Here is a 56351-nt window from a genome sequence, read left to right as displayed (position 1 = left end):
CCGGGCGAGCCCTTCAGCGTTTTCTCCGCCCCGTGGCTGCGCCTCACGGACCTGCCCGCCGGCGGGTCCCCGAGCACACTCGGAGGATTGAGTGAGGATCAAGCGCACACCCCCACTGAGCGGCACCAAGAGGCGACTGCGGCTGGTCGCCGCACTGACCGCGGCCCTCGCGGGCGCAGCGCTCGCGCTACCCGCGTCGGGCGCCGCCCAGCAGCCCGAGGGCTTCAGCGCGGCCACCCTGGCGAGAGCCGACGACGCGGTGCTCGCCGCCGACGTCGGCGGCACCGCCTGGGGCGTCGACAAGAAGTCCGGCACCCTCGTCGTCAGCATCGACGAGACCGTGACCGACGCCGAGGTCGCCCGCATCAAGCGGACCGCGGGCGCCGACGCCGACGCCCTGCGGATCGAGCACATGAAGGGCAAGCTCCAGCGCTACATCAACGGCGGCCAGGCGATCTACGCCTCCGGCTGGCGCTGCTCGCTCGGCTTCAACGTCCGCAGCGGCAGCACGTACTACTTCGTCACCGCCGGCCACTGCACCGACGGCGCGGGCACCTGGTGGAGCAACTCCGGCCGGACCACCACCATCGGCCCGACCGCCGGATCCAGCTTCCCGACGAACGACTACGGGCTGGTCCGGTACAGCAACTCCGCGCAGACCCACCCCGGGAACGTCAACCTGTACAACGGCAGCACCCGGGACATCACCGGCGCCGCGAACGCGACCGTGGGCCAGTCCGTGCAGCGCAGCGGCTCCACCACCGGCCTGCACGGCGGCAGCGTCACGGCGCTGAACCAGACCGTGAACTACGGCGGCGGCGACGTCGTCTACGGCATGGTCCGCACCAACGTGTGCGCCGAGCCCGGCGACTCCGGCGGCCCGCTCTTCTCCGGCACGACGGCCCTCGGCCTGACCTCCGGCGGCAGCGGCAACTGCTCGTCCGGCGGCACGACGTTCTTCCAGCCGGTCGTCGAGGCGCTCAATGCCTACGGGGTGAGCGTCTACTGACCCTGACGCGCGGGGCCTGAGCGCCCCGGCCGCCACCCCCGCCCGGACCCCCACCGGGCGGGGGCGGTGCGGTCCCCGGACCGTGCCGGGCACCGCCCGGTACGGGCGCGGGCGCCGAGCGGTGTCTCCGGGGCGGCGGCGGAGCTACGGTTGAGGGAGAAACGGCTGACTCCCACGCGACGCAGGGGGCCGTGATGATCGAAGCACTGATCGCAGCGGTGGTGATCATCGTCTGTCTCGGAGCCGTCTACGCGATGGCCGGGGCCCGGGTGGTCAAGCAGTACGAGCGGGGGTTGGTCTTCCGGCTCGGCCGGCTCAGGCCCGGTATCCGCGGCCCCGGCTTCTCGATGATCGTTCCGTTCGTCGACCGGATGCGCAAGGTCAACATGCAGATCGTGACCCTGCCCATCCCCGCCCAGGAGGGCATCACCCGCGACAACGTGACCGTCCGCGTCGACGCGGTCGTCTACTTCAAGGTCGTCGCCCCGGCGGACGCCGTCGTGCAGGTCGAGGACTACCGCTTCGCGGTCTCCCAGATGGCCCAGACCTCGCTGCGGTCGATCATCGGCAAGAGCGAGCTGGACGACCTGCTCTCCAACCGCGAGAAGCTCAACCAGGGCCTGGAGCTGATGATCGACAGCCCGGCCGTGGAGTGGGGCGTGACCATCGACCGGGTCGAGATCAAGGACGTGTCGCTGCCCGAGACGATGAAGCGCTCCATGGCCCGGCAGGCGGAGGCGGCGCGCGACCGGCGTGCGCGGGTCATCAACGCCGACGCGGAGCTTCAGGCGTCCCGGAAGCTGGCGCAGGCGGCGGAGCAGATGTCGGACCAGCCGGCGGCGCTCCAGTTGCGGCTGCTCCAGACGGTGGTGTCGGTGGCGGCGGAGAAGAACTCGACGCTGGTGCTGCCGTTCCCGGTGGAGCTGCTGCGGTTCCTGGAACGGCAGCCGGGCGTCGCCGGGCCGCCGCAGGCGGCGGCGGGCGGTACGGGCGCGGGCGGCGGTGTCGCTGCCGGTGGTGCTGCCGGTGGCGGCGGCGGTACGGGCCCGGGTGCGGCTTCCGGGAGTGGTGCGGGGGCCGTGACGGACGGCGGCGCGGGCGACGACGTGCCGGCGCCGGTGGACCCGATCGACCCGCTGGGCGGGGTGGAGCCGCTGGAGCCGGGGGACACGCTGGAGCCGGGGGACGCCGTGGATCCGGTGGAGCGGCTGGAGGAGGTGGACCCGGCGGACGCGGGGCCGGCCGACGAGCTGGAGCCGCCGCGGCGCCGGGCGGACCCGGAGGGCTGAGAGCGGGCCGCTGGTGCGTACGGGCCCGGGGCCGGGCGCGTAGCCGCGGAGCCGCCGCACCGCCCCGGGCCCGGTGCGTACCGGACGGTGCGCGGGCGGTGCCGGTCAGCCGCCGAAGGCGGTGAGCGCGTCTTCTGCGGAGTTCCGCGCCCACACGTATTCGTCCGCCCAGGACGCCGCGTCCGCGTAGCCGGACTCCGCCGCGATGCGGGCGCAGGCCGCGCCGTAGTCGTACGCCGTGCGCCGCAGCGCCGCGCCGCCGGGGCCGAGCAGCGCCCAGTGCGCGCCGGGGCGCCCGTACGGCATGCCGATGCTGCCCGGGTTGACCACCAGCCGGCCGTGCGTGAGCCGGGCGAAGGGCATGTGCGTGTGCCCGAGCACCACGGTCTCCACCTCCGGGCCGAGGCCGCCCAGCACCTCCGCCCACCGCCGGGGTGCCGAGTCGACGAGCACCGTCTCGTCGTCGGCGCGCGGGGTGGCGTGGCAGAAGTACACCGGTCCGAGGCCGCCGACCGGCAGCGTCGCGCTCGCCGGCAGCGACGCCAGCAGGTCGACCTGCTCCGCGCGCAACTGCTCCGCCGCCCACGGCGCGATCGGGTCGGGGACGCCGTCGCGGGTGCCGCGGCGGTACTCCACCAGCTCGCGGTCGGCGTTCCCGCCCACCCACACGGCGCGCTCGCCGAGCGCGGCCAGGGCGTCGAGGGTGGGGCCGGGGAGCGGTCCTGCGGCGATGTCGCCGGTCAGGACCACGGCGTCGGCGGCGCGCACGTCGGGCTCGGCGAGCACGGCTTCGAGGGCCGGCAGCACCCCGTGGATGTCGGAGAGTACGGCGACGGTCTCGGGCATGCCACCAGGGTGCCGGGCGGCCGGGCGGGGTGGGCGGGTATTCGCTGAGAGCAGGGCGGGGAGGTCAGGGCCGCGGGGCGGGCGGGCCCGGTGCCGTCGGGCCAGCCCCGGGTACGGGCGGTGTCAGCGGGCGAAGCGGGCTTCCTGCCAGGCGCGGGCCAGGATCTCGTCCGCCGTCTCCGCCGGAGTCTGGTCCGAGGTGTCCAGCCACAGCCCGAGCCGCGGGGTCTCGTTGCGCAGTACGCCGTCCAGCTCCCGTACGCCCCACGCCCGCCCGTACGCCGTCTTCGCCCGCCCTGCCTCGCGCGCCGCCACCGCCTCCGGGCGCGGCGCCAGCACGACGACCAGCAGCGGGTCCGTACGGAACAGGGCCGCGGTCCGCGCCAGCTCGTCGCCCAGCACCACGTCCTGGGCCACCGCCGTGAACCCCGCCGCCGCGTACGCGTCCGCCGTACGGGCCATCAGCCCGTACCGCAGCCGCAACTGCCGCAGCGCCTCGGGCGATCCCTCCGGCGTCACCTCGGCGCGGCCGCCGACGACCATGCGGCGGAAGACGTCGCCGCGCACGTGCGCCGAGCGCGGCAGCCGCTCGGCGACCGCCTGGGCGACGGTGGACTTCCCGGCGGCCTGGATGCCGGTCAGCAGGAGGACCGCCGGGGTGTCGGGGAAAATGGTCCGCTCCTCGGAATGCGGTCGGGACGGTCGGCGTTGACGTTGCCGTCAACGTCGCGTGTATCCGTATCACAACAGGGAGATAGCCCATGGCGGCTGCCGCCGGTGAAACGCCCAAGGTCGACTTCTACTTCGACCCCGCCTGTCCGTTCGCGTGGATCACCTCGCGCTGGATCCTCGAAGTGGAGCGGCAGCGGGACATCGACCTGCGGTTCCGGGTGATGAGCCTCTCCGTGCTCAACGAGGAACGTGATCTGCCGGAGTGGTACCGCACGCTGATGGACAAGGCGTGGGGCCCGGTGCGGGTCTGCATCGCCGCCGCGCAGCAGCACGGCGAGGACGTCCTGCGCGACCTGTACACCGCCCTCGGCACCCGCATACACAACGGGGGTGAGGAGGACTACGAGACCGTCGTCAAGGGCGCCCTGGCCGAGGTGGGCCTCCCGGCCGAGCTGGCCGCGGCGGCGCAGAGCGACGAGTACGACAAGGCGCTGCGCACGAGCCACCACGAGGGCATGGACCCGGTCGGCGAGGATGTCGGCACCCCGACCATCCACATCGACGGCGTGGCGTTCTTCGGGCCGGTGATGACCGCCATCCCGCGGGGCGAGGAGGCGCTGCGGATCTTCGACGGGGCGGTGGCGATGGCGTCGTTCCCGAACTTCTTCGAGCTGAAGCGGACGCGCACGGGCGACCTGAGCTTCGACTGAGTAGGACATACCGACAAGGACCTGTCGGTAAGGCCGGTCGGTAAGGACCGGGCGCCTTGCGCCCGGTCCTTACCCGTGTGCCGACGCACCGGCCCCCGTGACCGGCCGGCGGCGCCCTGTGCGGCGTCCCCCGCGGCGCCTCGTGTAGAGCCAGGCCGCGGCCGTGACCGACAGCGGCCACAGCAGGTACGGGCCGGAGGCCACCAGCAGCGCCGCCACCGCGATCAGCGCCGGCACCGCCGCCTTCCGCCCGGCGCTGCCCCGCGGCAGCAGCCGGAACGCGGCGGCCACCCCCACCGCGTACACCGTGGTGAACGAGCCCGTGGTGAGCAGCACCAGCGGTTTCGTGCCGGTGTCCGTCAGCGTCACCGCGGCCAGCGCCGCGAACGACAGCACCGAGATCACCGCCAGGCTGCGCCGCGGCACCTCCCCGGCCTCGCTGCCCCGCGCCAGCCTCGCCGGCAGCGCGCCGTCGCGGCCGAGGGCCGCGCCGAGCTTGGCGGCGCCGGCGTAGTAGACGTTCATGACGCCGAGGGTGAGGAGCAGCGCGGCGCCCGCGGCCAGATGCCGGGCGGGGCCGCCGACGCCGCGGGCCATGAGGTCGCCGAGCGGCGCGTCGGAGTCCGCCGCGGCCGGGCCGAGCACCGCGACGACGGCGAAGGCGACGGACAGGTACAGCACGCCGACCAGCGCGACGGCGGCGCCCGTCGCGCGCGGCAGGTCGCGGGCGGGGCGGCGGAACTCGCCCGCCAGGTGCGTGATCGCCTCCCAGCCCGCGAAGCTCCAGACCAGCAGCGCGGCGGCGGGGGCGACGGCGGCCCAGCCGTGCGGCGCGAAAGGCCGCAGGTTGTCCGTACGGGCGTGGGGGAGCGACAGCACTACCGCGGTCAGCAGCAGGACGACGAGCAGCACCGCGAGCGCCAGTTGCAGCCGGCCGGTCACCTTCAGCCCCGCGGTGTTGGCGGCCGTGACGGCGGCCATGAGCCCGGCGGCGGTGGCGGTGGTCGTCGCCGTGCCGCCGCCCACGGCGGCGGAGACGTACGCGCCGCCGAAGAGCGCGGCGGCCGCGGCGCCGGGTGGTATCGCCAGGTAGAAGCACCAGCCGACGACGGTCGCGGCGCGCTCGCCGAAGGCGAGCCTGGCGTACGTCGAGACGCCGCCGGAGTCCGGGTGGCGGGCGCCGAGAGCGGCGAAGGTGGCGGCCAGCGGCACGGAGACCAGGACGAGCGCGGCCCACGCGACGAGGGAGGCGGGACCCGCGGTGTCGGCGGCGAGCGCGGGCAGGGTGATGACGCCGGTGCCGAGGACGGAGCCGACGTACATGGCGGTGCCCTGCGCGGCGGTGAGGCCGCCGGGCGCGCGGCCCCGCGCCGCCGGCTTCGTGCCGCGTCCGGAGGGGGTACGCCCCGGGCGTACCGGCGCCGCGGCATGCGGCGGCTCGGCGCCGCCCGCCGGGGCGGCGCCGCAGGTGGTGTCGGCCATAGCTGGAGCCTCGCCCGCCGGCCCCCCGCGCGGCCATGGGCAGAAATGCCTCCCAGCGCAAAATTCCTGCCATGCCCACTCCGCCGGCGCGCCGCAGCGACCTGGTCGACCCCTGGTACGAGCTGCGCCTGTGCGCCGCCCAGCCCGGCCCGCTGACCACCGCCCCCGGGCTGCTCCTCCAGAGCCCGTACGGCCTCGGCGACCTGGCCGAGGCCGACACCGTGCTCATCCCCGGCCTGACCCGCAGCCACCAGCTCGACCCGCCGCCCGGCCTCGTCGCCGCCGTGCGCAAGGCGTACGAGGCGGGCAGGCGGATCGTCGCCCTCTGCGCGGGCGCATACGTACCGGCGGCGGCCGGCGTGCGGCAATGGGGGTACCCCCGCCAGTAAGGGCGTAGCCGGCGGGGGAGGGCGCCGCGCGACGACGCACTGGATGAACGCCACCGACTTCGCCCACCGCTTCCCCCGCGTCCGCGTCGAGCCCGACGCCCTCTACCGCGAGGACGGCCCCGTCTTCACCTCCGCCGGCACCGGCGCCGCCGTCGACCTCTGCCTCCACCTCGTCCGCCTCGACCACGGCTCCGCCGTCGCCAACGAGGTCGCCCGGCGCATGGTCGTACCCCCGCACCGCGAGGGCGCCCAGGCCCAGTACGCGAAGCTCCCGCCGGCGCCGGCCCGCCCGGCCGCCCCCGACCACGGGCTGGCACCCGTGCTCGACTGGGCCCGCGCCCGGCTCCACGAGCCGCTGACCGTGGCCCGGCTGGCGCGCGCCGCGCACCTCGCCGAGCGCACCTTCGCCCGCCGCTTCCGCGACACCCTCGGCGTCACGCCGCTCCAGTGGCTGCTCCAGGAGCGGGTCCGGCTGGCGCAGGAGCTGCTGGAGACCACGGACGTGCCGGTCGAGGGGGTGGCGCGACGCGCGGGCTGGGGAGCGCGGCGAACCTGCGGCACCAGTTCGCCCGGCAGACGGGGATCTCACCGCGGACGTACCGGCACGTCTTCCGCGACCGGGCGCGCTGACGGGAGGGCGCGCGGGTGCGTACGGGCGGTCAGCGGGCCCGGGTCACCGCCAGGTGCGTACGGCGGTGGCGGGGCGACTCCGCCTCGTCCAGCAGGGCGACCGCGAAGTCCGGGTACGAGATGCGCTCCCCGGGATCGCCGTGGGGGTGGACGCGGTAGCCGCTCTCCGTGCGGCCGGCGTCGTGGTCGAAGTCGCCGGCCGGGCTGACGTACAGCCAGTCCAGCTCCGGCGGCGCCGCGCGCAGGAGGTCGAGCCCCGCCGCGTGCGCCTCGCAGAAGGGGCGGAACTCCGCCGGGAACGCGGGGTCGTCGAGCAGCCGGCGGCCCGTCGCGTCCGGCAGCAGCGAGGCCAGCCCGACCAGCACCAGCCGCGGCACCTCCGCCCGCGCCAGACCGGCCACCAGCGCCTTCGCCGAGTCGCGGAAGAAGGCGTCCGGGTCCGTGCCCTCCCCGTACACCGCCGCCGCGGAGATCGCCGCGGTGCAGCCGGCCGCCGCGTCCGCCACCGCCTTTGGGTCAGCGGCGTCCCCTGCCACCAGCCGTATGCCCGCGCCCGCGACGCCCGCGTGCTTCGCCGGGTCCCGGACGACGGCCACCACCTCGTGCCCGCGCCCCCGCGCCTCGGCCACCGCCCGGCGGCCGGCCCTGCCGCCCGCCCCGTACACCACGATCCTGCCCATCCCGCGTACCTCCGTGTCTTCCCACTCGGCCGTCGTCGTCCGCGCACGCTAACCGGACCCGCGGTTTCCTCCGGGATACCGGGAACGCCGCCTACGCTGGCGGGATGAGCGAGCCGCTGCGCCCCGACATGTTCGACGAGCTGTGCCCGTCGTCGATGCTGCCGTTCCGCTTCGGCGACAAATGGGCGGGCCTGATCCTCACGTGCCTGGCGGACGGCCCGCGCCGCTACTCCGAACTCCGCGTCCCGCTGCGGCGGGTGACGCCCAAGATGATGACGCGCTCGCTGCGCGCCCTGGAGCGCGACGGGCTGGTGGCGCGCACGGTGTACGAGGGGCTGCCGCAGCGGGTGGAGTACGCGCTGACGCCGCTGGGGCGGAGCATGCTGGAGCCGCTGCACGCGGCGTGCGCGTGGGCGGCGGAGCACTGGGACGAACTGCTCGACGCCCGGGAGGCGTACGAGCGGCGGGCGGGGGCCGAGGGCGCCGCGAAGGCCGCGGAGACCGCTCAGGGCTGAGGCCGGGGGACGACGCCGGCTCCTGTACGTCCCCGCGAGACGCCCCCTTCGCTAGGTCCCCCGTTATCTTCTTCGCGGTCCTGCAAGAGGGCCGCTGGCCTCCGGGTCCGGCATGACTGTTCCCCCCTGTCGAACGGATGACCTGGGGGGTGGTGTCACCGGGCCCGAGAGGCGCCGTTGGAGACGCTGATGAGAGGTCCGACTACCGCCTGGCCTGGTGCAATGCCCGGCCGCCTTGCGGGCGGCAGGTCTGCATAACGTGGATGCGCGCATACGACGCCAACGCCCTGGCCAGCACCGCACGAACCCTGTTCGGGAGGATGGGTTGGACGACATCGACGACGTGGGCGTTTTCCTCGGCCTGGACGTCGGCAAGAGTGCCCATCACGGGCACGGACTCACACCGGCCGGCAAGAAGGTCTTCGACAAGCAGCTGCCCAACAGCGAGCCGAAGCTGCGGGCCGTCTTCGACAAACTGGCCACGAAGTTCGGCACCGTGCTGGTGATCGTGGACCAGCCCGCCTCCATCGGAGCCCTCCCTCTGACGGTCGCCCGGGACGCCGGCTGCAAGGTCGCCTACCTGCCCGGCCTGTCCATGCGCCGGATCGCCGATCTCTATCCGGGCGAAGCGAAGACCGACGCGAAGGACGCCGCGGTGATCACGGACGCCGCACGGACCATGCCACACACCCTGCGCTCGCTGGAGCTCACCGACGAGATCACCGCCGAGTTGACCGTGCTGGTGGGCTTCGACCAGGACCTTGCGGCCGAGGCCACGCGCACTTCCAACCGGATACGCGGCCTGCTCACCCAGTTCCACCCCAGCCTGGAACGCGTCCTGGGCCCCCGCCTGGACCACCCTGCCGTGACCTGGCTGCTGGAACGCTACGGATCCCCGGCCACCCTGCGGAAAGCCGGTCGTCGCAGGCTGGTCGAGGTGATCCGGCCCAAGGCCCCGCGCATGGCCCAGCGGCTGATCGACGAGGTCTTCGACGCGCTCGACGAGCAGACCGTCGTCGTCCCGGGCACCGGCACCCTCGACGTCGTCATCCCGTCCCTGGCCCGCTCGCTCGCCGCCGTCCACGGACAGCGACGAGCCCTGGAAGCACAGATCGGGCAGCTGCTGGAGGCTCACCCTCTTTCCGCGGTCCTGACCTCGATTCCGGGGGTCGCGGTCAGGACCGCCGCCACGCTGCTGGTCACCGTCGGCGACGGCACCAGCTTCCCCACCGCCGCCCACCTGGCCTCTTACGCCGGCCTCGCCCCCACAACCAAGTCGTCGGGGACCTCGATCCACGGCGAACACGCGCCCAGAGGCGGCAACCGGCAGCTCAAACGCGCGATGTTCCTGTCCGCGTTCGCCGCCCTGCACGACCCCGCCTCCCGCACCTACTACGACCGATGCCGGGCACGGGGGAAGACCCACACCCAGGCCCTCCTCCGCCTGGCCCGACAACGGATCAACGTGCTGTTCGCGATCCTCCGCGACGGCACCTTCTACGAACCCCGAACCCCACGCCTCGCTTGACGAAAAACATAGAGGCACCCCCCGCTACGGCCCCTCCGCTACGTCCCCTCCGCCCTCCCGCCCGCCCAGCGGGAAGCGCAGCCACTCCCGCCACCGCCGCCCGTCGTACGCCACCAGGTCCACCGCCCGCACCCGCGCGGTGACCGGCAGCCGCGGCGCGAGGTCCGCCTCGATCGACGCGTGCACCGCCTCGCCGCCGCTGTTGGCGACCGTCAGGTGCGGGTCGAGATCGCCGAAGATGCCGCCGTACGGCGGGTGGCCGGGCCACTCCTCGACGACCGCCTTCGTCAGCGCGCGCAGCGGGTCGTCCGGCTCGGGGACCAGGTACAGCACCCCGGGGAAGCGGCCCGCGCGCGCGAACGTCACCGTGAAAGCCTCGTGCGCGGCGAACAGCCGCCGCAGCGCGGCGCGTACGGGGGCGTCGACCCGGTCGCGGTGCAGGAACGGGTAGAGCACGGTGACGTGGGCGGTGCCGCCGTGCGCGGCGGCCGTGTCGTAGCGGGCCCGCCAGCGGCGTACGACCGGGTCGGCCTCGGGCAGCGACACGCTCAGCGCGGTCGTGCCGGGCGCGGTGGGCCAGCCCTCGTCCGCGGGCTCGGGGTCGGCTGCGGGGCGCGGCGTCGGCATGCGCAGGATCGTACGGGGACGGGGCGAGGCGGAACGGGGCGGGCCGCGGGCCGGCACCCCGGGCGCGGAAACGGCTGCCCGCCGTCTTCGCGTACGGCGTACCGTGGCGATCATGACTACGGACCACGAGCTGCACCGGCGGCGCGCCTCCTCCTTCGGCAGCCAGGCCGCGGCCTACGCCGAGTTCCGCCCCGACTACCCCGCTGCCGCGGTCCGATGGGCCCTGGAGCCGGTCGCGGACCGCGAGGGCCTCCACGTCCTCGACCTCGCCGCCGGCACCGGCAAGCTGACCGCCGCCCTGCTCGCCGAGGGCCTGCGGCCCACGGCCGTCGAGCCGGACGCGGCGATGCGCGCCGAACTGCGGCGCGCGCTGCCCGACGTGCCGGTGGACGAGGGGACGGCGGAACGCATCCCGCTGCCGGACGGCTCCGTGGACGCGGTGCTGGTGGGGCAGGCGTTCCACTGGTTCGACCCGGAGCGGGCCCTGCCGGAGATCGCCCGGGTGCTGCGGCCGGGCGGGGTGGTCGCCGGGCTGTGGAACCAGGGCGACCACGAGGTGGACTGGGTCATCGGCCTCGACGAGGTCACGCGCGGCGAAGCCTGCTTCGCCGACCTGTCGGACGAGGTGGAACTGCCCCGGCACGAGCGGTACGAGCCGGTGCAGCGGCAGCGCTTCCCCAACAGGCTGCGGTACACGCGCGACTCGCTGACGGCGATGGTGGCCACGCACTCGCGGCTGCTGCTGCTCCCGGAGGACGAGCGGGCGCAGTTGCTCGCGCGGGTGCGGGGGTACCTGGCGGCGCGGCCGGAGACGCAGGCCGGGGAGTTCGAGGTGCCGCTGGTCACGCTGGTCGACCGGGCGGTGCTGCGGCGCTGAGCGGGGGCGGGACCGTACCCGTCATACCTGAGAGCTACGCGGCGGATGGGCTCTCGGGCGGGACGCCGACGAGGGGCGGCGATTCGTAGCTTTCTCACCGGACGACGCAGCACCCCCGGTGAGAGGACCCGACATGGCACCGCCCCGCCTTCGCGAACCCGGCCTGAAGGGCGGGGGGTTGGGGAGGGCGTCGCGGCGCGCGGCGGGCCGGGCCGGGGCGGTCGTCCGCGGGAAGCGGACGGGGGGGCGGTGGCGGCGGGTGCTGCTTGCCGGGGTGGTCGCCGCCTCCGTGGCGCTGCCCGTGGTCGCCGCGGCGCGGCCCGCCGCCGTGCCGGCGCCCGCGCCTGCCGTGCCGTTCGACGTGGCCGCCGCGACCCCCGCCGCCCTCGCGCAGCGGTACGCCGGCAACCGCGACGGCATCCGCGCCGCCGCGCGGACGGCCGCCGCCCACGGCGACCGGCGCCGCGCCGGCTCGCTGCGCGCCATGGCGGCGCCGGGCCGGCACTTCCTCTCGTTCGACGGCCGCGACGGCGGGCGCAGCGCCGAGGTGTTCGGCGACCTGGCGCACGCCGGGCGGATCGCCGTCCTCGTACCGGGGTCCGACACCGGCCTCGACTCCTACGGGCGCTTCCGCGCCGGCGCCGAGGCGCTGCGCCGCGAACTGCGCACCGGCGCCCCCGCGGGCGGGTCCGGCGCGGACGCCGTCGTCGCGTGGCTCGGCTACGCGACGCCGAGCACCGTCAGCCCCGGGGCCCTGACCCCCGGCCGCGCCGAAGCCGCCGCACCCCGGCTCCGGGACTTCGTCCGGTCGCTGCGCACCGCCCGCCCGGGCGCCCGGATCTCGCTGCTCTGCCACTCCTACGGCTCCGTGGTCTGCGGCCGGGCCGCGGCGGAGCTGCCGGTCGCGGACATCGTGCTGTACGGCAGCCCGGGGGTGGGCGCCGGCAGCGCCGCGGAGCTGGGCACCTCCGCCACGGTGTGGGCGGGGCGGGGCGCGGACGACTGGGTGGGCGACGTGCCGCACGTACGGATCCCGCTGCTCGTGACGACGCTCGGCTTCGGCACGGACCCGGTCTCGGGGGACTTCGGCGCCTGCCCGTTCGCCGCCGGCCCCGGCGGCCACAGCGACTACCTGGACCCCGGCTCCGCACCGCTGCGCAGCATGGCGCGGATCGTGCGGGGAGAGGCCGCCTGCGCCGGGCCTGAGCCACCGGAGCCGGAGCCGTACGACCGCGCCCCGGCGGCCCGGACCGGCGGCCCCCGTGCGTGACGCCGTCCTGCGTGTCGACGCCGCCACCCCGCCCGCCCGCGACCGCGGGATCGACGCCCTGCGCGCCCTCGCCATCCTCGGCGTCGTGTTCGGCCACTGGCTGGTCACCGCGCTCGTCGTCGACAGCGGCACCGTGCGCGCCGCCAGCCCGCTGCACTACCTGCCCGCCCTCGCCCCCGTCTCCTGGGTGCTCCAGACCCTGGCCGTCTTCTTCTTCGTCGGCGGCTACGTCGCCGCCCGCGGCCACGCCTCCGCGCGCGCCGCCGGCACCGGCCGCGCCCGCTGGCTCCGCGCCCGCCTCGCCCGGCTCTTCCGGCCCGTCGGCGCCGTGCTCGCGGTGTGGGCGGTGGTGCTCGGCGTGCTGCTGGCGTCGGGCGTCGGCTACGCGACCGTACGCGCCCTCGGCAAGCTGGCGCTGTCGCCGCTGTGGTTCCTGCTGGTGTTCGCGGTGCTGACCGCGGCCACCCCGGTGGCCGCCCGGCTGCACCCGCTGTGGCCGCTCGCCGCGGTCGGCTGCGTGGACCTGTGGCGGCTGCGGTACGACGGGCCCGCCGCGCTGGGCTGGGTGAACGTCGCCGCGGGCTGGCTCGTGCCGTACGCCCTGGGCGCGCGCGCCGCGCGCCGCGGGCTGCCCCGGCGGCATACGGCGTGGGCGCTGCTCGGCGGCGGCGCGGTGGCGACGGCGGGGCTGGTGCGCTGCGCCGGCTACCCGGCGGCCATGGTCGGCGTGCCCGGCGCCGCCGTCTCCAACCTGGACCCGCCGACGCTCGCCGCCGCCACCTTCGGCCTCGCCCAGTGCGGCGCCGCGCTGCTGCTGCTCGGGCCGCTGCGCCGCGCGCTGCGCCGCCCGGCGGCGTGGGCGGCGGTGGCGCTGCTCAACCTGTCGGCGATGACGGTCTTCCTCTGGCACCAGACGGCGATGATGGCGGTCACGGCTCTCGGCCTGCTCGCGGGCGGCGCGCTGCCGGGGCTGCACACGGTGCCGGACGGGGCCGGCTGGGTGCCGGCGCGGCTGCTGTGGCTGCCGGTGTTCGCGGCGGTGCTGCTGGTGTGCCGGGCGGCCTTCCAGCCGTACGAGAGGCGTCCGGCCCGCCCGGCCGCCGTGCGAGGTACCTAGGGTGGGGCGAGTGAAGGAGGGGACGATGGCAGAGCGACCGGCCGACCGGGTCCGCACGGTCCTGCGGGCGCTGCGCGACGACCTGTGGACGTCGGCCGTCAGCCCCCCGCCGAGCACGGCACCGGCCACCGCCACCGGGCGCTCCCGGCTGCGCGAGTGGCTGCCGGCGCTGGCCGTACCGGTCCTGCTGGGGGTGGCCGCGTTGCAGATCGCCGCCACCAACCAGTACGCCTTCGGCTACGGCATGGGCCTGCGCGTCGCCGCCCTGCTCGCGGGGCTCCAGACGGCGGCCTTCCTGATCACGCCGGTCCGGCCGGTGCTCGCCTGGTGGATCATGACGGCGGCCATGCTGGCGGTCGCGCGGTACGCGGACGACGCCCCCGGCCCCGACCCGGGCGCGATGTTCCCGTGGACCGGCACCGGGCTCGTGCTCCAGGCCACGGTGCTCTTCGCGGTGGCGCTGCGGTGCCGGCCGCGGGTCGCGGTCGAGACGCTCGCGATCAGCGTGCTGGCGGGCCTCGGCTACGGCTTCCTCGTCGCCGGCGACACGGAGGGCGTGCCGTTCGCCGTCCTGGTCCTCGCCCTCCCCGTCGGCGGCGGCGTCGCGCTGCGCGGGCGGCGGGTGGCCCGTACGGAACTGGCGGCGCAGGAGGAGCTGACCGCCGAGGAGCGGGCCCGGCGCGTCCTGCTCCAGGAGCGCACCAGGATCGCGCGCGAACTGCACGACGTGGTCGCCCACCACATGTCGGTGATCTCCATCCAGGCACAGGTCGCGCCGCACCTGGTGGAGAACCCGCCGGAGGAGCTGAAGGAGAACCTCGCGGGAATCCGCGCGAGCGCCGTCGAGGCGCTGGCCGAACTGCGCCGGGTGCTGGGCGTGCTGCGGGCCGACGACGGGGGAGCGGGCGCCGGCCCCGGCCCCGGCCCGGAGCCCGCCGCCGCCGGGCCCGGCGCCCGCGCCCTGCACCCCGACGACGTACGGCACGCCCCGCAGCCCACCCTCGACCGGCTCGGCGACCTCGCCGGCGCGGTGCGCCGCGCCGGGGTCGAGGTCGGCACCCGGACCACCGGGGAGCCGTACGCGCTGCCGCCGGGCATCGAACTCTCGGCGTACCGCATCGTGCAGGAGGCCCTCAGCAACGTGGTCCGGCACGCGCCCGGGGCCCGCGCCCGGGTGGAGATCGGCTACCACCCGGCGGGGCTCACCGTCCGCGTCGCCAACACCGCACCCGAGCGCGCCGCACCGCCCTGGGCGGGCGCGGGGCACGGGCTGCTCGGGATGCGGGAGCGCGCCGCGATGCTGGGCGGCGAACTGGCCACCGGCAGCACCCCCGACGGCGGCTATGAGGTGACCGCGATGCTGCCCGTGGCATCCCCCGTGCCCGCCACCCCGGACGGTGAGGACACCGCATGACGAACATCCGCGTGCTGATCGCCGACGACCAGGTCATGGTCCGCCAGGGCTTCACCGTGCTCCTCGACGCCGAGCCCGGCATCGAGGTCGTCGGCCAGGCGGTGGACGGCGCCGACGCCGTCGCGCAGGTCGCCGAAGTGCGCCCGGACGTCGTGCTGATGGACATCCGGATGCCCGGCCTCGGCGGCATCGAGGCTACCCGACGGCTCACCGAGCCGCCCGACGCGCGTGTCCGGGTGCTGATCCTTACCACCTTCGACCTGGACGAGTACGTGTACGAGGCGCTGCGCGCGGGCGCGGCCGGGTTCCTCCTGAAGGACGCCTCGGCCGCCGAACTGGCCCACGCCGTACGGGTCGTCGCCACCGGCGACGCCCTGCTCGCGCCCGCCGTGACCAGACGCCTCATCACCGAGTTCGCCCGCCTGACCCGCACCCCGCGGGCCCCGCTCAGGGACCGCGTCGGCGGGCTGACGGAGCGCGAGACCGAGGTGCTGAGCCTGATCGCGCAGGGCCTGTCGAACGCGGAGATCGCCGAGCGGCTGGTGGTGGCGGAGCAGACGGTGAAGACCCACGTGGGCAGAATCCTGACGAAACTGGCGCTGCGCGACCGCACCCAGGCGGCGGTCTTCGCCTACGAATCCGGCCTCGTCCGCCCCACCGCCCCCTGACCCCGCCCGCCGCCCCACCGCCGGCACGGGGGCGAAAACCAGGGGCCTTCGCCGCGACGCCCCGGGTAGGGTCGGCCGATGCCCGAGCTGAAGCGGCTGCACGCCGGTCATGCCCCGGCGGTCCTGGCCTTCGAGCTGGCGAACCGCGCCTACTTCGCGGCCTCGATCCCCGACCGCGGCGACGCCTACTTCGACCGGTTCACCGACCGGTTCGACGCCCTGCTGGCCGAGCAGGAGGACGGCGTCTGCGCCTTCCACGTACTCCTCGACGAGGACGGCTCGGTGCTCGGCAGGTTCAACCTGGTCGACATCGAGGACCGCACCGCCGAACTCGGCTACCGGGTCGCCCGGCACGCCGCCGGCCGCGGCGTGGCGACCGCGACCGTCCGGGAGCTGTGCCGGCTGGCGGCGGCCGAGCACGGGCTGCGCACGCTGCGGGCGGCCGTGTCCGAGGGGAACGTCGCGTCCCGGAAGGTGCTGACGAAAGCCGGATTCGTCACGGACGGCCCGGTCGACCCCGCGCACATCGGCGGCAAGCCGGGGACGTGGTACCGGCGAGAGCTGGCGCTCCGGCCCACCGGCACGACAGCGCCGGAGGGCTGACGGGCGGCCCCTCGCCGACCGCCTTGCCGCCGGCGCCCGTTGGAGGCGCCGGCGGTCCGGCGGGGCCGCAGGGGTCAGCGGCGGGTGGTGACGGTGAAGGGTGCGGTCGCGGTGGTGTTGCCGGGGGCGGTGATGCGGACCGTGCCGCGGTAGGTGCCGTGGCGGGCGTAGCGGTGTTCGGCCTCGATTCCGTAGACGCCGTTGATCTGCCGGTCCCCGGGGCCGTCGCCGGTGACCGTGGCGGGGCTCGTCGTGCCGTCGCCCCACTCGACCGTCGCGGTGATGCCGTCCGGCGCCACCCCCGGCAGGGCCAGGCTCGCCACCGCGCCGCTCACGGTGCGGTCCCGGCCGGTGCGCAGGTCGGCGCCGACCGCCGCGGCCTCCCAGCGCACGCCCGGGTCCGCCCAGAAGTTCCGCCCGGCGTACAGCCAGCGCGCCCCCTGCACCCCGGTCCTGGCCACCACGCCCTCGGCGTCCTCGGTGGTCGCGGCGGGGGACCACGCCTTCTCCAGGATCGCCGGGAGCCGGGGGAAGACCTGGTACTGCACGTCGGGGAGGCCGCGCAGCATCCGCTCGCCCCAGATCGGCGCCTCGATGCCGATGATGTCGTCGTTGTCGAGCCCGTAGTCGCGCTGCACCTTCGCGCCGGTCCAGCCGTCGGTGAGGTCGAACGGGTTCCAGGAGTACGAACGCCGGGTGTCGTAGGTGGGGTACGGGTAGTCCAGGTAGGTCTGCTGGGTGGGGGAGAGCAGCACCGGGCGGCGGGGGCTGAACCACTCCCGGGACATCTCCCGGCTCTGGTCCTGCCAGTAGTGGTGGACCGTCTCGGTGTCCAGGCCCACCCCGCAACTGGGGGACCAGCCGACCATGGTCTTCCCGTGGCTCCGGGCGATGCCCTCGACCCGGCGCAGGAACCGTACGTACTGGTCGTGCGGCATGTCCGACTCGTCGGCCCCCAGGTGGACGTACGGGGAGGGGAAGAGCGCGGCGACCTCGCGGAGGACGTCGTCGACGAACGCGTACGTTGTCTCCAGGTCGGCCAGGTAGCCGCCGGCACCGCTCAGTTGCGGGTACGCGGTCCTGGCCGCCGTCGTGTGCGAGGGCATCTCGATCTCGGGGATGATCTGCACGTGCCGGTCCGCGGCATACCGTACGACGTCGCGGATCTGGTCCTTGGTGTAGAAACCGGTCCGCCCGCCGGGCATGGACATCTCCCCGCCGACCTCGGTGAGCCGGGGCCAGGAGTCGATCTCGACCCGCCAGCCCTGGTCGTCGGTCAGGTGCCAGTGCAGCACGTTCCCCTTGGACTGGACGAGCCCGTCGACGAGTTCCCTGACCTCGCGGACCTCCAGGAAGTTCCGGGCCGGGTCGATCATCAGCCCGCGGTGGGCGAACCGGGGGTGGTCGCGGATCTCGGTCGCCTCGACGGTCCACGGGCCGGGCCTGGCCTCGTCGCTCTCGATCCACGGGGGCAGCAGCTGGCGGAGCGTCTGCACGCCGTTGAACAGGCCGTGCGGGGTCGCCGCCGCGATCCGCACCCCGCGCCGGCCGGCGGCGAGGGTGTAGCCCTCGGCGACGGCGAGCCGCGCCCGGGAGGGGGCGTGGTGGCGGCCGAGCAGCAGCGTGACGTCCCCGTCCCGGCCCCCGTGGCCACCGACCACGGGCAGCGGGTATCCGGTCGCCGGTCGCAGGTACCCGGCGAGGAGTTCGGCCACGGCACGGGCGCGCCGGTCGGCGGCGACGATCCGGCTGTGCCGCCCCAGGACGAAGGGGCGGGCGTCCGGCCGCGAGGTCTGCTCGACCGGTGCCGGGATCACCCGGCCCGCGGGGAGGCCGACGCCGGGGCGCGGGCCGTTCCAGACCTCCATGGCGAAGATCGAGTAGCCCCAGCCGGTGGCCACGGCGACGCCCTGCATCCGCACGTAGCGGACCGCGGTGGTGAGGCCGAGTTCGAGGACTTCCCGGCCGCCCGGGGCGTCGGGGACGTCGAGTGCGGTACGCCAGGTCCTGCCGTCGTCGGAGACGTGGATCTGGTAGTGCGCGGCGCGCGCGGTCTCCCAGTGGACCACCACGTGGTGCACCGGGCTGGGCTCGGCGAGTTCGATCTGCACCCATTCGCGGCTGGGGTCGGGGTGGCCGTTCTCTGGCGAGTTGGAACCCCACCGGGTGCTCAGGTCACCGTCGTTGACGTGCGCGGCGGCGAACCTCTCCGGGTCGAGGTCGTACACGCTGGACGCGCTCGCGGTGCCGTCCCGGGCGACGTCGCGCGCCGGGTCGGGCCAGTCGGCGGCTGCGGGGGCCGGGGCCGGGGACGGGGCGGCCGGCGGCGCGGCGAGGGCGGGGGCGGCGGAGGCCGCCACGAGGGCGGCGGAACCGGCGGCTGCGAGGACGGTTCTGCGGCGGACGGTCTGGTCTTCGGACGGTGCTGGCATCGTCTACTCCCGGCGCTGGGGTGTGGGCAGCGGTCCTTGGCGTGGCGGCACCCGGGCAGCCGGCTGTGGGGTCCGAACGGCCGTCCGAGGCGGGGGGTGGGATCGACGGGAACGTAGGTGCGTGCGCACTCAAGGGTCAAGAGGTCTACACCAATAGAATGGAAAACCGCTGGTGAGGGCGGTGTGCAAAAAATTGAAACGTTCCTATTGGTCTAGTCCAACCCTCGCCCGGTGGTCGTCAGACGACGGACGGCCCCGGGTGGCCCTGGTGCGTGAAGGCGGCCCAGGCGGCCGGGTGGTCGAGCCCCGGGACCTTGCCGAGTTCGCGGTGGAGACGGCCGCCGAGCGACCCCGGGTCGCGGCGATGGGGGTCCAGCATCCACAACTGGGCGGCCCTGAGGGCGTCGGCCGGGCTCCGGGGCCCTCGATGCGCAGGTAGTGGTGGAAGACGGCCATCATCAGGGCCGCGGCGGAGTCCCGGGTGGCCCACCGCGATCCCACCACGTCGCGCGCCCCGCGGGAGAGGAACGCGGTCGACAGCGTCAGCGCCTCGTCGTGGTCGCGGTTGCTCAGGTCCGTCTCGCACGCGCTGAGGACGGCCAACGGCCCCTCGGACGTGCTGCCCTCCTCGTGCTGCCGGTGCTCCAGCAGGCGGGTTACGGTCAGGCTGCCCGCGTTCGCCGGCGTGCCCCCGGCGGCGTTGGTGTCGGTGTCCAACGAGACGCCGTACCCGGCCTTCATCGCCGTCCATAGCTGCGTGCTCGGCGTGTTCGTGCCCAGCGGCGGCGGCAGGTGGGTCGTCGAGGCGCCGTACCTCCCGGAAGCGGCCAACCGGCTCCAGGTCAACCAGGGCTGGATGGTGGTCGTCCACGACCTCGGCGAGGCCAGCGCCAACCTGCTCCAGCCGTTCTGGATGCTGCCCACCCTCGCGATCCTCGGCCTCAAGGCGCGCGACATCATGGGCTACACCTTCGCCATGTTCCTCGCCCTCTTCCCCGCGGTGCTGGCGGTCGTCACGGTCCTGGCCCAGACGCTCTCCTTCCCCTGGCCGCCCGCACCCGAGAACCGCTCCCGGCCGCCGGCCCGCCCGATCCCCCGGGCGGGGCCGGCGGCCGTTCGCCTGCGGCGCAGCCGCGTGACGAATCTCATGCGCCGGACCGGGCGGGCACCCACGGGGCGGGGGAGCGCCCAACTGGTCCGCCGGGCGGCCGAGATGGCGGCGGCGCACCGGGCGGGTGCCGTCGCGGTGGCCCGGGACCGGCGGATCGGGTGGGTCGGCCGGCTCGCTGACCGGGGTGGGGAGAGTTAGGGTAATCGAACGAACGTACGAGTGAGCCTCTCGGGACAAGGGCCGAAATGGGGTGGAGTGATGGAGGTGCGTCATGGCGGGCTTCGCCCACGTGCACGTCGCGTCCGGTTACTCCGCCCGCTACGGTGCCGCCCACCCGGAACACCTCGTCCGGCGGGCCGCCGAGCGGGGCATGGGAGCCCTCGCGCTGACCGACCGGGACACGGTCACCGGCGTCGTCCGGTTCGTCCGCGCCTGCGCGGAGGCCGGGATCCGGCCGGTGCTGGGAGTCGACCTGGCGGTGGAGGCGGTCGCGCCCCCGCCGCCCGGCCCGCGGCGCCGCGCCCCCGCCCGGGGCGGCGGGTACGTCGCCGAGCCGCGGCTGCGGTTCGTGCTGCTCGCGCAGGGCAGGGCGGGCTGGGCCCGGCTGTGCCGCATCGTGTCGGCCGCGCACGTGGGCGCGTCGGCGAGCAGTCCGCCGGTGGTGCCGTGGCAGGCGCTGCGCGAGCACGGCGGCGCCGGCCTGGTGGCCCTGCTCGGCCCGCTCTCCGAGCCGGCGCAGGCACTCGCGGCGGGGCGTGAGGACGTCGCGGCGAAGCTGCTGGCGCCGTGGCGGGAGGTCTTCGGGGACGGGCTACGGCTGGAGGCCGTCGCCCACCGGCGGCCGGGCACCGGACCCGGTTCGCTCCGCCTGGCCGCCCGCACCCTGGCGCTGGGCGACCGCACCGGCACCACCGTCGTGCTCGCCAACGCCGTCCGCTACGCCGACCCCGGCCAGCACCGGCTCGCGGACGTCCTGGACGCCGCGCGGCTGCTGCGGCCGATCGACTGGCGCCGCCTGGACGGCGGGCAGCGCTGGCTCAAGGACGAGAAGGAGATGGCGGCCGTCGCACGACTGGTCGCCGAGTGCGCCGGAGCGGACGCACGGCGGGCGCACCGCCTGCTGGCGGACACCGCCGCCACGGCCGCCGCGTGCACGATCGTCCCCGAGACGGACCTCGGGCTGGGCGGGCGGCACTTTCCCGAGGCGGCGCTCTTCGGCGCGGAGCCCGGTGCGGACGGCGCCGCGCGGCTGCTGCGCCGGCAGTGCGAGGCCGGCATGGTCCGGCGCGGCCTGGACCGCGACCCTGCGGCCCGCGCCCGGCTGGACGAGGAGCTGACGGCGATCGCCACGCTCCGCTACGACTCGTACTTCCTCGCCATCGGCCAGGTCGTGGCCGACATCCGGGCCATGGGCATCCGGGTCGCGGCCCGCGGCTCGGGCGCCGGTTCGCTGGTCTGCCACGTCCTGGACATCGCCACGGCCAACCCCCTCGACCACCGGCTGCTGTTCGAGCGCTTCCTGAGCGTACGGCGCAACTCGCTGCCCGACATCGACATCGACGTGGAGTCCGCCCGCCGCCTGGAGTGCTACGACGCGATCTTCGACCGGTTCGGCAGGGAACGGGTGGCGGTCACCGCGATGCCCGAGACCTACCGCGCCCGGCGCGCCCTGCGCGACACCGGCATGGCCCTCGGCATCGCGCCCGCCGACGTCGACCGGATCGCCAAGAGCTTCCCGCACCTGCGGGCCTGCGACATCACCGGCGCCCTCGACGAGCTGCCCGAACTGCGGCAACTGGCCGCCGAGGCGCCCCGGTACGGCCCGCTGTGGGAACTCGCCGAAGGACTCGACTCCCTGGTGCACGGCATGGCCATGCACCCGTGCGGCGTGGTCATCAGCGACGCCACCCTCCTGGACCGGCTGCCGGTGCAGCCCACCCCCCAGGGCGAGTACCCCATGGCCATGGCCGCGAAGGAGGAGATCGAGGAACTCGGCAACATCAAACTCGACGTCCTGGGCGTACGCATGCAGTCCGCGATGGCCCACGCCGTCACCGAGATCGAACAGGCCACGGGCAACCGCATCGACCTGGACGACCCCGGGCAGGTGCCGCTCGACGACGTCTTCGCGTTCAAGCTCATCCAGAACAGCGAGACCCTGGGCCTGTTCCAACTGGAGTCCCCCGGCCAGCAGGACCTGCTGTCCCGGCTCAAGCCCCGCGACCCGCAGGACGTCATCGCGGACATCAGCCTCTTCCGCCCCGGCCCGGTCGCCGGCGGCATGCCCGAGCGCTACGTCGCCGCCCGCCACGGCGGCACGCCCGCGTACGCCCACCCGGACCTGGAGCCGGTGCTCGCCGACACGTACGGCGTGACCATCTGGCACGAGCAGATCATCGAGACCCTCGCGGTGATGACCGGATGCGACCGGGCCATGGGGGAGATCGCCCGGCGCGCGCTGGGGGACAGGGAGCGGCTGCCCAGGATCAGGGACTGGTTCCACCGGCAGGCGGGCGCGCGCGGCTACGACCGGGCCGTACGGGACGAGGTCTGGAAGACCGTCGAGTCCTTCGGTGCCTACGGCTTCTGCCGGGCCCACGCGGTCGCCTTCGCCGTCCCCGCCCTCCAGAGCGCCTGGCTCAAGGCGCACTACCCGGCGTTCCTGCTGGCCGGCCTCCTCGAACACGACCCCGGCATGTGGCCCAAGCGCGTCCTCGTCTCCGACGCCCGCCGGCGCGGGGTGCCGGTCCTGCCCGTCGACATCAACCACTCCAGGGTCAGGCACACCGTGGAGAAGAGCGACACGGACCGGTGGGGCGTGCGGCTCGCGCTGTCCGCGGTGCACGGCATCAGCGAGGACGAGAGCGTACGGATCGAGGAGGGCCAGCCCTACGCGTCGCTGTCGGACTTCTGGCAGCGGGCCCGGCCCAGCCGCCCGGTCGCCGAGCGCCTGGCCGAGATCGGCGCCCTGAACAGCCTCGACGACGACCGCTTCACCCGCCGCGACCTGCTGCTGCGGATCGAGGAGCTGCACCGGCAGTCCCGGACCCGCTCCGCGGGCAAGGGCCAACTGCCCCTCGACGCGGACCCGTCCGGCACGGCGGAGCCGAGCGGGCTGCCGGAGATGACCGGACGCGAGAGTCTGAGCGCCGAACTGAACACCCTCGGCATCGACGTCTCCCGGCACCTGATGGAGCACCACCACCGGCTGCTGCGCGAGATCGGCGCGACGGACGCCGCCCACCTGGCCGGGCTGGGCCCCGGCCGGCAGGTGCTCGTCGCCGGCGTCCGGGCCTCGACCCAGACCCCGCCGATCGCCAGCGGCAAACGCATCATCTTCGTCACGCTGGAGGACGGCTCCGGCCTGGTCGACCTGGCGTTCTTCGAGGACTCCCACCCGGCCTGCGCGCACACCGTCTTCCACAGCGGGCTGCTGCTGGTGCGCGGCACGGTCCAGGTGCGCGGCACCCGGCGCACCGTCGTCGGCACCATGGCCTGGGACCTGGACCGGATCGCCGCCGCCCGCCGCGACGGCGGCCCCGAGGCCGCGCTCGCCCTCCTGGGCGAGGACCGGCCGCACCCGACCCCCGCCCAGCCCGGCCGCACCCTGACCGACGGCACCGCCGGCGCCCGCCTCCACCCGTACGCGGACCTCCAGCCCGCCGGCAGCCGGTCGGCCGATCTGAAGAAGTTCGGCCACACCAGTCCGGGGAGCGCGGGATGACCGCGCGCCGGCGGCACATCGCGCACCTGCACCTGCACGCCTCGCCGGGCGGGAAGCGGTACGGGGACGTCGTCGAGCTGATGGCCGGCGTCACGCCCCACGTCCAGGAGATGCCGCCCGACGCCGTGCAGCTCGATCTGACGTCGGCGCTGCGGTACTTCGACCTGCCGCCCTACGACGTGGTCCAGCTCGTGAAGATGAGGCTGAAGGCCCTGTACGGCATCGACAGCAGCGCCGGACTCGCGGGCAACCGCATGCTCGCGGCCATGGCCGCCGACGCCTCCGCGCCCGGGGAGACCACCTGCGTGCCCGCGGGGCAGGCGGCGCAGTGGCTGTCCCCGCGCCCCGTCGCGGCCCTCCCCGGGGTCGGCCGGGCGACGGTGGAGAAGCTCGGCAGGTACGGCCTGCACACCGTCGGGCAGCTCGCCGACCTGCCCGCGGTGACCCTCCAGCGGCTCCTGGGCGTCAGCCAGGCGCGGCTGCTCGGCGACCGCGCCCGCGGCCACGACCCGCGCCCCGTCGTCCCCGCGGAACCGGCGGCGCACCTGTCGGCGGAACTCGTGCTGGACGCCGACTGCCTCGATCCCGTACGGCATCACCGGTCCGTACTGGGCCTTGCCGAGCACCTCGGCCAGCGCCTGCGCGGGGAGGGCCAGGTCGCCGGCCGGGTCACCCTCGTGGTGCGGTACGCCGACCGCAGCTCGACCACGCGGACCCGCGCCACCGCCGAACCCACCGACCACTCGCCGGCACTCGCCGCCACCGCCCTCGGCCTGCTGACCGCCCTCGGGTTGCAGCGGGCCCGCGTACGCGCGTACACGCTCCGCGTCGACCACCTGCTGCCGGCGGCCGACGTGTACCGCCAGCTCTCGCTGGACCCCGCCGACGTCCGGGCCCGCCTCGCCGAGGCCGCCGCGGACCGCGCCCGCCGCCGCTTCGGCGCCGACGCCGTCCGCCCCGCCACCCTGGCCGCCGCCGACCCGCCGGCGGCGGGGTGGGACGCGCGCGGGCCGGCCGGCTGACGGGGTGGCGGGGCGGCTCAGTCCGGCGGGTCCGGCCGCTCGTACGCGCTCCGGTGCACGTCCTCCCAGCCCATGTCCACCCCGTCCCGGTGGTACGGATACCGCCACAGCCGGACCGGCTTCCTCGGCCGCAGCGGGTCCAGGCGGGCGATGCTGTCGCCGACGTGGCTCACCAGCGCCCGCCAGCCGTCGGCGTCGGCCGGGAAGGCGGCGTCGTCGTCGCCCGCGTTGCGGTGGCGCGGCGCACGGAACTCGGCTGCCCCGGCGGCGTTCACCGTCAGCGTGAACCAGGTCCGGCTCCCGCCCCCGTACGAGCCCCCGCCCCCGACGTCCCAGCGGTGGCCCACCGTGCGCCACGTCGGCACGAGGCTCCCGCCGTAGTTGTAGCCGACCTCCTCCTGGTACAGCCGCGGGGCCACGCGCGCCGCGCGCCGGCCCAGGGAGAGGTGGTCGGGGGCGGGCAGGGGGTGGCCGATGCGGGCGTCCCGCAGGTCGGTCCGCAGGCGGCGCCACCGGCCGCGGGCCGCGGGCGCCTTGGCGTGGTAGCGCCGGTAGTCGCGCTCCCACGCTTCGATCAGATTCGGCACCGATCCCGGGGTGCGACCCAGGCGCAGTTCGCGCGCCGCCCTGGCCACCAGTTCCCTGGACCGCCGCTTGACGTCCTCGCCGGCGTGCGTGACGGGCTGCTCCCGCGCCATGTCAGCTCCCCAGAGCGCGCTTCAGGACCTTGCCCATGTCGTTGCGGGGGAGCGCGTCGAGGAAGTGGATGATGCGGGGGCGCTTGTGCGGGGCCAGGTGGTCGGCCACGTACGACGCGAGTTCGGCGGCGGGCGGCGGCGGGCCGGCCGGGACCACCCACGCGACGATGCGCTCGCCCAGGTCCGGGTCCGGCTCCGCGGTGACCGCCGCCTCGGCGACGGCCGGGTGCTCCAGCAGCGCGTTCTCGATCTCGCCGGCGCCGATCTTGTAGCCGCCGGACTTGATGAGGTCCGTGGCGCGGCGGCCGACGATGCGGTAGCGGCCGGCCGCGTCCCGTACCGCCATGTCGCCGGTGCGGAACCAGCCGTCGCGGAACGCCGCCGCCGTCGCCTCGGGGCGGTTGAGGTAGCCGGAGAAGAGGTTCGGGCCGCGGACCTCGATCTCGCCGACCGTCTCCCCGTCGTACGCGGCCAGTTCGGCGCCCGCGTCGTCGACGAGCCGGGCACCGACGGAGGGCAGGGGCACGCCGACGCTGCCGGTGGCGTCCGGGTCGTCGGGGCGGACGCTGGTGTTCATCAGCGTCTCCGTCATGCCGTAGCGCTCCACGACCCGGCGGCCGGTCGCCGCGGTGAGGCGGCGGTGGTCCGCCACCGGCAGCGCGGCCGAGCCGGAGACCAGCAGCCGGGCGCGGGCGAGGGCGGCGGCCAGCGGCGTACCGGAAGGCGTACCGGAAGAGGCGCCGGGTCCGGCCGGCGGCCCGGCGTCGAGGGCGTCGGCCAGCCGGTGGTACATCGTCGGCACCCCGAACAGCATCGTGCCGCCCGCCTCCAGCGCCGCCGCGACCGCCTCCGGCGCGAAGCGCCCCACGTGGTGCACCGCGCCGCCGCGGCGCAGCGGGCCGAGCACGCCGAGGACCAGCCCGTGGACGTGGAACAGCGGCAGCGCGTGCACGACCGTGTCCCGCTCGGTCCAGCCCCAGACCTCGGCGAGGTCGTCGAGGGTCGCGGCCAGCGCCCGCTGCGACAGCTCGACGCCCTTGGGCGGGCCGGTCGTACCGGAGGTGTAGACGACGAGCGCGGCGGTCCCGGGCCCGCAAGTCGCGGTCTCGGGGGCGGGGTGGGAGCCGATCGCCGGCGGCCCGGCCGGTACGGTCGCCGCCACGTCCACCCGCGCCACCGCGGCCAGCGCCTCCGGCAGCTCCGCTCCCGGCGCCGCCAGCACCAGCTCCGGCCCGCTGTCGGCCACGATGTGGGCCAGCTCCCGTACCCCGATACGGGGGTTGAGCGGCACCGCCGCCACGCCCGCCACCAGCGCCGCCGTCACCGCCACCGCGGTCGCGGGCTCCGGCGTCGCCCAGACCGCCACCCGCCGGGCACCGCCGATCCGCCGGGCGACGGCGTCCGCCGCCGCGGCCAGCTCGCCGTACGTCAGGACGGTGCCGCTGAAACGCAGCGCGACCCGCTCCGGCGCGCCGCGCAGCGCCGGGAACAACTCCCACGACGGCAGCGCTTCCTGCGCCTCCGGCACCTTCTCCGCTCCCCGCGACTCTTCCGTCTCCCGCATCCCCACGACGCTCTCCTCCCCCTCGGCCCCTCGGCCCCGCGCCGCGCGCTCCGGCCGCGCGCCCGCGGAGGGCACCGTAACCCGTCGCCGCGACCCGCGGCCGCGCGCACGCCGAAACGCCGCGCCGCCCGTACGGACCCTGGCGGCCCGTCGAACGGCGCGGCGTCCGCCGCCCGTCAGCCCAGCGGCCGGAAGCGCCGCAGCCGGAGGCTGTTGGCGACCACCGAGACGGAGGAGAAGGCCATCGCCGCGCCGGCGAGCATCGGGTTGAGCAGGCCCGCGGCGGCGAGGGGCAGGGCGGCGGTGTTGTAGCCGAACGCCCAGGCGAGGTTGGTCCTGATGGTGGACAGGGTGGAGCGGGCGAGCCGGATGGCGTCCGGTGCGGCCCGCAGGTCGCCGGTGACCAGGGTGAGGTCGGCGGCCTCGATGGCGGCGTCGGTGCCGGTGCCGATGGCCAGGCCCAGATCGGCCTGGGCGAGGGCGGCGGCGTCGTTGACGCCGTCCCCGACCATGGCGACCGTACGGCCCTCGGCCTGGAGCCGCTTGACCGCGTCGACCTTGTCCTCGGGGAGGACTTCGGCGATGACCTCGTCGATGCCGACCTCGGCGGCGACGGTCTTCGCGACGGCCGTGTTGTCGCCGGTGAGCAGGATCGGGGTCAGGCCCAGGTCCCGCAGCCGGCGGATGGCCTGCGCGCTGGTGGGCTTGACGGCGTCGGCGACTTCGAGCAGGGCGCGGGCCTCGCCGTCCCAGGCGACCGCGATCGCGGTGCGCCCGGCCCGCTCCGACCGGTCCTTGGCCGCGGCGAGTTCGGCGGGCAGCTCGATCGCCCACTGCGCGAGGAGCTGCTGCCGCCCGACGAGGACGGCGTGGCCGTCGACGACGCCCTGGACGCCGAGCCCGGGGACGTTGGCGAAGTCCTCGGGCACCGGGAGCGTACCGAGGCGTTCGGTCGCCGCCGCGGCCACCGCCTGGGCGATGGGGTGCTCCGAGGCGTGCTCCAGCGCGCCCGCCAGCCGCAGCACCGTCTCCTCAGCCGCGCCCTCCGCGCCCTGCGCGCCCTTCTCACCGTCAGTGCTGCCTGCGCCGTCAGCCGTGTGCAGGGCGTGCAGGGTCATGGTGCCGGTGGTCACGGTGCCGGTCTTGTCCAGGACGACGGTGTCGACCTTGCGGGTCGACTCCAGGGCCTCGGGGCCCTTGATGAGGATACCGAGCTGCGCACCGCGGCCGGTGCCGACCATGAGGGCGGTCGGGGTGGCCAGGCCGAGGGCGCAGGGGCAGGCGATGATCAGGACGGCGACACCGGCGGTGAACGCGGCGGCGATCCCGTCGCCCGTACCGAGCCAGAAGCCCAGGGTGGCCAGGGACAGGGCGATGACGACCGGGACGAAGATGCCGGAGATCCGGTCGGCGAGCCGCTGCACGGCGGCCTTGCCGTTCTGGGCGTCCTCGACCAGGCGGGCCATCCGCGCCAGTTGGGTGTCCGAGCCGACCCGGGTGGCCTCGACGACGAGCCGCCCGCCGGCGTTGACGGTGGCGCCGGTGACGGCATCGCCCACGGTGACCTCCACTGGCACGGACTCGCCGGTGAGCATGGAGGCGTCGACGGCGGAGGCGCCTTCGACGACGGTGCCGTCGGTGGCGATCTTCTCCCCGGGCCGGACCACGAAGCGGTCCCCGACCGCGAGCCGGTCCACGGACACCCGCTCCTCGCGGCCGTCCCGCAGCACCGCGACCTCCTTGGCGCCCAGCTCCATCAGCGCGCGCAGCGCCGCGCCCGCCTTCCGCTTGGACCTGGCCTCGAAGTACCGCCCGGCGAGGATGAACGTCGTCACGCCGGCCGCGGCTTCGAGGTAGATGTTGCCGGAGCCGTCGCCGCGGGCGATGGTCAGCTCGAAGGGGTGGGTCATGCCGGGCTCGCCGGCGGTGCCGAAGAACAGGGCCCACAGCGACCACAGGAACGCCGCGGTCGTACCGACCGAGATCAGCGTGTCCATGGTGGCGGCGCCGTGCCGGGCGTTGGTGAAGGCGGCCCTGTGGAACGGCCAGGCGCCCCAGACCACCACCGGCGCGGCCAGCGTGAGCGAGAGCCACTGCCAGTACTCGAACTGGAGGGCGGGCACCATCGCCATCGCGACCACCGGCACCGACAGCGCCAGGGAGCCGAAGAGCCGCTGCCGCAGTGTCAGCAGCTCGTCGGGCGGGCCCTGACCGCCGGTGCCGTCCCCGGCGCCGCCGTCCGCGGCCGTCCCGGCGGGGGCGGGCGGGGCGGCGGTGTAGCCGGTGCGTTCGACGGTGGCGATGAGGTCGTCGACGTCCACGTCGTCCGCGAACGTGACCTTGGCCTTCTCGGTGGCGTAGTTGACCGTGGCCTCGACGCCCTCCATGCGGTTGAGCTTCTTCTCGATCCGTGCGGCGCAGGAGGCGCAGGTCATACCGCCGATCGCGAGTTCGACCTCGGCCGTCCTGCCCGGCGTGGTGGTGGTCATCACTGCTCCTCGTGGCTCGCTATACCCCCAGGGGGTATTAGATCCTTCGCCACCATGTATACCCCTGACCCGTATGGTACGCAAGCGGCGGCCCCGGCTTGACTTTATACCCCTAGGGGGTATGGTCGCCGGTATCGAGGCCGGTCGCAAGCGACGGGCCGACCGAGAGGAGCGAGCGATGAACACCGCAGCCAGGGCCGGACTCTTCGCAGGCGCGCTGGCCGTCGCGTTCGCCGGGGCGTACGGGGTCGGCAGTGCCGTGGGGCCCGTCAACGACGAGGACACCGCCCCGGCCCACGGGCACGCCGCGGGCGAGGGCGCCACGGGCACCGAGGGCGACACAGGGAAGAAGGAGAAGGACGGCGGGGGCGGGCACGACGAGGCCGCCGGTCCCGCCGCGGGCGGGCTCCAGCTCTCCGAGGCCGGCTACACGCTCGACCTGGACACCCGGCGGATCGACGCCCGCAGCCCCGCCGAGCTGCGCTTCGCCGTGCGCGGCGCGGACGGCGAGCCCGTGACCTCGTACAAGCGGGAGCACGGCAAGGAGCTGCACCTGATCGTCGCCTCCCGCGACCTCGGTACGTACCGCCACCTCCACCCCGTCCGCGACGCCGCCGGCACCTGGAGCACGCCCGTCGAGCTGCCCGCGGCCGGCGACTACCGCGTCTTCGCCGACTTCGTGCCCACCGGCGGCCCCGAGAACGGCCTGACGCTGGGCGGCGACCTCGCCGTCGCCGGGGACTACCGGCCGGCGCCGCTGCCCGAGGCGGAGCGGACCGCGACCGTCGACGGGTACGAGGTGACGCTCGACGGCGCCCTCACCCCCGGCTCCGCCCGCGACGTCGAGTTCACCGTCGAGAAGGACGGCGAACCGGTCACCGATCTCCAGCCGTACCTCGGCGCGTACGGGCACCTCGTCGCGCTCCGCGTCGGCGACCTGGCGTACCTGCACGTCCACCCCAACGGCGAGCCCGGCGACGGCAGCACGGAGCCCGGCCCCGGGGTGGCCTTCTCCGCCACCGCGCCCAGCACCGGTTCGTACCGCCTCTTCCTCGACTTCAAGCACGACGGCGAGGTGCGCACCGCGGCCTTCACGGTGACCGCGGGCGACGGCGCGGACGAACAGGGCGGGGCCGGCGAGGAGGGCGGCGACGGCCACGGCCACTGACGGCCGTGGTAGACCTGCTGCATGCGCAGCAGGAAAGCTCTCGTACGCCGCCCCGGACCCCGTCTCGCCGAGGGCCTGGTCACGCACATCGAACGCACGCCGGTCGATGCGGACCGGGCCCTCGCCCAGTGGCGCTCCTATGTCGCCACCCTCGAAGGGCACGGCTGGGAGACCACCGAGGTCGCGCCCGCCGACGACTGCCCGGACGCCGTCTTCGTCGAGGACACGGTGGTGATGTACAGGAACGTCGCCCTCGTCACCCGCCCCGGCGCCGACGCCCGCAAGCCGGAGACCCCCGGCGTCGAGGACGCCGTGAGCCGGCTGCGCTGCTCCGTGAACCGCATCCACGAGCCCGGCACGCTCGACGGCGGCGACGTGCTCAAGGTCGGCGACACCATCTACGTGGGCCGCGGCGGGCGCACCAACACCGAGGGCATCCGGCAGCTCCGGGCCTGCTTCGAGCCGCTCGGCGCCCGCGTCGTCGCCGTCCCGGTCACCAGGGTGCTGCACCTGAAGTCCGGCATCACCGCCCTGCCCGACGGCACGTTCGCCACCCACCCCGGGCTGGTCGACGTGCCGGCGCTGTTCCCCGGGCGGATCGAGGTGCCGGAGGCCGCCGGGGCGCACGTCATCCTGCTGGGCGGCGGCGCGCTGCTGATGGCGGCGAGCGCGCCGCGGACCGCCGCGCTGTACGAGGAGCTGGGGTACACGCCGGTGCCGGTGGACATCAGCGAGTTCGAGAAGCTCGAAGGCTCGGTGACGTGTCTGTCGGTGCGGATGCGCGGTCTGCACGCCTGACGGCGCGGTCCGTACGTCCGAGGGCGCGGTTCGTACGGACGGCGACGCCGTCCGTACGTCCGGCGGTGCGGCCCGGCTCGCGCTCCGGGCGCGCCGCCGTCGCCACCAGCGCGACCAGCGCCGTGGCGAGGAACGCGGCGCGCAGCCCGCGCGCGTCCGCCAGCGCGCCCAGCACCGCGGGGGCGGCGATCGTGCCCAGCGCGAGGAACGCGAGCGTCGCGCTGAACCCGGTGGCCGGCGCCTCGGGGAAGACCCGGTAGCTCCACACCGCGGGCAGCGCGGAGACGGCGAGCGGCCCGTACAGCGCCGCCGAGGCGACGACCGCGGGCGCCGCGCCCGGGGCCAGCCCCAGCAGCGCCACGGCGACGGCGAGGCCGCCGAACATCGCCGTGTGCACCCGCCGCAGCCCGAACCGGCCGACGGCGTGCCCCGTCAGCGCCGCCGCCGTACCGGCCACGCCGATCAGCGTCCAGAACAGCGCCGTCGTCACCCGGCCCGCGTCGCCGGAGCCGAACGCCCCGCCGTCCTCCACCGCCGCCACCGCGTACGTCCAGTAGCCGGCACCCACGAAGCCGTACGCCGCCGCCGTCGCGTACAGCGGCAGCGCCTTCCGGCGCGCGAACCACCGCGGCCCGAGCGCCCCGACCGCCCCGCGCGCCGCGACCGGACGGTGCGCGCCGCGCGGCAGCACGCGCGCGCTGTACACGGTCGTGGCCAGCGCCACCGCGGCGAAGAGCAGCCACACCGGCCGCCAGCCCGTGCCGTACGCCAGCAGCGCCAGCGGCCCCGCGACCGTCACGCCGAAGGCCGTGCCCGCGTCGATCACCCCCAGCGCCCGCGCCCGCCGCGACCGCGGCACCAGCCGGTCCACCGCGTCCGAGTACGGCGCCCACGCCCAGCCGGAGCTGGTGCCCGCAAGCACCAGCCCCGCCGTCAGCGCCACGGGCCCACGCGCCACCGCCACCAGCGCCATGCCCGCCGTCGCCGCCGCCCCGCCGGCCACGACCAGCGGGCGCGGCCCGACGCGCGCCACGAGCGCGCCGACGAGCAGCAGCGCCAGCAGGTAGCCGACGTAGCCCGCGCTGCCGATCAGCCCCATCTGCGCCATCGACAGGCCGAACTCGCGCCGCAGTTCGGGCTCGAAGAGGCCGTAGCCGTAGCGGGCGAGGCCGAAGGTGACGGCGATGGTCGCGGTGCCCGCGAGGATCACTCTGTTCGACGTCATGCGCACCAGGCTCCGGTCCGCGGCCACGCGAGACCATTGGCGTAAACGTCAGGCTCCCCTATGTTTACGCCATGAGCGCCGCCGCCACCCCGGTCCGCGTCGTCGTCACCCTCCTCGACGAGACCTCGCTCTTCGAGATGGCCGTGCCGTGCGCGGTCTTCGCGGGCGAAGGCTACGACCTGACGCTCGCCGGCACCACCCCCGGCGGCGCCCAGCGCGCCGCCGGCGGACTCCTGCTCACCGCCGAGCGCGGGCTCGACGCCCTCGCGGAGGCCGACCTCGTCGTCGTACCGGCGTGCCTCATGGAGCCCGCGTACGAGCCGCCGGCCGCGCTCCTCGACGCGCTGCGCGCCGCGCACGCCCGCGGCGCGCGCATCGCCTCGCTGTGCTCCGGCGCGTTCGTCCTGGCCGCCGCCGGGCTCCTCGACGGCCGCAGGGCCGCCACCCACTGGATGTACGCCGACGAGCTGCGCCGCGGCCACCCGCGCGTCCGCGTCGACCCCCAGGCGCTGTACATCGACGACGGCGACGTCCTCACCAGCGCCGGCACCGCCGCGGCCATCGACCTGTGCCTGCACATCGTCCGCCGCGACTACGGCACCGCCGCCGCGGCCGCCGTGGGCCGCCGCCTCGTCGTCGCCCCGCACCGCGAGGGCGACCAGGCGCAGTACGCGCCGGCGGCGGCCCGCCCGGTGCCGGCACAGCGCACGGACGGGCTCGCGCCCGTCCTGGACTGGGCGCTGGCCCGGCTGCACGAGCCGCTGGCCGTGGGCCGGCTGGCGGACCGGGCGGGCATGAGCCTGCGCACGTTCGGCCGCCGCTTCGCCGACGAGGTCGGCACCACCCCGCTGAAGTGGCTCAACGCCCAGCGGCTGGCCCGTGCCCGCGAGCTGCTGGAGACCACCGACCTCCCGGTGGACGCGGTCGCGGAGCGCAGCGGCTTCGGCGTGGGCGACAGCCTGCGCCAGCACTTCCAGCGGGGGCTGGGCACCTCACCGTCGGCGTACCGGAGGGTGTTCCGGGGGTCGGGGGAGAGGGCCGGGGGCGTGATGCGGTGACGTCGCCGTCGGACGTGCCGCGGTGAGGGTGCCGGCGTGTGCCCTGGTGAGGCGCCGGGGCGTGCCGTGGTCGGCGGGCGGGCACCCGGCTCGGCGCCCGCCGCTCGCCCACCGCTCGCCCGTCGCCTCAGCGGCTCTCCGCCCCCACCCGCAGCGGCCCCCGCGGGGTGCGGACCGCGGGGGACGGGTCCGGGGTCGGCGTGAGGTGCCCGCCGAGGCGGCGGCCCGCCGCAACCGGTGCGCGCAGGGCCGCGGACAGGCCGACTGACGCGCGTAGAGCCGAGGACTGACGACGTACCCGGGCGGCGGCCACCTCACCCCCCGCGCCGCCCGCCGCCGCGTGCGCGGCGGCGAGCACGTCGAGCGTCCGGGACGTCCAGTACGGGGTGTCGAGGTGTCGCCAGATCGACAGTGCCTGCCGCGCCGTCGCCTTGGCCTCCGCCGGCCGGTGCGCGTGCAGCAGCAGGTCGGCCTGCGCGCGCAGCGTCAGCGCCTCGCCGAACCGCTCGCCGAACCTCCGGTACGCGGCCAGGCTCTCGTCGAGCATCCGCTCCGCCCGCGCCGGCTCCCCGGCCACGTCCGTCAGATGCCCGAGCCACTGGAGCGCGTGCACCTCGCCCACCCGGTCGCCGTTCTCCACCGCCAGCTCGCAGCTCCGCAGCATCCGCGCCGCGGCGGAGTGCACGCGGCCGACCGCGAGGTCCGCGAGGCCGAGGTTGCGCTCGGCGGACGCCTCGCCGTGCCGGTAGCCGTCCTGCTGCGCCAGGGCCAGCGCCCGTTCGAACTCGCGCCGGGCGGCGCCCGGTTCGCCGCACTCCAGATGGACGCTGCCGAGGCCGCAGCGGGCGTACGCCTCGGACCGCACGTTGCCGCCGGCCCTGGCCCGTTCGATGCCGCGCCGCAGACAGGCGGCGGCCTGCGCGTACTGCCCGCGCAGCCGCAGCAGCACGCCGAGGCCCGCCGCCGCCGCGGACTCGGCGGGGTGGTGGGTCCCGGTCCCGGCCTCCGGGCGGCCGTCCCGGCGGGTGTCGCGGGGATGGGCGGCGGACTTGGCGTGCGGGGCCGGCCGGGGCGGGTCCAGCGCCGCGAACTCCTTCAGCGACCGCTTGAACGCCACCACCGCCTCCCCGTAGTGGTCCTGCACGGTCTCCAGCTCGCCCAGGTTGCGGTGCAGGACGGCCACGCCGAGCCGGTCGCCGGCCGCGGTCGCCGCCGCCAGCGCCGTACGGTGCGTCTCGCGCCAGTCGTCGAAGTGCGCGGAGGACTCGAAGAACGCCGCCAGCGCCGCCGCCAGCCGCCACGCGGTGCCGGCCTCGCCGGCCTCGGCCGCCTGGCGGACGAGGGCGCGGAGCGTGGTCCGTTCGGCCTCCAGCCAGGCCAGCGGCTCGGCCCCGACCCGGGCCGCCTCCGCCGCCGGGGGGCGGTGGCGGGGCGCCGGGACCCGGACGCGGCCGGAGAAGCCGGAGGACAGGGAGTCGTCGGCGCGGCGGGCGAGGTCGAGGTACGCGGTGTGTACGCGGCCGAGCGCGGCGGCCCGTTCTGCGGCCGGCTCCTGGGCGTGGGCGCGCTCGCGGGCGTAGAGGCGCAGGAGGTCGTGGAGGCGGTAGCGGGGTTCCGCGGCGGGGTCGGGGGCGTGGACCTCGACGAGGTGGTTGTCGACGAGCGCGTCGAGGGACCGCTCGGCGACGGCTTCCGGGTCTCCCTGTGCCGACCCGACCGGCGCTGACGTGCCCTGCGCCGCGCCGTCCTGCGCCGACGTGCCCTGCCCCGTGCCGTCCGCCGCCGCGCCGCCCGCCGGTGCGTCGCCGAGGAGCGCGGCGACCACCCAGCCGGGCACCGTCGGTACGTCCAGCAGCCCGAGGAGCCGGAACGCCCGCTGCGCCACGGGGTCGAGGGCCGCGTAGCCCAGCGCGACGCTGGCCCGTACCTCCAGGTCGCCCGCGACCAGCTCGTCCAGCCGCCGCCGCTCGTCGGCCAGCGCGTCCGCCAGCCGGGGCAGCGACAGATGCCGCCGGGTCGCCAGCCGGGCGCCCGCGATGCGCAGCGCGAGCGGCAGGTTGCCGCACTGCGCCGCGATCCGCGCGGCGACCTCGGGGTCCCGGCGCGTACGGTCGTCGCCGGCCGCCCGCGCCAGCAGCTCCAGCGCCTCCGCGTCGCTGAGCAGGCCCAGTCCGACGCGGAGCGCGCCTTCGAGCCCGGCGAGCCCGGCGCGGCTGGTGACGAGCACCGCGCTGTCGCCGGTGCCGGGCAGCAGGGGGCGTATCTGCCGCTCGCAGTCGGCGTTGTCGAGGACGACGAGCACGCGGCGGTCGGCCAGCTCCGCGCGGTAGCGCCGGGCCCGCTCCTCCATGCTCCCGGGGATGCCGGCGCCGGTCATGCCGAGGGTCTTGAGCAGGGAGGCCAGGACGTCGCCGGTGTCGGCCGGACGCCCCGCCGCGGTCCGCAGGTCGGCGTGCAACTGGCCGTCGGGGAAGGCGTCGCGGAGCAGATGCGCGGCGTGCACGGCGAACGTGGACTTGCCGGCGCCCGCGACCCCGGTGACGAGGACGGTGCGCGGCGCGGGGTGACGCGCGTCGACCTGCCACGCGTCGAAGCCGTTCGCCGCATGATCCGGCGGCCCGGCGACGGCCGCCGCCCCGGCCCCGGCGCCCGCGTCCGGTGCCCCCTCCGGCCGCCCCAGCCACCGCAGCACCTGCACCAACTGCTCGCGCCGCCCCACGAAGTCCGGGATACGCGCCGGAAGCTGGCAGTACGCCGGCCGCTCCGCGACCTCGTGCCGCGGCGCCGGCTCGGGGCCGCCCGCCAGCACCGCCGCGTGCACCTGCTGAAGCTGCGCACCCGGCTCCACGCCCAGTTCGTCGGCCAGCACCCGGCGGGCCCGCGCGTACGTGCGCAGCGCATCCGAGCGCCGCCCCGCGCGGTGCAGCGCCAGCATCAGCCGGCCCCACAGCGGCTCCCGCAGCGGGTGCTGCGCGAGCAGCGCGCCCAACTCCGCGGCCAGCTCCGGGTGCCGGCCCACGGCCAGCTTCGCGTCGGCCAGGTCCTCCCACGCCGTCAGCCGGCACTCCTCCAGACGCGCGGCCTCGGCCCGTACGGCATCGGTGGCCGGCACGTCGGCGAACGCCGGGCCGCGCCACAGCTCCAGCGCCTCCGTCAGCGTCTCCACGGCCGCGCCCGGGCGCCGGTCGGCCAGCTCCGCGTGCCCGGCGGCGGCGAGCGTCGCGAAGCGGGCGGCGTCGGTGCCGTCGGGCTCCACGGCCAGCTCGTAGCCGCCGGGGCGGGTGAACAGCGTCTCCGGGTCGCCGGCCAGGGCGCGGCGCAGCCGGTGCACGTAGACCTGGAGGGACTTGGCGGCGGAGTCCGGTACGTCGTCGCCCCACAGCTCGGCGATGAGCGCGTCGGCGGGGACGAACCGGCCCGCGTTGATGAGCAGATGGGCGAGCAGGGCGCGCTGCTTCGCGGCGTTCAGCGGGATCCACCGCGTGCCGTTGCAGACGTCGAGCCTGCCGAGGACCCGATAGCGCATCACACCGTCCCCTGGTCACGGTCGTCGTGAGCTGCTCCGGCGTCACCATCCTTGTACTGGGCGGTACATGTCAAGGTCACCCGTGTCGTGGCAGGCAGGGGCCGCGCAACCGTCGCGCAACCGCCGCGCTCCGGCCATCGCGTAGACACGTGGCGCACCCGTCGTCCCCGCCACCGGCGCACCCCCGCCGGCCACCGGAGCCCCCACGGTGCTCCGCGGCGGTCCCCGAAGACCCGTGCCGGTCCGCGGAGCACCCACCGGGGCCCCCACCGGACTAGGAGAGCGATTCGCGATGTCACGCAGCCGTACGGGGTCCTGGCGGACCCTGCTCGCGGGCCTGGCGGCCCTCGTGACCCTCGGCGGGCTCGCCGCCGCGGGTCCCGCCGCGGCCGAACCCCCGCCCGACACCGGCAGAACCGTCGACTACCGCGGCTACCGGGTCACCGTCCCCGCGGGCTGGCGGGTCGTCCACCTCGCCGCGGACCCGGGCGCGTGCGTGCGCTTCGACCGCCCCGCCGTCTACCTCGGCGCGCCCGGCGACCAGAGCGCCTGCCCGCCCGGCCTCAAGGGCCGTACCGCCGGAATCGTCGTGGCACCCCTCGACGCCGCAGCCGCCCGGCAGACCACCGCGGCCACCGCCGTCGCCCCGCGCGGCAGCGCGACGGCGCCGGCCGCGAAGTCCCGCGACAGCGTGATCCAGGTGGCCGTCGAGGACGCGGGGGTCCTGGTCACCGCGGCGCACGCGCCCGCGACCGAGGGCTTGGTACGCGACGTACTCGCCACCGCCGAGCTGACCGCCGGCGCCCAGCGCACCGAACTGCCCGCCGCCCGCGACGCGTCCGGCGGCGACGCGCGGCCGACGGCCGCCGCGGGCCCGCAGCCCGGCGACTTCCGCGGCCAGGGCTTCGACGCCTGCGCCGCGCCGTCGCAGACCGCCATGGACGCCTGGCTCGCCGCCTCTCCGTACCGCGCCGTGGGCGTCTACATCTCCGGCTCCACCCGCGCCTGCGCGCAGCCCAACCTGACCGCGAGCTGGGTGACGAACCAGACGAACAAGGGCTGGCACCTCATCCCCATCGACGTCGGCCGCCAGGCGCCCTGCTCCAACTTCTCCAACAAGATGTCCGCCGACCCCGTCACCGCCCGCGCCCAGGGCGCGAGCGCCGCCAACGCCTCCGTGACCGCCGCCCAGAGCCTCGGCATCCCGGCCGGCAGCGCCCTCTACTCCGACATCGAGGGCTACACCTCCACCGCCTCCTGCAAGGCCGCGGTCATGAGCTACGTCTCCGGCTGGACCGAGGCGCTGCACGCCAAGGGCTACCTCTCCGGCCTGTACTCCAGCGCCTCCTCCGGCGTCCGCGACGCGGCGAGCGTCTACGACGACACCCGCTACCTGCGCGTGGACCACCTGTGGTTCGCCTGGTGGAACGGCGTCGCCGACACCGACGCCGGCTCGTACGTCCCCGACGCCTACTGGGCCGGCCACCAGCGCATCCACCAGTACGTCGGCGAGGTCTACGAGACGTACGGCGGCCAGCGCCTGCACATCGACCGCAACTACCTCGACGTCGGCAAGGGCACCCCGCCGCCCGTCACCTGCACCACCGCCAACCTGAGCTTCAACGCCTACGGAACCGTCCGCTCCGGCTCGACCGGCGCCCTGGTCGACGCCGCCCAGTGCCTCCTTGAGGCCGCCGGCCACGACCCCGGCGGCACCACCCCGACCGGCACGTTCGACGCCGGCACCGTGGCCGCCGCGAAGGCGTTCCAGACCTCCAGGGGCCTGACCGCGGACGGCGTCGTCGGCCCCCGCACCTGGACCGCGCTGCTGGCCCGCGGCAGCACCCCCACCCTTCAGAACGGCTCCACCGGCGAGGCCGTCACGCGGCTCCAGCGCGCCCTGACCGCCGCCCTCGGCCGCACCGTCGGCATCGACGGCATCTTCGGCCCGAACACGCAGACGGCCGTACGCGACTACCAGAGCGCACGCGGGCTCGGGGTGGACGGCATCGTCGGCCCGGCGACCTGGGGCGCCCTTCAGGCGGGCAAGTGACCGGCGATCCCGCGGACGAGAACGTGAGGGAGAACGCGATGAGGAAACGAACGACGAATCCGACGGAGCAACGGGCGAGGCAACGGACGGGGCGACGGGCGGGGCACCGGCCGCGCAGACCGCTGTTCCGGCTGGCCGCGCTGGTCGCCACCGTGGCCGCGCTGCTGCTGGGCCTCGGCTCGCCGGCGTCCGCCTACCCGCAGGCCGCCTTCCCGACCCAGAGCAGCGGCAACAGGGGCACCGACGTGCTCGCGCTGCAACACCTGCTGACCGCACAGGGCGTGCCGGCGACGGCGGACGGGATCTTCGGACCCGCCACGACGACCGCCGTGCGCGAGTTCCAGGGCGACAAGGGCCTGGGCGTCGACGGCATCGTCGGCCCGCAGACCTGGGGCGCGCTGACCCCGACGATCCGGCAGGGCGACACCGGCGGGGCCGTCAGGGCACTCCAGACCGCGCTCAACGCCAAGCGCGGCGCCGGGCTCACGGTCAGCGGTACCTTCGACGCCGCCACGACCGCGGCCGTACGGACCTTCCAGGGCCACGCGAGCATCGGTGTGGACGGCATCGTCGGCCCCACCACCTGGAAGAACCTGCTCTGGCACTACGAGAACACGAGCTTCGGCAGCGCGATGTGCGGCCAGAGCCCGGACGGCAACGCGAACGCCCACTGGGGCACCTCCGCCGCCGTTGCCCAACTGGAGGCCGCCGCCGCCTCGTTCGCCGGCACCGGCAACGGCAAGCTGCCCGTCGGCGACAGCGGGTTCGAGCACGGCGGCGACATCCCCGGCCACGCCAGCCACGAACTGGGGCTCGACTTCGACGTCTGGCCGATCCGCACGGACTCGGCGCAGTGCACGGCCGGGCGGATCACGTGGCAGTCGGGCACGTACGACCGCGCGGCGACCCGCGAACTGGTCAAGGCCATCCGCGCGTCGGCCCCCGGACACATCAAGCTGATCTTCTTCAACGATCCGCAGCTCATCTCCGAGGGCCTTGTCACGCAGTACGCCAACCACGACAACCACCTGCACGTCCGCTACTGCGAGAAGGTCCACGCAAACTCGCTGTACGACTGCTGAGAGCGAACACCCGGGCGGCCGGCGGGAACCCCGGCCGCCCGGCGGTCGCCGCGGGAGCGGAGCCGCCGCGGTCACCGAGGAGGGCGGTGTCGGTGGCGGCTGCGATGATCGGCGCATGAGCGCAGAAGCGGCGGAGACCGCACCGCAGGACCGGGCGCCCCGGCGTGAACGGCCCCACCGGCACCAGGAGATCGTGGACGTGCACCTGCTGCTGCTCCGGCGCGCTCCCGCACCGGAGGTGCTGCTCGCCCGCCGGTCCGGCACGGGCTACGCGGACGGCCTGCTGAACCTGCCCAGCGGCCACCTGGAGGAGGGCGAGGACGTGCGCGCCGCGATGGTGCGCGAGGCCGCCGAGGAGATCGGGCTCGTGCTCGACCCGGAGAAGGTCGAGGCGGCGCTCGTCATGCAGCACAAGTCGCCCGCGGGCCGGCCCCGGATGGGGTGGTTCTTCGCCGCCGAGCTGCCGCCCGGCGCCCGGCCGGTGAACGCCGAGCCGGACAAGTGCGCGGGCATCGGCTGGTATCCGCTGGCCGCCCTGCCGGACGACATGGTGGCGTACTGCCGGGCGGGCCTGGAGGCGTACCGGGCGGGGAAGCGGTTCGCGCTGCACTGGCACGAGGCGGACGACCCCATCGCGTACGACCCGGGGGTGCCGGACCGGGCGGTGCTGCTGCCGCAGACGGACGGCCCGCCGGGGGAGGGTCCGCGGTGAGAGCGGCCGGTCCGCAGCGGCAGGGGGCTCAGAGGTCCTTGATGCAGCGCCACTCGACGGCGGACGGCAGGTAGCCCAGCCAGCGGTTGACGGCGAGCATCGGCGCGTTGTCGCTGTCGTTGCCCGTGTACGCGTCGGTGTACCCGGCCGCGCGCGCCCGCCGCAGCGACTCGTGCTTGGCGAGCTTCGCCAGCCCCCGGCCGCGGAACGCGCGCCGGGTGCCGGTCATCCCGGACAGGTAGCGCTCGCGCCCGTCGGTCTCCGCCAGGCTGAACGCCGCCACCTCGCCGGCCACCAGGGCGACGATCGTCAGCTCGTGGTCGAGCAGCGGCTCGCGCCAGGTGTGGTCGAGCCAGCTCTCGTACGTCATGGCGTCGGCCGGGGTGTCGCTCGGCTCGTCCGCGGCGGCCTCCGCGTCCGCCTCGTACAGCGGCCGCGGATCGGCGGCGAAGTCCGTGAACGGGCGCAGCTCCACGCCCGCGCCCGCCGCCGGCTCGGGCCGCGGCGGGAGCGGGGCGCGCAGGTCGAGGTGGAGGATCTGCCCGGAGCGCCCCCGCCGGTAGCCGCGCCGCTCGGCGAAGCCGAGGTCGCGCTCGGTGTCGTACGCCCAGGTGTACGCGGTGGTCGCGCCCTGCGCGACGAGGTGCGCCTCGGCCGCCGCGACCAGCGCGGTGCCGGCGCCGCGGCCGGTGTGCGCGGGGTGCACGTGCGGGTGGGTGATGCCCTGCCCCGGGATGCTGCTGTCGTACGGGACGTACGCCTCGGCCTCGCCGACGATCTGCCCGTCGACCTCGGCGACCAACTGCCTCAGCCGCTTCTGCGGCGGGGCCGAGGCCACCTTCCAGATCACCGACTCGGCGGTGGTGACGAAGAACGGCACGGCCGCGCGCTGCACGCCGGCGACAGCGTCGGCGTCCTCGGGGCGGAAGTCCCGTACGAGCACACTCATGGCGCCGCACGCTACGGCGACGGGGGTGCCGCTGTCGTGCGAATTTCGCGCGGCGGACCACAATGAGTCCGTGACCATCCAGATTTTCGTCGACCAGCAGGCGCCCGAAGCACCGTACGAGCAGGTGCGCGCCCAGATCTCCGCCCAGGCGCGCGGCGGCGTGCTCCCGGCCGGCACCAAGCTGCCCACCGTGCGCGGCCTCGCCGAGCAACTGGGCCTCGCCCCCAACACCGTCGCCAAGGCGTACCGCGCGCTGGAGAGCGACGGGGTGATCGAGACCCGCGGCCGGCACGGCAGCTTCGTCGCCGCCGCGGGCGACGCCGCACAGCGCGAGGCGGCCGCGGCGGCACAGGTGTACGCGCAGCGGGCGCAGCGCCTCGGACTCGACCACGGAACCGCGCTGACCGCGGTGGAAGAGGCGCTGCGCGCCGCCTACGCCGGCGCGTAGGACCCCACCGGGCGGACCCGGTCCGGGTCCTCGGGGGTACACGCCGAACCTGGGGCCTCGTCACCCGGGCCGGACCGCTGTTCGCGCGTGTGGCGGCGCCGGGCGGGCGGTCGATGCGCAGCGGCCCGGCCGACGAGGCCCACCAAGGGCCGAGCCGACGACTGCGCAGACCGCACCCCGGAGCCGCCCGCGAACCGGCCCGGCCCGGGAGGCCGTCGCGCGGCACCGAGCGGATACCCCCGTACTCCGCCCGGCGCCGCGCCGCTTCGGTGCTGGGGCGCTTGGCTTGGTGCTTGGGGACAAGCCTGCGCGGCGGAAGGAACCGGTCGCAAGCGAACGGCGTCGAAACGGGAAGCTGGAACGGGAATCCGACCACCCACCAGCGCAAACGGCACTAGGGTGGAACGGTCGGAACGGGGGGCGGGACGTGACGGACGCGGCCACGGAGAAATTCGCGGCGCTGCTGCGCGAGTTGAAGCAGCGCTCGGGGCGCAGCTACGGCTCGCTGGCGGCCCGCCTGCACGTGAGCACTTCGACCCTCCACCGCTACTGCAACGGCGACGCGGTCCCCGCGAGCTACGCCCCCGCGGAGCACCTGGCGCGCCTCTGCGGGGCCACGCCCGACGAGTTGGTCGAACTCCACCGCCGCTGGCACCGCGCACACGGCACCCGCCGGGGGACTCCGTCCTCGCCCGCGGGAGAAGACCCGGGCCGGGACGGAGGCCGGGGTTCCGGTCCGGCGAAGCGCGGAGCGCCCGCGGCGGGCGCGGGCGACGGTACGACGCCGTCGTGGGCGGCGAAGGCGCGGGCGGGCCGGGCCGGTGGCCTGGCTTCCGCTTCTGCGGCGCGCGGTGGGGCCGGCGCGGAGCGGGGCGACGCGGCCCGCCGGTCCGGCGGGGCCTCCGGCGATGCCGCCGCCGACGCGAACGGCGCGCCCGCTCCGGCGCCTTCGGCGCGGGACGGGCAGCCGACCGCGCCGGACGGACCCCGGGGACGTAGCGCCGCCGCGGCCGGCAACCCGGCCGACCCGGCCGCCGCGACCGCCGACGCGCCGAAGGTGCGCGGCTCCGCCGCGCGGTCCGCGACCCGGCCCGGCGCGGACTCTGCCGCAAAGGACCCCGACACGTCCGGATCCGGCGATTCCGAGGGCCCGTCGGCCTTCGGCGGCACCCCTGCCTCCGCCGCAGTCCCCGCCCCTGACTCCGCCCCTGCCCCCTCCGCTACGGGCGGCTCCGGCGGCACCGCCCTGCCGGACGGTGCCCGGCCCGCCGCCGGGGCCCGCGGCCGGTGGTACCGGCGGCGGCGTGTGCTGCTGCCCGTGGCCGGCGCGGCTGCCGTCGCGGTGTTCGCCGTCGTCGCCACCGCCTCCAGCGGCTCCATCGGCGAGGGCCGGGCCGGCGGCGGGGAAGGGCCCGAGAGCGCCGCGTTGGCGGACGGGAGCCGCGGCGGCGGGGGAGCGAAGGGGGGCGAGAGCGCGGCGAAGGGCGGATCGGACAAGCCGTCCGAGCGGCGCAAGCCCTCGCCTGCCGGCGGCGGTGCGGGCGGCAAGGACCGGCCCGGCGCGGCGCCCCGCAAGGGCGGCGCCACCGCCGAGGAGGGGGCCGAGCCCGCCGCCCGAACCCCCCTCGCGTGGTCCGTGCGCTCCCATGTCTGGGAGTCCGGCTGCGACCACCGCTACGTCGTCGACAAGTCGCCCGGCGACGTACCGCCGCCGCCGATGGCGCAGGACGCCGAGGCGTGGGCCTCCAGCCAGGGCGCCGTCCACGGCGGCACGACGAACATCGAGGCCGCCATCGAGCCCCGCGGCGACGAGCCGGTGACCATCACCGCCGTGCACGTCCGCAAGACCGCGACCGGCTCGCCGCTGCCGTGGAGCGCGTTCGCGATGTCCGACGGCTGCGGCGGCGAGGTCACCGAGGCGGCGTACAGCGTCGACCTCGACGTCCCCCGCCCCCTTCTCAAGCCGCGCAAGGGCGGCGACTCCACGCAGACGTGGGATCCCCCCGCCCTCCCGTACCGCGTCACGGCCGACGACCCGCTGTCCCTCCTGGTGTACGCCAACACCGAGGACCACGACGTCCGCTGGTATCTGGAGGTCGAGTGGAGCAGCGGCGACGACTCCGGCGTCGTCCGCATCGACGACCGCGGTGCCCCGTTCCGTACCAGCGCGATCAAGGACCGCCCGCTGTACGGCTACGACAGCCTCAACGGCTTCTGGCGCCAGTGGCCGCTGGCCGACGACCCCGACCAGGACCCCGCCTCCGCGTCCCCGGCGTCGTAGGCGCCGCGCCGCGCCGGGCACGGGAAGCGGAGGAATCGGAGGAACCGGAAGAAGCGGAGGGCAGCCCACCGGCGAGGGGCGGAAACCGGCCAGATGAAACGGTTCTCCAGGTCAAGACCGCGTTCTGGGGCGGGAATTGGGGATGATTCCCCTGTGGGGGATGCGCATGTGACGCAGGCAGACGATAGGGTTGGCCTGCCCGGGCCGGGAGCCCTCGTAAGGGTGGGGAGTGTCATGGACCAGATAGCAATGCGCGGCAAGGCGCGAGTTCCTGCGATCAACTGCGGGAGCACGGCGTCGCGGGCACGCGTCGACCGGCATCTAGCCGTGCTCGGCGGACCCGCCGCCCCCCAGGGGGACACGGACAGCGCCACCATGCTGATGCGTGAGCTGACCGCACGCGAGGACAGGGCCGCGAAGCCGGGCCGTATGGCGCGCGTTTCCCTCTTCGCTCCGCTGCGGAAGCTGCGGCGCACCCTCTTCGGCAACCGCCGGAGCTGACGGACAGCCTGTATCAGGGCGGGCGCGGCGACCCGGCATGCCGCGCCCGCCCTGATTGCTGCCCGCGTACGCCCGGATCCCGCACCGGCTGCGGAGCAGGATCCCGCCCGAGCAGGACGCGCACGAGCAGGATCTCGAACGCGCGCCCGCGCGCCCTTCTCCTCAGCCCCGTCCCCGCGCGCTGCGCCGCACCGCCAGCGGGACGAACACCGCCAGCAGCACCACCGACCAGCACAGCGCCGCCGCCACCGGATGCGTCATCGGCCAGGCCGCGCCCGCCGCGTCGTCCAGCCCCGGCGGGGCGCTGCCCGTCAGGTCCCGCACGGCCGTGACGTACGCGCTGAGCGGGTTCCACTCCACCGTCGCCCGCAGCCACCCGGGCATGCCGTGGGTCGGCACGTAGGCGTTGGAGAGCAGTTGCAGCACGAACGTGGCGCTCGCCAACTGCCCCGCCGCCTCCTCGTTGCCGACCACCGTGCCGAGGTGGATCCCGATCCACGCCGAGGTGAACCGCAACAGGAGCAGCAGCCCCAGCGCCCCGGCCGTCGCCGCCGCGCCGCCGTCGTTCCGCCAGCCCACGGCGTAGCCCACCGCGACCAGCGGTACCAGCCCGACGGCGAACAGCAGCACGTCCGCGACCGCGTGCCCCAGCGGCACCGCCGCCCGGCTGATCGGCAGCGCCCGGAAGCGCTCGGTCACCCCGCGGCCGGTGTCGACGGCCGCCTGGAGCATGCCGGTGACCAGGCCGCCGGCGGCGGTGGTGGCGAAGAGGCCTGGGACGATGTACGTCCGGTAGTCGGCGTCGCCGGGCAGTGAGACGGAGTTGCCGAAGACGTAGCCGAAGAAGAGCAGCAGCGTCAGCGGCATCACCTGGGTGATGACGAGCAGCCCGGGGTTGCGCCGGGCGCGCTGCAACTGGCGGCCGACCATGGCCATGCCGTCGTACGCGAGATCGCTCATGCCGCCGCCTCCTTCGTCTGCGGGCCGGTGCTCGCGGCGCCGTCCGCGCCCGTGAGCCGCAGGAACACCTCGTCGAGCGTCGGCCTGCGCAGCGTCGCGTCGACCACCGGCACGCCCGCCGCGTCCAGCTCCCGCACCATGCGCGGCAGCGTCAGAGCGGGGTCGAACGCCGCCGCCCCCACCGCGCGCCGCTCCGCGTCCAGCCGCGGTTCGCCGCCGGTCAGCGGCCCGAGCACCACGGCCGCCGCCGCGAGCGCCGCCTCGTCGGCCACGACCACCTCCGCGTACGCGCCGGCGCGCCGCTTCAGCTCGTCCGGCGTGCCGGTGACGGCCGCCCGGCCGTGGTCGACGACCACCACCGAGTCCGCCAGCCGGTCCGCCTCCTCCAGGTACTGCGTCGTCAGCAGCACCGTCGTGCCCGCCGCCGCCAGCTCGCGCACGGCCGCCCAGATCTGCTCGCGGCTGGCCGGGTCGAGCCCGGTGGTCGGCTCGTCGAGGAAGAGCACCTGTGGCCGGGACAGCAGGCTCGCCGCCAGGTCGAGCCGCCGCCGCATGCCGCCGGAGTACGTACGGGCCGGCCGGTCGGCGGCGTCGGCGAGGCCGAACCGCTCCAGCAGCTCGTCCGCCCGCTCCCGCCCGGCCGGCCCGCGCAGCCGCAGCAGCCGGGCGAAGAGGCGCAGGTTCTCCCGCCCCGACAGGTCGTCGTCCACGGACGTGGCCTGCCCGGTGACGCCTATGGCCCGGCGCACGGCGGCCGGTTCGGCGGCGACGTCGTGCCCGGCGACCCGGGCGCTGCCGCCGTCCGGCGGGGCGAGCGTGGTCAGCACGCGCACGGCGGTGGTCTTGCCGGCGCCGTTGGGGCCGAGGAGCCCGCAGACGGTGCCCTCGGGGAGGGCGAGGTCGAGGCCGCGGAGGGCGTGGACGTCGCCGTAGCGCTTCTCCAGGCCCTCACTAAGTACAGCGTACGTAGTTGTCATGCCGCCGAGCATAACCGACTCGGTACGCTGTACGTAAACCGGCGGCCGACGGCCCGTGGGAAGGGAAGCGATGGCAGCCAGCGGACGAGCCACCGACGGGCCGGCGCGCGGCGCGACCCCCGAGGTGATCTGGACCCGCCCCGAGCGCGCCGGCCGCGGCCCGCGCCCCGCGCACAGCCGCGCCGCGATCGCCGCCGCCGCGGTACGCATCGCCGACGCGGACGGGCTCGACGCGGTCTCCATGCGGCGCGTCGCCGCCGAGATCGGCAGCGGCACCATGTCGCTCTACAACTACGTGCCCCGCAAGGAGGACCTGCACGAGCTGATGGTCGACGCGGCAAGCGCCGAGTACGACCTGTCGGCGCCGCTCACCGGCGACTGGCGCGCCGACGTGCTGGCGCTGGCGGAGCAGTCGCGGGAGCTGATGCGCCGGCACCCCTGGCTGCCGCGGCTCACCGCGAGCGCGGCGTACGGCTTCACCCCCCACACGCTGCGCTACCTCGACCGGTTCCTCGCCGCCCTGGCGGGCCTGGACGTGCCGCCGGGCACGAAGATGGAGCTGGTCGCGATGGTCACCGCGTCGGTGACCAGCTACGTGACCTTCGAGATCGCCCTCGCCGAGCGGGCCCGGGCACTGCCGTGGAGCGAGGCGGAGGAACAGGCGGTCCGGGGAGCGTATCTGGCGGGGGAGCTGGGGACCGGGGAGTACCCGCACCTGGCGGCGGCGCTGGCGTCGGCGGCCGAACCGGGGGACTACGAGGAGGCGTTCCGGCGGATGCTGGGACGGGTACTCGACGGCTTCGCGGCGTCGGGCAGCGGGGCGGCTGACGGCGAGGTGCCGGACGGCGGGGCGCCGGGCGGATCGGACTGACGGGTTCCGCCGCCGCCTCCGCGGAGTCGGTCCGCGGCACCCCTGAAACGCGCCCCGCCCGGGAGATCACGCTCCTCTGTCGTGTATCTCTGCCGCAACGGCTTCTACGGCGCGGGCGTCACCGACGCCCTCGACGCGGTCACCCGCTAGCCGCGGACGCGCCGCCGGGCGCACCGGGCCGCGCTCAGAGCAGGGCGAACTGGCCCTCCGGGCCCTCCTCGTGGTGGTCCAGCACCGACGCCGGGCGGCGTGCCGACGCGGGGGCGGGGAGGATGCCCGCCTCGTGCAGCTCCGCCGCCGTGATCTCCGCGCCGGACGCGTCGGCCTCCTCGTACGCCCCGGGCTCCGCCGCCTCCGCGAGCAGCGCCAGCACCGTGATCAGCTCCAGCAGCTCCGACGTCCACTCCTGCGGCCACGCCGCCGGCCGTATCGCCGCCAGCGTCCCCGGCTCCGCCGGCTCCAGCCGTGCGGAGAGCCACTGCTCCAGCACGGGGACGCCGCCCTCCGTGAACTCCCACGCGCCCCGCGGCACCGGCGAGACGCGCCCCTCGCCCAGGAGCAGCGCCTCCTCCTCCGGGTCGTACGACACCTCCGCCGGGCGGGCCGGTATCGCCGCCCGCACGTACGGCCGCCGCCCGCCCGGCAGTCGCGGCTTCGCGCCGCCGCGGGCGCCGCGCACCTGCACGTCCAGCAGCCGCCGCCCCCGCGCCACGCCGGCCCGCCAGGCGTCCCCGTCCGCGGTCAGCGGCACCGCGCACCCCCGCGGGGTGGCCCGTCCGGCAGCCAGCACCCAGGCGAACAGGTCCTCCGGCGCGACCTTCCCGCCCACCCGCCGGCCCAGCCAACGCAGCAGCCGCGGCGCGATGTTGGGCTCCCGGCCCCGGGGCCGCCGGTACAGCGGCCGGATCCGCCCCGGGCGCCCGGCGGGCGACCGCCCGTCCGGCAGCAGCGCGGACGCGACCACGGCGAGCCCGCCGGGCTCCGGCACGACGTGGCCCGCCTCGACGGCGAACAACTGCCGGTCGTCGGCGACGCGCCACAACTCGGGGCGGGCGGCGTCCAGGAGCCGGTTGTCGGGGATCAGCCACCGCTGGTCGTACGCGCCGTGCAGGACCCGTACCGGCTCGGGGCAGGGCCCCGACTCGCGCGCCAGCCGCCCCGTCCCGGCCGCCCGCCCGGGCAACTGGGCCACGGCGCTGTGCGGCGTCCGCGCCCTGCTCGGTCCGAAGAGCGCGTCCCGGTCGGCGCCTTCGGCCCGTACGAGCGCGTCCCACCGCGTGCGCAGCGATGCGGCGTCGGGCGCCATGACCCACCCGCGGCCGAGCCGCAGCGGGGCGACCGCCCAGGGCATCAGGTCGGCCAGGAGCGGCGCCGAGTCCGCGTCCGAGCCGGCGGGAGCGGCGGCCTCCGCCACGGCCGGGGCACTGTCCGCAGAACCACCCATGGACCGTTCTCCCCTCGACTTCCGAGCCGCCCGCAGGGCGCTTCGCATCCTACGATCCCGCTGCGACATCCCCCGCGGCACCGGGTGACGGCGACGCGGGCCCTACGGCGCCTCCAGCGTCATGGTGAACGAGAAGCGGTCGCCCCGGTAGCGGATCCGGGCCACGTCCACCACCCTGCCGCCGTCGTCGTACGAGACGCCCGTGTAGTGCAGGATCGGGCTCAGCAGCGGGACGCCCAGCAGCTCGACCGTCTCCGGGTCGGCCAGCGTGGCGGTGACCGTGTCCGTGATGCGGGCGATGCGGATGCCGGCCCGGTCGCGGAGCACCTTCGTCATCGGCCAGCGCTCCAGGTCCGCCGGGTCGATACGGGCCGCCGCCTCCGGACGGACGGTGTTGACGGCCCAGTTGGTGGGTTCGCCGGTGTCGCCGTCGTGGCGCAGGCGGCGGTACGTCATGGCCTCGCCGAGGTCTGGGAAGTACGCGGCGAGGTCCGCGGGGACCGGGGCCGGGCCGTGGGCCAGGAGCGTCGTGCGGTCGCCGGACTGCTGGGCGACGATCGCGTCGACCGAGCCCAGCAGCCGGACGGGGGTGGTGCTCCTGGCCGTCTCCTCGATGAAGGTGCCGCGCCGGCGGTGGCGCGTGATCAGGCCCTCCTCCTCCAGTTCCTTGAGGGCCTGGCGGAGGGTGAGCACGCTGACGCCGTAGTGCGCGGCGAGCTGCTCCTCCGTCGGCAGCCGCAGGGGCGCGTCCGGGGGGCGGCCGAGGATGGAGGCGCGCAGGGACTGCGACACCTGGTACCACAGCGGCAGCTTGCGGTTGAGCTGGAGGGAGTCGGGGGCGAAGAGGCCGGTCATGGCCGGAAATCTTGCCGCAGCCCCCGCCACACGTCGTCGTAGCCGTCCTGAAGGTGCTCCGCGTCACGCGCCTGCGGCGTGAGCGTGACCGGCCAGCGCGTCTCGAACATGAACGCCAGCCCGTCATCGATCTTCTGCGGCTTCAGCTCGGCCGCCGAGGCCCGGTCGAAGGTCTCCTGGTCGGGGCCGTGCGCGGACATCATGTTGTGCAGCGAGCCGCCGCCGGGCACGAACCCTCCCGGTCCGGCGGTCTTCGCGTCGTACGCGCCCTCGACGAGGCCCATGTACTCGCTCATCACGTTCCGGTGGAAGTACGGCGGCCGGAAGGTGTCCTCGCCGACGAGCCAGCGCGGCGCGAAGACGACGAAGTCGACGCCCGCGAGGCCCGGGGTGTCGGAGGGCGAGGTGAGGACGGTGAAGATGGACGGGTCGGGGTGGTCGTAGCTGATGCTGCCGATGACGTTGAAGCGGTGCAGGTCGTAGACGTACGGGACGTGGTTGCCGTGCCAGGCGACGACGTCGAGCGGGGAGTGGTCGTACGTGGCCGTCCACAGGTTGCCGCAGAACTTGCTGACGACCTCCACCGGTCCCGTCGTCTCCTCGTACGCCGCGACCGGGGCGAGGAAGTCGCGGGGGTTGGCCAGGCCGTTGGCGCCGATGGGGCCCAGGTCGGGGAGGGTGAAGGGGCTGCCGTAGTTCTCGCAGACGTAGCCGCGCACCGTGGCGCCTGCGGTCAGCGGCTCGACGCGGAAGCGGACGCCGCGGGGGACGAGGGCGACGTGGCCGGGCTCGGCGTGCAGCAGGCCGAGTTCGGTGCGCAGCAGCAGGCCGCCGTGTTCGGGGACGACGAGGAGTTCGCCGTCGGCGTCGGAGAAGACGCGGGTCATGGGGGCGTTGGCGGCGTAGAGGTGGATGGCCATGCCGGTGCGCTGGGTGGCGTCGCCGTTGCCGCCGAGGGTCCACAGGCCGGCGAGGAAGTCGGTGCCGGGCGCGGGTTCGGGCAGCGGGTTCCAGCGCAGCCGGTTGGGGTCGGGGACCGCCTCGGTGAACGGGGCGGTGCGCAGGGCGCCGTTGTCGGCGCGGACGAAGCGGGGGTGGGCGGCGGAGGGGCGGATGCGGTAGAGCCAGGAGCGCCGGTTGTGGGCGCGCGGCTCGGTGAACGCGGAGCCGGACAACTGCTCGGCGTAGAGCCCGAGGGGCGCGCGCTGCGGGGAGTTGCGGCCGGTGGGCAGGGCGCCGGGGACGGCCTCGGTGCTGTGCTGGTTGCCGAACCCGGAGAGGTAGGACAGCCCTCCGGCGGTCTTGCGCGCCCGCTCGGCGCGCTCCTGCTCGGCCTGCGTTCGCTCTGCCTGTGCCCGCTCGGCCCGTGCCTGCTCTGCGCTGCTGGTCATGGTGGTACCGCCCGCCTTCCCTGCGCCATTCCTATGGGGAACCATAGGAATGGTCTCAGGTGTACGCCGGCCGCGCCAGTCGGCCCGCGTGACCCACCGCACGCCCGGACGGCCTGGGCGCAGAAAACTACCGGCGCTAGTTTGGTGCCCGTACGCACACCGCCGAACCGACCGGGAGACGTACCGATGCAGGCTCACGACGGCATGTTCCTCGATGGCCGCTGGCGGCCCGCCGCCGGCGACGGCGTCATCGAGGTCGTCGACCCCGCCGACGAGCGGGTCATCGCCACCGTCCCCGCCGGCACCGCCGCCGACGTGGACGCCGCCGTCGCCGCCGCCCGCGCCGCGTTCCCCGGCTGGGCGGCGACCCCGCCCGGCGAGCGGGCCGCGCGCGTCGGGGCGCTGAGCGAGGCGCTGGCCGCCCGGGCCGAGGACGTCGCCGCGACGGTCACCGCGGAGCTGGGCGCGCCGCTGGCGTTCAGCCGCAAGGTGCACGCCGCGGTGCCGGTCGCCGTCTCCGCCTCGTACGCGGAGATCGGCGCCTCGTACCCGTACGAGGAGAAGGCCGGGAACTCCACCGTCCTGCACGAACCGGTGGGCGTCGTCGGCGCGATCACGCCGTGGAACTACCCGCTGCACCAGATCGTCGCCAAGGCCGCCCCCGCGCTGGCCGCCGGCTGCACCGTGGTGCTCAAGCCCGCCGAGAACACCCCGCTGGTCGCCCGGCTCTTCGCCGAGGCCGTCGCCGCGGCCGGCTTCCCGCCGGGGGCGGTCAACGTCGTCACCGGGTTCGGCGCCGAGGCCGGCCGGGCCCTCGTGGAACATCCCGGGACCGACTTCCTGTCGTTCACCGGCTCGACGGCCGTCGGGCGGGCGGTCGCCGCGGCGGCGGGTGCGGCGGTCAAGCCCGTGGCGCTGGAGCTGGGCGGCAAGTCCGCGAACGTCATCCTGCCGGGCGCCGACCTCGCCAGGGCCGTCGCCGTCGGCGCCGCCAACGTCATGGCCAACTCCGGACAGACCTGCAACGCCTGGACCCGGATGCTCGTCCACCGCTCCGCGTACGACCAGGCGCTCACCCTGGCCACCACCGCCGTCGCCACGTACGTCCCCGGCGACCCGCGCGACCCCGGCACCCGCCTCGGCCCCGTCGTCAGCGCCGCCCAGCGCGACCGCGTCCGCGGCTTCGTCGAGCGGGGCGTCGCCGAGGGCGCCCTGCTGCTCGCCGGCGGGCCCGGGGCGCCGGCGGGGCGGGAGCGCGGCTACTTCGTCCAGCCCACCGTCTTCGCCGACGTCACCCCGGAGATGACCATCGCGCAGGAGGAGATCTTCGGGCCGGTGCTGGCGATCATGCCGTACGAGGACGAGGACGACGCCCTGCGCATCGCCAACGGCACGGACTACGGCCTCGCCGGCGCCGTGTGGGCGGGCGACGAGGCGACGGCGGTGGCCTTCGCGCGGCGGATGGAGACCGGGATGGTCGACATCAACGGCGGGCGGTTCAACCCGCTGGCGCCGTTCGGCGGTCACAAGCGGTCCGGGATCGGCCGCGAGCTGGGGGTGGCCGGGCTCGCGGAGTTCCTGCACACCAAGTCGCTCCAGCTCTGAGGCAAGTCCCCCGCCCGTCCGCCCAGCCGCGCCCCCGGCCTCTGCGCCCCCCGACCCGCGCACCCCCGAGATACGGAGCCCTCCGATGACCCGCGCCGCCGTCCTGCCCGCGATCGGCTCCCCGCTCGAACTCGCCGACATCGACCTCCCCGCCCCCGGCCCCGGCCGCGTGCGCGTCCGGCTCGCCGCCGCCGGCGTCTGCCACTCCGACCTCTCCCTCGCCAACGGCACCCTGCGCCAGCCCGTCCCCGCGGTGCTCGGCCACGAGGGCGCCGGCACCGTGGTCGAGGTCGGCGAGGGGGTGACCGGTGTGGCCGCGGGTGACGAGGTGGTGCTCAACTGGGCGCCGTCCTGCGGCGCGTGCCACTTCTGCGGGCTCGCCGAGCCGTGGCTGTGCGCCGCCGCCGGTGCCGCCGCGGCCGAGCCGTACGCCACCCGCGCCGGCGCCGGCCTGTACCCGGGCCTGGGCACCGCCGCCTTCGCCGAGGAGACCGTCGTCCCCGCGCACGCCGTGCTGCCCCTGCCCGCCGGGGTGCCGCTGGCCGACGCCGCCCTCCTGGGCTGCGCCGTGCTCACCGGCTGGGGCGCCGTGCACCACGCCGCAGCGGTACGGGCCGGGGAGTCGGTCGCCGTCTTCGGCGCCGGCGGGGTGGGGCTCGCCGTGCTCCAGGCCGCCCGGATCGCGGGCGCCGGGCCCATCGTGGCGGTGGACGTGTCGCCGGCGAAGGAGGAGCTGGCCCGCGCCGCCGGCGCCACCGACTTCGTCCTCGCGGCGCCGGACGCGGAGCGCGCCACCGCGAAGCGGATCCGCGCGCTGACGGCCGGGTTCGGCGCCGACGTGGCGATCGAGTGCGTCGGCCGGGCGGAGACGATACGTACCGCGTGGTCCTGCACCCGCCGCGGCGGGCGGACGACGGTCGTCGGCATCGGCGGGCAGGAGGAGCAGGTGTCGTTCTCCGCGCTGGAGCTGTTCTACTTCGGCCGCACGCTGGCCGGTTGCGTCTACGGCAACAGCGACCCGGCCCGCGACCTGCCCGCCATCGCCGCGCACGTACGCGCCGGGGAACTGGACCTCGGCGGGCTCGTCACCGCGCGCATCGGGCTCGACGGCATCCCGGCGGCGTTCGACGCGATGCTCGCGGGGCGCGGCGGCCGGGCACTGGTGATGTTCTGAGCAGGCCGGGGCGCGTGGGACCTGTCGTCGCGGGGGCGTGGATCCGTCAGCCGGATTACTTGACGGGCGGCGCGGCACGCGGAAAGAAAGTGTCCTGACGATCAAGCTGCGGCAACACCCTTGCCTTCACTTCTTGGAGACATGAAGGCGCCCGGGGCGGCCTTCTGCCAAGTCTCCCCGAGCTTTGGGCTCTTGGTGGATAAAGTTTGTTTGCGGTTGAGTCGAAGCAGTTCCCAGGGTGGGGAAAAGAAGTTAACTTGTTGCGGACCGGTCAGACCGGGGCGTCGTTGTCACCCCCCTCCTTTCGGACGACGCCGCCCCGTGGCGCGACGGCGCGCGCCTGTGCAACCCCCCACCGACCCTCTCCACGGAGGAAGCGCGTGCACAGGAAAGTCAGAAAGGTCATTGCCGCATTGTCAGGCGGCCTGCTCGTGACGACGGGCGTGGTTGCGCTCACCGTCACGCAGACGGCCACGGCCGCCCCGCCGCAAGCCGCGGCGGCGGAGTTCCGGCAGGTGGAGCTGGCCAAGGGCGTGCCCGACATGGGCGAGCCCATGTCGCTGGCCGTACTTCCGGACAGGTCTGTGCTGCACACCGCGCGCGACGGCACGCTGCGCCTGACCAACGCCAACGGCGACACGAGCGTCGCGGGCAAGCTCCCCGTCTACACCAACGACGAGGAAGGTCTCCAGGGCGTCGCCGCCGACCCCGGCTTCGAGTCCAACCGCTTCGTCTACCTCTTCTACGCCCCGCCGCTGAACACCCCCGGCGGCGGCGCCCCCGAGAACGGCAGCCCCGCCGACTTCGCGCCCTTCGACGGCGTGAACCGGCTCTCGCGGTTCGTCCTGAGCGAGAACGGCACGCTGGACATGGGCAGCGAGGTCACCGTCCTGGAGGTCCCGACCTCCCGCGGCCAGTGCTGCCACGTGGGCGGTGACATCGACTTCGACGCCGAGGGCAACCTGTACCTGTCCACCGGTGACGACACCAACCCGTTCGCCTCCGACGGCTACTCGCCCATCGACGAACGGGGCGATAGGAACCCGGCGTTCGACGCCCAGCGCTCCTCGGCGAACACCAACGACCTGCGCGGCAAGGTGCTGCGGATCAAGGTCAACGCCGACGGCTCGTACGACATCCCGGCCGGCAACCTCTTCGCGCCCGGCACGGACAAGACGAAGCCCGAGATCTACGCCATGGGCTTCCGCAACCCGTTCCGGATGAGCGTCGACAAGGCCACCGGCACCGTCTACCTCGGCGACTACGGCCCCGACGCCGGTGTCGCGAGCGGCACCCGCGGCCCGGCGGGGCAGGTCGAGTTCGCCCGCATCACCGAGCCCGGCAACTTCGGCTGGCCGTACTGCACCGGCGACAACGACGCCTACATCGAGTACGACTTCGGCAACGGCTCCTCCGGCGGCGCGTACAACTGCGGCGCCCCCGTCAACAACTCGCCGCACAACACCGGCCTGACCGAGCTGCCGCCCGCCCAGGCCGCGTGGATCCCCTACGACGGCAACTCCGTCCCCGAGTTCGGCAACGGCTCCGAGTCCCCGATGGGCGGCCCGGTCTACAACTACGACGCCGGTCTCGACTCGGCCGTGAAGTTCCCCGAGGAGTTCGACGGCGACTACTTCGCCGGCGAGTTCGGCCGCCGCTGGATCAAGAACATCAAGGTCGACGGCTCCGGCGGGGTCGAGTCCATCAACAACTTCCCCTGGTCCGGCACGCAGGTGATGGACATGGCCTTCGGGCCCGACGGTGCACTGTACGTCCTGGACTACGGCACCGGCTTCGGCAGCGGCGACGCCTCCAGCGCGCTCTACCGCGTCGAGAACGTGCCGGCGGGGCAGGCGGGCGGCGCCAAGGCCGGTGAGGAACCGAAGATCGTCAAGGCCGGCGGCGCG

The 56351-nt window shown here is 75.6% G+C and carries 44 protein-coding genes and 3 pseudogenes (1 of these 47 only partly in view); 29 read left to right on the top strand and 18 right to left on the bottom strand.

All coding sequences use genetic code 11. The features are described 5' to 3' along the window. The first annotated feature begins 91 nt into the window (after positions 1 to 91). Together QBL21_RS22540 and QBL21_RS22535 are read left to right on the top strand one after the other, a co-directional pair. On the top strand, positions 92 to 1009 hold the full coding sequence (locus QBL21_RS22540; protein ID WP_407564035.1) for a S1 family peptidase: 918 nt from the start codon (positions 92 to 94) through the stop codon (positions 1007 to 1009). A 194-nt stretch (positions 1010 to 1203) separates the two neighbouring features. Then, entirely contained in the window at positions 1204 to 2298 is a 1095-nt protein-coding gene (locus QBL21_RS22535; RefSeq protein ID WP_407564034.1) for an SPFH domain-containing protein, read from the top strand. 105 nt (positions 2299 to 2403) lie between these two features. Here the strand turns inward: QBL21_RS22535 and QBL21_RS22530 are convergent, their stop codons facing one another. Together QBL21_RS22530 and QBL21_RS22525 are read right to left on the bottom strand one after the other, a co-directional pair. Continuing rightward, complete coding sequence (locus QBL21_RS22530; RefSeq protein WP_407564033.1) at positions 2404 to 3144, bottom strand: metallophosphoesterase family protein; 741 nt, start codon at positions 3142 to 3144, stop codon at positions 2404 to 2406. 123 nt (positions 3145 to 3267) lie between these two features. Next, positions 3268 to 3789 carry an AAA family ATPase gene (locus tag QBL21_RS22525; protein ID WP_407566515.1) on the bottom strand — a complete coding sequence of 174 codons (522 nt, stop codon included), beginning with the start codon at positions 3787 to 3789 and terminating at the stop codon, positions 3268 to 3270. A gap of 116 nt (positions 3790 to 3905) precedes the next feature. Between QBL21_RS22525 and QBL21_RS22520 the strand changes: the two genes are divergently transcribed. Beyond that, positions 3906 to 4526 (top strand): DsbA family protein, encoded by a 621-nt coding sequence (locus QBL21_RS22520; protein ID WP_407564032.1) that lies wholly within the window; start codon positions 3906 to 3908, stop codon positions 4524 to 4526. 69 nt (positions 4527 to 4595) lie between these two features. Here QBL21_RS22520 and QBL21_RS22515 read toward each other — a convergent pair whose 3' ends face one another. After that, positions 4596 to 6008 carry an APC family permease gene (locus QBL21_RS22515; protein WP_407564031.1) on the bottom strand — a complete coding sequence of 471 codons (1413 nt, stop codon included), beginning with the start codon at positions 6006 to 6008 and terminating at the stop codon, positions 4596 to 4598. 71 nt (positions 6009 to 6079) lie between these two features. Here QBL21_RS22515 and QBL21_RS22510 point away from each other — a divergent pair, with 71 nt between their 5' ends. Continuing rightward, positions 6080 to 6397, top strand: coding sequence for a DJ-1/PfpI family protein (locus QBL21_RS22510; protein ID WP_407564030.1), 318 nt, complete (start codon positions 6080 to 6082; stop codon positions 6395 to 6397). Between the two features lie 43 nt (positions 6398 to 6440). Continuing rightward, positions 6441 to 6881, top strand: a pseudogene (locus QBL21_RS22505) (AraC family transcriptional regulator); the annotation flags it as partial. 175 nt (positions 6882 to 7056) lie between these two features. Here QBL21_RS22505 and QBL21_RS22500 read toward each other — a convergent pair. Next, positions 7057 to 7707, bottom strand: coding sequence for an NAD(P)-dependent oxidoreductase (locus QBL21_RS22500; protein ID WP_407564029.1), 651 nt, complete (start codon positions 7705 to 7707; stop codon positions 7057 to 7059). Positions 7708 to 7811: 104 nt separating this feature from the next. Here QBL21_RS22500 and QBL21_RS22495 point away from each other — a divergent pair, with 104 nt between their 5' ends. Together QBL21_RS22495 and QBL21_RS22490 are read left to right on the top strand one after the other, a co-directional pair. Next, the gene (locus QBL21_RS22495) at positions 7812 to 8222 is read left to right on the top strand and encodes a winged helix-turn-helix transcriptional regulator (RefSeq protein ID WP_407564028.1); all 411 of its coding nucleotides are present in this window, start codon (positions 7812 to 7814) and stop codon (positions 8220 to 8222) included. A 325-nt stretch (positions 8223 to 8547) separates the two neighbouring features. Continuing rightward, the gene (locus tag QBL21_RS22490; protein ID WP_407560493.1) at positions 8548 to 9750 is read left to right on the top strand and encodes an IS110 family transposase; all 1203 of its coding nucleotides are present in this window, start codon (positions 8548 to 8550) and stop codon (positions 9748 to 9750) included. A gap of 24 nt (positions 9751 to 9774) precedes the next feature. On the opposite strand, the gene QBL21_RS22485 is transcribed toward QBL21_RS22490, so the two are convergent. Then, positions 9775 to 10377, bottom strand: coding sequence for a 2'-5' RNA ligase family protein (locus QBL21_RS22485; RefSeq protein ID WP_407564027.1), 603 nt, complete (start codon positions 10375 to 10377; stop codon positions 9775 to 9777). A gap of 112 nt (positions 10378 to 10489) precedes the next feature. Between QBL21_RS22485 and QBL21_RS22480 the strand changes: the two genes are divergently transcribed. From QBL21_RS22480 to QBL21_RS22455, 6 genes are all read left to right on the top strand, one after another. Then, positions 10490 to 11254, top strand: a complete 765-nt coding sequence (locus QBL21_RS22480) for a class I SAM-dependent methyltransferase (RefSeq protein WP_407564026.1) — start codon at positions 10490 to 10492, stop codon at positions 11252 to 11254. Positions 11255 to 11516: 262 nt separating this feature from the next. After that, entirely contained in the window at positions 11517 to 12524 is a 1008-nt protein-coding gene (locus tag QBL21_RS22475) for an alpha/beta hydrolase (RefSeq protein ID WP_407566514.1), read from the top strand. After that, entirely contained in the window at positions 12517 to 13641 is a 1125-nt protein-coding gene (locus tag QBL21_RS22470) for an acyltransferase family protein (RefSeq protein ID WP_407564025.1), read from the top strand. The genes QBL21_RS22475 and QBL21_RS22470 overlap by 8 nt, the downstream gene beginning before the upstream one ends. 25 nt (positions 13642 to 13666) lie before the next feature. Beyond that, on the top strand, positions 13667 to 15055 hold the full coding sequence (locus QBL21_RS22465; RefSeq protein WP_407564024.1) for a histidine kinase: 1389 nt from the start codon (positions 13667 to 13669) through the stop codon (positions 15053 to 15055). Further along, on the top strand, positions 15052 to 15723 hold the full coding sequence (locus tag QBL21_RS22460) for a response regulator (RefSeq protein WP_407564023.1): 672 nt from the start codon (positions 15052 to 15054) through the stop codon (positions 15721 to 15723). Before QBL21_RS22465 ends, QBL21_RS22460 begins: the two co-directional genes overlap by 4 nt. Before the next feature lie 78 nt (positions 15724 to 15801). Beyond that, positions 15802 to 16326 (top strand): GNAT family N-acetyltransferase, encoded by a 525-nt coding sequence (locus QBL21_RS22455; protein ID WP_407564022.1) that lies wholly within the window; start codon positions 15802 to 15804, stop codon positions 16324 to 16326. A gap of 74 nt (positions 16327 to 16400) precedes the next feature. Here the strand turns inward: QBL21_RS22455 and QBL21_RS22450 are convergent, their stop codons facing one another. Beyond that, positions 16401 to 18758, bottom strand: a complete 2358-nt coding sequence (locus QBL21_RS22450) for a family 20 glycosylhydrolase (RefSeq protein ID WP_407564021.1) — start codon at positions 18756 to 18758, stop codon at positions 16401 to 16403. A 238-nt stretch (positions 18759 to 18996) separates the two neighbouring features. Further along, positions 18997 to 19448 (bottom strand): annotated as a pseudogene (locus tag QBL21_RS22445) (CHAT domain-containing protein); the annotation flags it as partial. On the opposite strand from QBL21_RS22445, the gene QBL21_RS22440 reads away from it, so the two are divergent. From QBL21_RS22440 to QBL21_RS22430, 3 genes are all read left to right on the top strand, one after another. After that, complete coding sequence (locus tag QBL21_RS22440) at positions 19375 to 20067, top strand: TIGR00366 family protein (protein ID WP_407564020.1); 693 nt, start codon at positions 19375 to 19377, stop codon at positions 20065 to 20067. The pseudogene QBL21_RS22445 and the gene QBL21_RS22440 overlap by 74 nt on opposite strands. A gap of 73 nt (positions 20068 to 20140) precedes the next feature. Further along, positions 20141 to 23593 (top strand): DNA polymerase III subunit alpha, encoded by a 3453-nt coding sequence (locus tag QBL21_RS22435; protein ID WP_407564019.1) that lies wholly within the window; start codon positions 20141 to 20143, stop codon positions 23591 to 23593. Then, positions 23590 to 24615 carry a DNA polymerase thumb domain-containing protein gene (locus QBL21_RS22430; RefSeq protein ID WP_407564018.1) on the top strand — a complete coding sequence of 342 codons (1026 nt, stop codon included), beginning with the start codon at positions 23590 to 23592 and terminating at the stop codon, positions 24613 to 24615. Before QBL21_RS22435 ends, QBL21_RS22430 begins: the two co-directional genes overlap by 4 nt. A 17-nt stretch (positions 24616 to 24632) precedes the next feature. Here QBL21_RS22430 and QBL21_RS22425 read toward each other — a convergent pair whose 3' ends face one another. From QBL21_RS22425 to QBL21_RS22415, 3 genes are all read right to left on the bottom strand, one after another. Further along, a complete protein-coding gene (locus QBL21_RS22425; RefSeq protein WP_407564017.1) occupies positions 24633 to 25313 on the bottom strand; it encodes a hypothetical protein in 681 nt (226 codons plus the stop codon). Position 25314: 1 nt separating this feature from the next. Beyond that, complete coding sequence (locus tag QBL21_RS22420; RefSeq protein WP_407564016.1) at positions 25315 to 26877, bottom strand: AMP-binding protein; 1563 nt, start codon at positions 26875 to 26877, stop codon at positions 25315 to 25317. Between the two features lie 176 nt (positions 26878 to 27053). Beyond that, positions 27054 to 29366 carry a heavy metal translocating P-type ATPase gene (locus tag QBL21_RS22415; RefSeq protein ID WP_407564015.1) on the bottom strand — a complete coding sequence of 771 codons (2313 nt, stop codon included), beginning with the start codon at positions 29364 to 29366 and terminating at the stop codon, positions 27054 to 27056. A 178-nt stretch (positions 29367 to 29544) separates the two neighbouring features. Between QBL21_RS22415 and QBL21_RS22410 the strand changes: the two genes are divergently transcribed. Together QBL21_RS22410 and ddaH are read left to right on the top strand one after the other, a co-directional pair. Then, positions 29545 to 30534, top strand: a complete 990-nt coding sequence (locus QBL21_RS22410; RefSeq protein WP_407564014.1) for a hypothetical protein — start codon at positions 29545 to 29547, stop codon at positions 30532 to 30534. Positions 30535 to 30555: 21 nt separating this feature from the next. Then, on the top strand, positions 30556 to 31332 hold the full coding sequence (gene ddaH, locus QBL21_RS22405) for a dimethylargininase (RefSeq protein WP_407564013.1): 777 nt from the start codon (positions 30556 to 30558) through the stop codon (positions 31330 to 31332). Here ddaH and QBL21_RS22400 read toward each other — a convergent pair. Continuing rightward, positions 31262 to 32557 carry an MFS transporter gene (locus QBL21_RS22400; protein WP_407564012.1) on the bottom strand — a complete coding sequence of 432 codons (1296 nt, stop codon included), beginning with the start codon at positions 32555 to 32557 and terminating at the stop codon, positions 31262 to 31264. The two genes, ddaH and QBL21_RS22400, sit on opposite strands and share 71 nt — an antisense overlap. A 71-nt stretch (positions 32558 to 32628) precedes the next feature. Here QBL21_RS22400 and QBL21_RS22395 point away from each other — a divergent pair, with 71 nt between their 5' ends. Then, positions 32629 to 33615 (top strand): GlxA family transcriptional regulator, encoded by a 987-nt coding sequence (locus QBL21_RS22395; RefSeq protein WP_407564011.1) that lies wholly within the window; start codon positions 32629 to 32631, stop codon positions 33613 to 33615. A 127-nt stretch (positions 33616 to 33742) separates the two neighbouring features. On the opposite strand, the gene QBL21_RS22390 is transcribed toward QBL21_RS22395, so the two are convergent. Next, complete coding sequence (locus QBL21_RS22390) at positions 33743 to 37141, bottom strand: AfsR/SARP family transcriptional regulator (RefSeq protein WP_407564010.1); 3399 nt, start codon at positions 37139 to 37141, stop codon at positions 33743 to 33745. 292 nt (positions 37142 to 37433) lie between these two features. On the opposite strand from QBL21_RS22390, the gene QBL21_RS22385 reads away from it, so the two are divergent. The 3 genes and pseudogenes from QBL21_RS22385 to QBL21_RS22375 form a co-directional block, all read left to right on the top strand. Beyond that, positions 37434 to 39194 carry a glycoside hydrolase domain-containing protein gene (locus tag QBL21_RS22385; RefSeq protein WP_407564009.1) on the top strand — a complete coding sequence of 587 codons (1761 nt, stop codon included), beginning with the start codon at positions 37434 to 37436 and terminating at the stop codon, positions 39192 to 39194. A 38-nt stretch (positions 39195 to 39232) separates the two neighbouring features. After that, positions 39233 to 40276, top strand: a complete 1044-nt coding sequence (locus QBL21_RS22380; protein ID WP_407564008.1) for a penicillin-insensitive murein endopeptidase — start codon at positions 39233 to 39235, stop codon at positions 40274 to 40276. A 106-nt stretch (positions 40277 to 40382) separates the two neighbouring features. After that, positions 40383 to 40988 (top strand): annotated as a pseudogene (locus tag QBL21_RS22375) (NUDIX hydrolase); the annotation flags it as partial. A 28-nt stretch (positions 40989 to 41016) separates the two neighbouring features. Here QBL21_RS22375 and QBL21_RS22370 read toward each other — a convergent pair. Beyond that, entirely contained in the window at positions 41017 to 41937 is a 921-nt protein-coding gene (locus tag QBL21_RS22370; protein ID WP_407564007.1) for a GNAT family N-acetyltransferase, read from the bottom strand. Between the two features lie 70 nt (positions 41938 to 42007). Here QBL21_RS22370 and QBL21_RS22365 point away from each other — a divergent pair, with 70 nt between their 5' ends. The 3 genes from QBL21_RS22365 (at position 42008) to QBL21_RS22355 (ending at position 45167) form a co-directional block, all read left to right on the top strand. After that, positions 42008 to 42385: a GntR family transcriptional regulator gene (locus tag QBL21_RS22365; RefSeq protein ID WP_407564006.1), complete on the top strand. Its 378-nt coding sequence runs from the start codon at positions 42008 to 42010 to the stop codon at positions 42383 to 42385. A 427-nt stretch (positions 42386 to 42812) separates the two neighbouring features. After that, a complete protein-coding gene (locus tag QBL21_RS22360; protein ID WP_407564005.1) occupies positions 42813 to 44666 on the top strand; it encodes a helix-turn-helix domain-containing protein in 1854 nt (617 codons plus the stop codon). 234 nt (positions 44667 to 44900) lie between these two features. Next, complete coding sequence (locus QBL21_RS22355; protein WP_078564210.1) at positions 44901 to 45167, top strand: hypothetical protein; 267 nt, start codon at positions 44901 to 44903, stop codon at positions 45165 to 45167. A 162-nt stretch (positions 45168 to 45329) separates the two neighbouring features. On the opposite strand, the gene QBL21_RS22350 is transcribed toward QBL21_RS22355, so the two are convergent. Beyond that, entirely contained in the window at positions 45330 to 46127 is a 798-nt protein-coding gene (locus QBL21_RS22350) for an ABC transporter permease (RefSeq protein ID WP_407564004.1), read from the bottom strand. Beyond that, positions 46124 to 47104, bottom strand: coding sequence for an ATP-binding cassette domain-containing protein (locus QBL21_RS22345; RefSeq protein WP_407564003.1), 981 nt, complete (start codon positions 47102 to 47104; stop codon positions 46124 to 46126). Before QBL21_RS22345 ends, QBL21_RS22350 begins: the two co-directional genes overlap by 4 nt. 70 nt (positions 47105 to 47174) lie before the next feature. On the opposite strand from QBL21_RS22345, the gene QBL21_RS22340 reads away from it, so the two are divergent. Then, positions 47175 to 47975 carry a TetR/AcrR family transcriptional regulator gene (locus QBL21_RS22340; RefSeq protein WP_407564002.1) on the top strand — a complete coding sequence of 267 codons (801 nt, stop codon included), beginning with the start codon at positions 47175 to 47177 and terminating at the stop codon, positions 47973 to 47975. A 184-nt stretch (positions 47976 to 48159) separates the two neighbouring features. Here QBL21_RS22340 and QBL21_RS22335 read toward each other — a convergent pair whose 3' ends face one another. From QBL21_RS22335 to hmgA, 3 genes are all read right to left on the bottom strand, one after another. Then, positions 48160 to 49419 carry a type ISP restriction/modification enzyme gene (locus QBL21_RS22335; RefSeq protein ID WP_407564001.1) on the bottom strand — a complete coding sequence of 420 codons (1260 nt, stop codon included), beginning with the start codon at positions 49417 to 49419 and terminating at the stop codon, positions 48160 to 48162. A 102-nt stretch (positions 49420 to 49521) separates the two neighbouring features. Further along, the gene (locus QBL21_RS22330; RefSeq protein ID WP_407564000.1) at positions 49522 to 50274 is read right to left on the bottom strand and encodes a GntR family transcriptional regulator; all 753 of its coding nucleotides are present in this window, start codon (positions 50272 to 50274) and stop codon (positions 49522 to 49524) included. Next, positions 50271 to 51665 (bottom strand): homogentisate 1,2-dioxygenase, encoded by a 1395-nt coding sequence (gene hmgA / locus QBL21_RS22325; protein ID WP_407563999.1) that lies wholly within the window; start codon positions 51663 to 51665, stop codon positions 50271 to 50273. The genes QBL21_RS22330 and hmgA overlap by 4 nt, the downstream gene beginning before the upstream one ends. Before the next feature lie 186 nt (positions 51666 to 51851). Between hmgA and QBL21_RS22320 the strand changes: the two genes are divergently transcribed. From QBL21_RS22320 to QBL21_RS22310, 3 genes are all read left to right on the top strand, one after another. Beyond that, a complete protein-coding gene (locus QBL21_RS22320; RefSeq protein WP_407563998.1) occupies positions 51852 to 53270 on the top strand; it encodes an aldehyde dehydrogenase family protein in 1419 nt (472 codons plus the stop codon). Between the two features lie 85 nt (positions 53271 to 53355). Further along, on the top strand, positions 53356 to 54444 hold the full coding sequence (locus QBL21_RS22315; RefSeq protein WP_407563997.1) for a Zn-dependent alcohol dehydrogenase: 1089 nt from the start codon (positions 53356 to 53358) through the stop codon (positions 54442 to 54444). Positions 54445 to 54857: 413 nt separating this feature from the next. Then, positions 54858 to 56351, top strand: partial view of a PQQ-dependent sugar dehydrogenase gene (locus tag QBL21_RS22310; RefSeq protein ID WP_407566513.1) — the 5' portion only. 729 nt of this gene lie beyond the right edge of the window; 1494 of the gene's 2223 nt are visible here — the first part of the coding sequence; it begins with the start codon at positions 54858 to 54860; the stop codon falls past the right edge of the window.

This window comes from Streptomyces sp. 184 (assembly GCF_045781775.1).
Classification (GTDB): Bacteria; Actinomycetota; Actinomycetes; order Streptomycetales; family Streptomycetaceae; genus Streptomyces.
This window is presented reverse-complemented; position numbering and strand designations above follow the sequence as displayed.

Excerpts from the sequence above, each read along its gene's own strand:
- QBL21_RS22515 (WP_407564031.1), bottom strand. The coding sequence starts at position 6,008 with ATGGCCGACACCACCTGCGGCGCCGCCCCGGCGGGCGGCGCCGAGCCG.
- QBL21_RS22460 (WP_407564023.1), top strand. The coding sequence starts at position 15,052 with ATGACGAACATCCGCGTGCTGATCGCCGACGACCAGGTCATGGTCCGC.
- QBL21_RS22430 (WP_407564018.1), top strand. The coding sequence starts at position 23,590 with ATGACCGCGCGCCGGCGGCACATCGCGCACCTGCACCTGCACGCCTCG.
- QBL21_RS22355 (WP_078564210.1), top strand. The coding sequence starts at position 44,901 with ATGGACCAGATAGCAATGCGCGGCAAGGCGCGAGTTCCTGCGATCAAC.
- QBL21_RS22425 (WP_407564017.1), bottom strand. The coding sequence starts at position 25,313 with ATGGCGCGGGAGCAGCCCGTCACGCACGCCGGCGAGGACGTCAAGCGG.
- QBL21_RS22415 (WP_407564015.1), bottom strand. The coding sequence starts at position 29,366 with ATGACCACCACCACGCCGGGCAGGACGGCCGAGGTCGAACTCGCGATC.
- QBL21_RS22495 (WP_407564028.1), top strand. The coding sequence starts at position 7,812 with ATGAGCGAGCCGCTGCGCCCCGACATGTTCGACGAGCTGTGCCCGTCG.
- QBL21_RS22435 (WP_407564019.1), top strand. The coding sequence starts at position 20,141 with ATGGCGGGCTTCGCCCACGTGCACGTCGCGTCCGGTTACTCCGCCCGC.
- QBL21_RS22450 (WP_407564021.1), bottom strand. The coding sequence starts at position 18,758 with ATGCCAGCACCGTCCGAAGACCAGACCGTCCGCCGCAGAACCGTCCTC.
- QBL21_RS22380 (WP_407564008.1), top strand. The coding sequence starts at position 39,233 with ATGAGGAAACGAACGACGAATCCGACGGAGCAACGGGCGAGGCAACGG.
- QBL21_RS22330 (WP_407564000.1), bottom strand. The coding sequence starts at position 50,274 with ATGACCGGCCTCTTCGCCCCCGACTCCCTCCAGCTCAACCGCAAGCTG.
- QBL21_RS22510 (WP_407564030.1), top strand. The coding sequence starts at position 6,080 with ATGCCCACTCCGCCGGCGCGCCGCAGCGACCTGGTCGACCCCTGGTAC.
- QBL21_RS22340 (WP_407564002.1), top strand. The coding sequence starts at position 47,175 with ATGGCAGCCAGCGGACGAGCCACCGACGGGCCGGCGCGCGGCGCGACC.
- QBL21_RS22320 (WP_407563998.1), top strand. The coding sequence starts at position 51,852 with ATGCAGGCTCACGACGGCATGTTCCTCGATGGCCGCTGGCGGCCCGCC.
- QBL21_RS22420 (WP_407564016.1), bottom strand. The coding sequence starts at position 26,877 with ATGCGGGAGACGGAAGAGTCGCGGGGAGCGGAGAAGGTGCCGGAGGCG.
- QBL21_RS22385 (WP_407564009.1), top strand. The coding sequence starts at position 37,434 with ATGTCACGCAGCCGTACGGGGTCCTGGCGGACCCTGCTCGCGGGCCTG.
- QBL21_RS22485 (WP_407564027.1), bottom strand. The coding sequence starts at position 10,377 with ATGCCGACGCCGCGCCCCGCAGCCGACCCCGAGCCCGCGGACGAGGGC.
- QBL21_RS22370 (WP_407564007.1), bottom strand. The coding sequence starts at position 41,937 with ATGAGTGTGCTCGTACGGGACTTCCGCCCCGAGGACGCCGACGCTGTC.
- QBL21_RS22350 (WP_407564004.1), bottom strand. The coding sequence starts at position 46,127 with ATGAGCGATCTCGCGTACGACGGCATGGCCATGGTCGGCCGCCAGTTG.
- QBL21_RS22500 (WP_407564029.1), bottom strand. The coding sequence starts at position 7,707 with ATGGGCAGGATCGTGGTGTACGGGGCGGGCGGCAGGGCCGGCCGCCGG.
- QBL21_RS22315 (WP_407563997.1), top strand. The coding sequence starts at position 53,356 with ATGACCCGCGCCGCCGTCCTGCCCGCGATCGGCTCCCCGCTCGAACTC.
- QBL21_RS22410 (WP_407564014.1), top strand. The coding sequence starts at position 29,545 with ATGAACACCGCAGCCAGGGCCGGACTCTTCGCAGGCGCGCTGGCCGTC.
- QBL21_RS22390 (WP_407564010.1), bottom strand. The coding sequence starts at position 37,141 with ATGCGCTATCGGGTCCTCGGCAGGCTCGACGTCTGCAACGGCACGCGG.
- QBL21_RS22335 (WP_407564001.1), bottom strand. The coding sequence starts at position 49,419 with ATGGGTGGTTCTGCGGACAGTGCCCCGGCCGTGGCGGAGGCCGCCGCT.
- QBL21_RS22400 (WP_407564012.1), bottom strand. The coding sequence starts at position 32,557 with ATGACGTCGAACAGAGTGATCCTCGCGGGCACCGCGACCATCGCCGTC.
- QBL21_RS22530 (WP_407564033.1), bottom strand. The coding sequence starts at position 3,144 with ATGCCCGAGACCGTCGCCGTACTCTCCGACATCCACGGGGTGCTGCCG.
- hmgA (WP_407563999.1), bottom strand. The coding sequence starts at position 51,665 with ATGACCAGCAGCGCAGAGCAGGCACGGGCCGAGCGGGCACAGGCAGAG.
- QBL21_RS22535 (WP_407564034.1), top strand. The coding sequence starts at position 1,204 with ATGATCGAAGCACTGATCGCAGCGGTGGTGATCATCGTCTGTCTCGGA.
- QBL21_RS22465 (WP_407564024.1), top strand. The coding sequence starts at position 13,667 with ATGGCAGAGCGACCGGCCGACCGGGTCCGCACGGTCCTGCGGGCGCTG.
- QBL21_RS22480 (WP_407564026.1), top strand. The coding sequence starts at position 10,490 with ATGACTACGGACCACGAGCTGCACCGGCGGCGCGCCTCCTCCTTCGGC.
- ddaH (WP_407564013.1), top strand. The coding sequence starts at position 30,556 with ATGCGCAGCAGGAAAGCTCTCGTACGCCGCCCCGGACCCCGTCTCGCC.
- QBL21_RS22395 (WP_407564011.1), top strand. The coding sequence starts at position 32,629 with ATGAGCGCCGCCGCCACCCCGGTCCGCGTCGTCGTCACCCTCCTCGAC.
- QBL21_RS22520 (WP_407564032.1), top strand. The coding sequence starts at position 3,906 with ATGGCGGCTGCCGCCGGTGAAACGCCCAAGGTCGACTTCTACTTCGAC.
- QBL21_RS22345 (WP_407564003.1), bottom strand. The coding sequence starts at position 47,104 with ATGACAACTACGTACGCTGTACTTAGTGAGGGCCTGGAGAAGCGCTAC.
- QBL21_RS22455 (WP_407564022.1), top strand. The coding sequence starts at position 15,802 with ATGCCCGAGCTGAAGCGGCTGCACGCCGGTCATGCCCCGGCGGTCCTG.